Origin of the sequence: Streptomyces barringtoniae, from assembly GCF_020819595.1 — a bacterium.
Taxonomy (GTDB): Bacteria; Actinomycetota; Actinomycetes; order Streptomycetales; family Streptomycetaceae; genus Streptomyces; species Streptomyces barringtoniae.
In genome coordinates this window covers 228,756-286,426 of the sequence record NZ_JAJHNP010000001.1, presented here as the reverse complement: position 1 = coordinate 286,426, position 57,671 = coordinate 228,756, and the positions used below count along the sequence as shown (strand labels likewise).

At 71.2% G+C, this 57,671-nt stretch carries 48 protein-coding genes (2 of these 48 cut by a window edge); 22 read left to right on the top strand and 26 right to left on the bottom strand.

What is annotated here, in order from left to right:
- Window positions 1–2,433 carry the 5' portion of a SpoIIE family protein phosphatase gene (locus tag LMU33_RS01245; RefSeq protein WP_228616462.1) on the bottom strand. 237 nt of this gene lie to the left of the window's left edge, so only the first 2,433 of its 2,670 coding nucleotides appear in the window; the start codon lies at window positions 2,431–2,433; the stop codon falls past the left edge of the window.
- A gap of 523 nt (window positions 2,434–2,956) precedes the next feature.
- Window positions 2,957–6,766, bottom strand: a complete 3,810-nt coding sequence (locus LMU33_RS01240; RefSeq protein WP_228616460.1) for a GH92 family glycosyl hydrolase — start codon at window positions 6,764–6,766, stop codon at window positions 2,957–2,959.
- A 341-nt stretch (window positions 6,767–7,107) separates the two neighbouring features.
- Between LMU33_RS01240 and ngcE the strand changes: the two genes are divergently transcribed.
- The 9 genes from ngcE (at window position 7,108) to LMU33_RS01195 (ending at window position 19,120) form a co-directional block, all read left to right on the top strand.
- Window positions 7,108–8,553 carry an N-acetylglucosamine/diacetylchitobiose ABC transporter substrate-binding protein gene (gene ngcE / locus LMU33_RS01235; protein WP_228616458.1) on the top strand — a complete coding sequence of 482 codons (1,446 nt, stop codon included), beginning with the start codon at window positions 7,108–7,110 and terminating at the stop codon, window positions 8,551–8,553.
- A gap of 72 nt (window positions 8,554–8,625) precedes the next feature.
- Window positions 8,626–9,561 carry a carbohydrate ABC transporter permease gene (locus LMU33_RS01230; RefSeq protein ID WP_228616456.1) on the top strand — a complete coding sequence of 312 codons (936 nt, stop codon included), beginning with the start codon at window positions 8,626–8,628 and terminating at the stop codon, window positions 9,559–9,561.
- Between the two features lie 16 nt (window positions 9,562–9,577).
- Window positions 9,578–10,498, top strand: coding sequence for a carbohydrate ABC transporter permease (locus LMU33_RS01225; protein ID WP_228616454.1), 921 nt, complete (start codon window positions 9,578–9,580; stop codon window positions 10,496–10,498).
- A gap of 187 nt (window positions 10,499–10,685) precedes the next feature.
- Window positions 10,686–11,885 (top strand): ROK family transcriptional regulator, encoded by a 1,200-nt coding sequence (locus LMU33_RS01220; protein ID WP_228616453.1) that lies wholly within the window; start codon window positions 10,686–10,688, stop codon window positions 11,883–11,885.
- 133 nt (window positions 11,886–12,018) lie between these two features.
- The gene (locus tag LMU33_RS01215) at window positions 12,019–13,119 is read left to right on the top strand and encodes a sugar ABC transporter substrate-binding protein (RefSeq protein WP_228616860.1); all 1,101 of its coding nucleotides are present in this window, start codon (window positions 12,019–12,021) and stop codon (window positions 13,117–13,119) included.
- Between the two features lie 186 nt (window positions 13,120–13,305).
- Window positions 13,306–14,097 (top strand): ATP-binding cassette domain-containing protein, encoded by a 792-nt coding sequence (locus tag LMU33_RS01210; RefSeq protein ID WP_055706661.1) that lies wholly within the window; start codon window positions 13,306–13,308, stop codon window positions 14,095–14,097.
- Window positions 14,094–15,386: a sugar ABC transporter permease gene (locus LMU33_RS01205; protein ID WP_228616451.1), complete on the top strand. Its 1,293-nt coding sequence runs from the start codon at window positions 14,094–14,096 to the stop codon at window positions 15,384–15,386. The genes LMU33_RS01210 and LMU33_RS01205 overlap by 4 nt, the downstream gene beginning before the upstream one ends.
- A 128-nt stretch (window positions 15,387–15,514) precedes the next feature.
- Window positions 15,515–17,443 carry a 1-deoxy-D-xylulose-5-phosphate synthase gene (gene dxs / locus LMU33_RS01200; protein WP_228616449.1) on the top strand — a complete coding sequence of 643 codons (1,929 nt, stop codon included), beginning with the start codon at window positions 15,515–15,517 and terminating at the stop codon, window positions 17,441–17,443.
- A gap of 153 nt (window positions 17,444–17,596) precedes the next feature.
- Window positions 17,597–19,120: an amino acid permease gene (locus tag LMU33_RS01195; RefSeq protein ID WP_228616447.1), complete on the top strand. Its 1,524-nt coding sequence runs from the start codon at window positions 17,597–17,599 to the stop codon at window positions 19,118–19,120.
- A gap of 761 nt (window positions 19,121–19,881) precedes the next feature.
- Here the strand turns inward: LMU33_RS01195 and LMU33_RS01185 are convergent.
- Both LMU33_RS01185 and LMU33_RS01180 read right to left on the bottom strand, forming a co-directional pair.
- Window positions 19,882–20,289: a PIN domain-containing protein gene (locus LMU33_RS01185; protein ID WP_228616445.1), complete on the bottom strand. Its 408-nt coding sequence runs from the start codon at window positions 20,287–20,289 to the stop codon at window positions 19,882–19,884.
- A 39-nt stretch (window positions 20,290–20,328) separates the two neighbouring features.
- Window positions 20,329–21,303 carry a hypothetical protein gene (locus LMU33_RS01180; RefSeq protein ID WP_228616443.1) on the bottom strand — a complete coding sequence of 325 codons (975 nt, stop codon included), beginning with the start codon at window positions 21,301–21,303 and terminating at the stop codon, window positions 20,329–20,331.
- 20 nt (window positions 21,304–21,323) lie between these two features.
- Between LMU33_RS01180 and LMU33_RS01175 the strand changes: the two genes are divergently transcribed.
- The 7 genes from LMU33_RS01175 (at window position 21,324) to LMU33_RS01145 (ending at window position 29,806) form a co-directional block, all read left to right on the top strand.
- Window positions 21,324–22,544, top strand: a complete 1,221-nt coding sequence (locus LMU33_RS01175; RefSeq protein WP_228616441.1) for a CapA family protein — start codon at window positions 21,324–21,326, stop codon at window positions 22,542–22,544.
- Window positions 22,545–22,774: 230 nt separating this feature from the next.
- Window positions 22,775–25,135 (top strand): HAMP domain-containing protein, encoded by a 2,361-nt coding sequence (locus LMU33_RS01170; RefSeq protein ID WP_228616439.1) that lies wholly within the window; start codon window positions 22,775–22,777, stop codon window positions 25,133–25,135.
- Between the two features lie 6 nt (window positions 25,136–25,141).
- Entirely contained in the window at window positions 25,142–26,767 is a 1,626-nt protein-coding gene (gene pgsB / locus LMU33_RS01165) for a poly-gamma-glutamate synthase PgsB (RefSeq protein WP_228616437.1), read from the top strand.
- On the top strand, window positions 26,764–27,246 hold the full coding sequence (locus LMU33_RS01160) for a poly-gamma-glutamate biosynthesis protein PgsC/CapC (RefSeq protein ID WP_228616435.1): 483 nt from the start codon (window positions 26,764–26,766) through the stop codon (window positions 27,244–27,246). Before pgsB ends, LMU33_RS01160 begins: the two co-directional genes overlap by 4 nt.
- Before the next feature lie 37 nt (window positions 27,247–27,283).
- Entirely contained in the window at window positions 27,284–28,336 is a 1,053-nt protein-coding gene (locus LMU33_RS01155) for an NlpC/P60 family protein (RefSeq protein ID WP_228616433.1), read from the top strand.
- Between the two features lie 47 nt (window positions 28,337–28,383).
- Window positions 28,384–29,403 (top strand): PLL family lectin, encoded by a 1,020-nt coding sequence (locus tag LMU33_RS01150; RefSeq protein WP_228616431.1) that lies wholly within the window; start codon window positions 28,384–28,386, stop codon window positions 29,401–29,403.
- A gap of 10 nt (window positions 29,404–29,413) precedes the next feature.
- Window positions 29,414–29,806: a hypothetical protein gene (locus LMU33_RS01145; RefSeq protein ID WP_228616858.1), complete on the top strand. Its 393-nt coding sequence runs from the start codon at window positions 29,414–29,416 to the stop codon at window positions 29,804–29,806.
- 61 nt (window positions 29,807–29,867) lie between these two features.
- On the opposite strand, the gene LMU33_RS01140 is transcribed toward LMU33_RS01145, so the two are convergent.
- The 5 genes from LMU33_RS01140 to LMU33_RS01120 all read right to left on the bottom strand — a co-directional run bounded on the left by LMU33_RS01140 (window position 29,868) and on the right by LMU33_RS01120 (window position 36,556).
- On the bottom strand, window positions 29,868–31,997 hold the full coding sequence (locus LMU33_RS01140; RefSeq protein ID WP_228616429.1) for a 3-hydroxyacyl-CoA dehydrogenase NAD-binding domain-containing protein: 2,130 nt from the start codon (window positions 31,995–31,997) through the stop codon (window positions 29,868–29,870).
- Window positions 31,994–33,211, bottom strand: a complete 1,218-nt coding sequence (locus LMU33_RS01135; protein WP_228616427.1) for a thiolase family protein — start codon at window positions 33,209–33,211, stop codon at window positions 31,994–31,996. The genes LMU33_RS01140 and LMU33_RS01135 overlap by 4 nt, the downstream gene beginning before the upstream one ends.
- Before the next feature lie 311 nt (window positions 33,212–33,522).
- Window positions 33,523–34,812 carry a ribonuclease D gene (locus LMU33_RS01130; protein ID WP_228616425.1) on the bottom strand — a complete coding sequence of 430 codons (1,290 nt, stop codon included), beginning with the start codon at window positions 34,810–34,812 and terminating at the stop codon, window positions 33,523–33,525.
- 129 nt (window positions 34,813–34,941) lie between these two features.
- A complete protein-coding gene (locus tag LMU33_RS01125) occupies window positions 34,942–35,598 on the bottom strand; it encodes a response regulator transcription factor (protein ID WP_228616423.1) in 657 nt (218 codons plus the stop codon).
- Window positions 35,599–35,878: 280 nt separating this feature from the next.
- A complete protein-coding gene (locus LMU33_RS01120) occupies window positions 35,879–36,556 on the bottom strand; it encodes a DUF3000 domain-containing protein (RefSeq protein ID WP_228616421.1) in 678 nt (225 codons plus the stop codon).
- Between the two features lie 150 nt (window positions 36,557–36,706).
- Between LMU33_RS01120 and hemE the strand changes: the two genes are divergently transcribed.
- Entirely contained in the window at window positions 36,707–37,747 is a 1,041-nt protein-coding gene (gene hemE, locus LMU33_RS01115) for a uroporphyrinogen decarboxylase (protein WP_228616856.1), read from the top strand.
- A 1-nt stretch (window position 37,748) separates the two neighbouring features.
- On the opposite strand, the gene LMU33_RS01110 is transcribed toward hemE, so the two are convergent.
- Window positions 37,749–38,573, bottom strand: coding sequence for a rhomboid family intramembrane serine protease (locus LMU33_RS01110; RefSeq protein ID WP_228616419.1), 825 nt, complete (start codon window positions 38,571–38,573; stop codon window positions 37,749–37,751).
- Between the two features lie 91 nt (window positions 38,574–38,664).
- Here LMU33_RS01110 and LMU33_RS01105 point away from each other — a divergent pair, with 91 nt between their 5' ends.
- Window positions 38,665–38,934, top strand: a complete 270-nt coding sequence (locus LMU33_RS01105; RefSeq protein ID WP_228616417.1) for a hypothetical protein — start codon at window positions 38,665–38,667, stop codon at window positions 38,932–38,934.
- Here the strand turns inward: LMU33_RS01105 and LMU33_RS01100 are convergent.
- Together LMU33_RS01100 and LMU33_RS01095 are read right to left on the bottom strand one after the other, a co-directional pair.
- On the bottom strand, window positions 38,931–40,325 hold the full coding sequence (locus tag LMU33_RS01100; protein WP_228616415.1) for an FAD-dependent oxidoreductase: 1,395 nt from the start codon (window positions 40,323–40,325) through the stop codon (window positions 38,931–38,933). The two genes, LMU33_RS01105 and LMU33_RS01100, sit on opposite strands and share 4 nt — an antisense overlap.
- Window positions 40,326–40,352: 27 nt before the next feature.
- Window positions 40,353–41,333, bottom strand: a complete 981-nt coding sequence (locus tag LMU33_RS01095) for a DUF4349 domain-containing protein (protein ID WP_228616413.1) — start codon at window positions 41,331–41,333, stop codon at window positions 40,353–40,355.
- A 140-nt stretch (window positions 41,334–41,473) separates the two neighbouring features.
- On the opposite strand from LMU33_RS01095, the gene hemG reads away from it, so the two are divergent.
- The gene (hemG, locus tag LMU33_RS01090; RefSeq protein ID WP_228616411.1) at window positions 41,474–43,012 is read left to right on the top strand and encodes a protoporphyrinogen oxidase; all 1,539 of its coding nucleotides are present in this window, start codon (window positions 41,474–41,476) and stop codon (window positions 43,010–43,012) included.
- Between the two features lie 5 nt (window positions 43,013–43,017).
- Entirely contained in the window at window positions 43,018–43,749 is a 732-nt protein-coding gene (gene hemQ / locus LMU33_RS01085; RefSeq protein ID WP_228616409.1) for a hydrogen peroxide-dependent heme synthase, read from the top strand.
- 59 nt (window positions 43,750–43,808) lie between these two features.
- Here the strand turns inward: hemQ and LMU33_RS01080 are convergent, their stop codons facing one another.
- From LMU33_RS01080 to LMU33_RS01050, 7 genes are all read right to left on the bottom strand, one after another.
- Complete coding sequence (locus LMU33_RS01080) at window positions 43,809–45,446, bottom strand: alpha/beta hydrolase (RefSeq protein WP_228616407.1); 1,638 nt, start codon at window positions 45,444–45,446, stop codon at window positions 43,809–43,811.
- A 149-nt stretch (window positions 45,447–45,595) separates the two neighbouring features.
- The gene (locus tag LMU33_RS01075; RefSeq protein WP_228616405.1) at window positions 45,596–46,375 is read right to left on the bottom strand and encodes a TIGR04222 domain-containing membrane protein; all 780 of its coding nucleotides are present in this window, start codon (window positions 46,373–46,375) and stop codon (window positions 45,596–45,598) included.
- Between the two features lie 97 nt (window positions 46,376–46,472).
- On the bottom strand, window positions 46,473–47,246 hold the full coding sequence (locus tag LMU33_RS01070; protein ID WP_228616403.1) for a DUF4142 domain-containing protein: 774 nt from the start codon (window positions 47,244–47,246) through the stop codon (window positions 46,473–46,475).
- Between the two features lie 288 nt (window positions 47,247–47,534).
- Window positions 47,535–48,854, bottom strand: coding sequence for an MbnB/TglH/ChrH family RiPP precursor modification enzyme (locus tag LMU33_RS01065; RefSeq protein ID WP_228616401.1), 1,320 nt, complete (start codon window positions 48,852–48,854; stop codon window positions 47,535–47,537).
- Between the two features lie 108 nt (window positions 48,855–48,962).
- On the bottom strand, window positions 48,963–49,568 hold the full coding sequence (locus LMU33_RS01060; protein ID WP_228616400.1) for a TIGR03086 family metal-binding protein: 606 nt from the start codon (window positions 49,566–49,568) through the stop codon (window positions 48,963–48,965).
- 77 nt (window positions 49,569–49,645) lie between these two features.
- The gene (locus LMU33_RS01055) at window positions 49,646–50,284 is read right to left on the bottom strand and encodes a TetR/AcrR family transcriptional regulator (protein ID WP_228616398.1); all 639 of its coding nucleotides are present in this window, start codon (window positions 50,282–50,284) and stop codon (window positions 49,646–49,648) included.
- An 8-nt stretch (window positions 50,285–50,292) separates the two neighbouring features.
- Window positions 50,293–51,009 carry an aminoacyl-tRNA hydrolase gene (locus LMU33_RS01050; protein ID WP_228616396.1) on the bottom strand — a complete coding sequence of 239 codons (717 nt, stop codon included), beginning with the start codon at window positions 51,007–51,009 and terminating at the stop codon, window positions 50,293–50,295.
- A 78-nt stretch (window positions 51,010–51,087) separates the two neighbouring features.
- Between LMU33_RS01050 and LMU33_RS01045 the strand changes: the two genes are divergently transcribed.
- Together LMU33_RS01045 and LMU33_RS01040 are read left to right on the top strand one after the other, a co-directional pair.
- Window positions 51,088–51,966 carry an ABC transporter ATP-binding protein gene (locus LMU33_RS01045; protein WP_228616394.1) on the top strand — a complete coding sequence of 293 codons (879 nt, stop codon included), beginning with the start codon at window positions 51,088–51,090 and terminating at the stop codon, window positions 51,964–51,966.
- A complete protein-coding gene (locus LMU33_RS01040) occupies window positions 51,963–52,634 on the top strand; it encodes an ABC transporter (protein WP_228616392.1) in 672 nt (223 codons plus the stop codon). The genes LMU33_RS01045 and LMU33_RS01040 overlap by 4 nt, the downstream gene beginning before the upstream one ends.
- Here the strand turns inward: LMU33_RS01040 and LMU33_RS01035 are convergent.
- The 7 genes from LMU33_RS01035 to LMU33_RS01005 form a co-directional block, all read right to left on the bottom strand.
- The gene (locus tag LMU33_RS01035; RefSeq protein WP_228616390.1) at window positions 52,626–52,808 is read right to left on the bottom strand and encodes a hypothetical protein; all 183 of its coding nucleotides are present in this window, start codon (window positions 52,806–52,808) and stop codon (window positions 52,626–52,628) included. The genes LMU33_RS01040 and LMU33_RS01035 overlap by 9 nt on opposite strands.
- A gap of 18 nt (window positions 52,809–52,826) precedes the next feature.
- Window positions 52,827–53,681: a polysaccharide deacetylase family protein gene (locus LMU33_RS01030; RefSeq protein WP_228616388.1), complete on the bottom strand. Its 855-nt coding sequence runs from the start codon at window positions 53,679–53,681 to the stop codon at window positions 52,827–52,829.
- A 77-nt stretch (window positions 53,682–53,758) separates the two neighbouring features.
- Window positions 53,759–55,282 (bottom strand): FAD-dependent oxidoreductase, encoded by a 1,524-nt coding sequence (locus tag LMU33_RS01025; protein WP_228616386.1) that lies wholly within the window; start codon window positions 55,280–55,282, stop codon window positions 53,759–53,761.
- A gap of 229 nt (window positions 55,283–55,511) precedes the next feature.
- Window positions 55,512–55,790, bottom strand: a complete 279-nt coding sequence (locus tag LMU33_RS01020; RefSeq protein WP_228616384.1) for a hypothetical protein — start codon at window positions 55,788–55,790, stop codon at window positions 55,512–55,514.
- A 107-nt stretch (window positions 55,791–55,897) separates the two neighbouring features.
- Entirely contained in the window at window positions 55,898–56,755 is an 858-nt protein-coding gene (locus tag LMU33_RS01015) for a PPK2 family polyphosphate kinase (protein WP_228616382.1), read from the bottom strand.
- 51 nt (window positions 56,756–56,806) lie between these two features.
- On the bottom strand, window positions 56,807–57,358 hold the full coding sequence (locus LMU33_RS01010) for a YbhB/YbcL family Raf kinase inhibitor-like protein (protein ID WP_228616380.1): 552 nt from the start codon (window positions 57,356–57,358) through the stop codon (window positions 56,807–56,809).
- A 10-nt stretch (window positions 57,359–57,368) separates the two neighbouring features.
- A protein-coding gene (locus LMU33_RS01005; RefSeq protein ID WP_228616378.1) for a slipin family protein crosses the window boundary here: on the bottom strand, window positions 57,369–57,671 show its end. It continues 600 nt past the right edge of the window; only the last 303 of its 903 coding nucleotides appear in the window; its start codon lies off the right edge, out of view; it ends in the stop codon at window positions 57,369–57,371.

The following is a 57,671-nucleotide window of genomic DNA, read 5'->3' as shown; positions in this document are numbered from 1 at the left end:
CTCGCTGAGCACGAGTTCCGTGGCGAAGCCCAGCTCGGCGAGACCCCACTCGTCCAGTTTCCCGGACACGGCGAGGCGCATGTCCGACACGGCCGCCGGATCCGCCGGCACGTCCCACTCGGCGACCTGCTCGGGCGTCAGCGCCCGGGTGCGCGCGACGAGCAGCGCGACGTCGTCCGTGGGCCGCCCGGGCAGCAGCTCGTCCAGCACCGCCTGGCAGCTCTCGTCCGGCGCCCGGCCGGGATGACCCGCAAGGGCCTGCGCCAGCAGCTCCATGCCCACGTCCAGGTCGCGGGCGCGGTCCTCGATGAGACCGTCGGTGTACAGCACGAGCTCGCTGCCCTCGGCCAGCTCGAGCTCCGCCGTCTGGAACGGCATGCCCCCGATGCCCAGCGGGGGCCCGGCCGGCAGGTCGGCGAAGGTGACACTGCCGTCGGGCTGGACCAGCGCCGGCGCCAGATGCCCCGCCCGCGCCATGGTGCAGCGGCGCGTCACCGGGTCGTAGATCGCGTACAGACAGGTCGCGCCGGTGATCTCCCCGGCCGCCTCCGCACAGGCCTCGTCCTGGTCGATGCGGCCGACCAGGTCGTCCAGATGGCCCAGCAGCTCGTCGGGCGGCAGGTCGAGGGTGGCGAAGTTGTGCACCGCGGTGCGCAGCCGTCCCATGGTGGCCGCCGCGTGCAGGCCGTGGCCGACCACGTCACCGACGACCAGCGCCACCCGGCTCCCCGGCAGCGGGATCACGTCGAACCAGTCCCCGCTCACCCCCGACTGCGCCGGAAGATAGCGGTAACCGACGTCGAGGGCGGTCTGCTCGGGCAGCGCCCGCGGCAGCAGACTGCGCTGCAGGGTGACCGCCAGCGCGTGCTCACGGGCGTACCGGCGGGCGTTGTCGATGCTGACCGCGGCGCGGGCCACCAGCTCCTCCGCCAGCGAAAGGTCCTCCTCCTCGAACAGCTCCCGCTTGGCCCGCCAGAAGGTGGCCATGCCCAGCACCTCACCGCGGGCCCGGATCGGGGCGACGATGAGCGACTGGATGCCGTAGTCGAGGATCTCCCGGGCGCGCTGCGGGTCCTGTGCGTGCCAGTCCTGTACGGCGGACAGGTCGGTCACCAGTTCCGAGCGGCCGGTGCCGTACCCCCGCGCCTGGGGCGTGGACGGCACGAAGTGGATCAGCCGGTCCTTCTCGTAGAGCGGATGGTCGTCCCGGACGCCGTGGACGGCGATGCGCCGCATGTCCGTCGCGGTGGCGGACGGCTCCTCGCCGTGCAGCACGCCGTCGGCCAGGTCCACGGTGACGAAGTCGGCGAAGCGCGGCACGGCGACCCGCGCCAGCTCCTCCGCCGTGCGCTCCACGTCCAGGGTGGTGCCGATCCCCAGACCGGCGTCGTACAGCAGCGTGAGCCGCTCCCTGGCGACCTCCGCCCGTCCGGACAGTGCCTGGAGCTCGGTGGAGTCCCGGAGGGTCACCACCCTGCCTCCGGGGCATCCGGCCCGGTCCGTGGCCCGCTGGTTGACCGCCAGCAGCCGTTCCCCGGCGAACAGCACCTCGTCGGTGGCCTCGCGCCCGGAGACGAGCAGGTCCACGATGTCCGGATCGAGGTGCACCAGCTGGGACACCTGCTGTCCCTCGGCCTTGGCCGGCAGGTCCAGCAGCCGCCGGGCCTCGTCGTTGGCGAGCAGCAGCCGCCCGTCGGAGCCGACGATGAGCACGCCTTCCCGCACCGAGTGCAGCACCGTGTCGTGGTGCTCGTACATGCGGGTCATCTCGTCCGGGGCCAGGCTGTGGGTCTGCCTGCGCAGCCGCCTGCCCACCAGCGCCGTGCCCCCGGTCGACAGGACGAGCGTCACGGCCCCGGCGGCCAGGATGATCGGCAGCTGCCGGTTCACCTGGCTGGTGATGTTCTTGACCTTCAGACCCGCGGAGACGAGCGCGACGATCTTGCCGTGGGTGTTCCTGATCGGAACGGTCGCCTGTTCCTCGTGGCCCAGCGGGCCGTGGACGCTCTCCGTGTAGACCTTGCCGGCCAGCGACGGTCCGATCGTGCCCACGAACCGGTGCCCGATCTTGCTCGGGATCGGGTGGGTGTAGCGGATGCCGTGGGTGTCCATGACCACGATGAAGTCGACGCCCGCCGACTTGCGGCCCGTCTCGGTGAGCGGCTGCAGGATCTTGGACGGATGCGGTGTCCCCAGTGCCTGCAGGATGCCGGGGGAGTGCGCGAAGGTCTGGGCGACGGCTATCGACCGGCGCCTGGCCTCGCTGCCGGTGTCCCGCTCCGACTGCAGGACCAGGGCGAGGACTCCGCAGAGTACGAGCACCGCGACCAGCGCCACCTGCAGGACGAAGACCTGCCCGGCGACGCTCCGCGGACTCTTGCCGATCACAGATCGCCAGGACAGACGCCTGAATCGGTCAGTCATGTCCGACATGCCGCCTTTGTAGCACCGGCCTTCGCCGGGTGGCTATGGCCTGTCCGCGAGCCGGACGCGTGTTCCGCCCCGGTCGACGGGAATAGTCCCTGGTCGTGACCGTGGGCGCGGGGCCGCAAATCGCTGCGGAAATCGGGCGCCTGCGGCGCGAAAGGCTCTGGGCGGACCCGGTGTTCACGTGCACCGGGTCCGCGAGCCGGGCGGGTGAGGGGGGTGTCGGAAACCCGCCCGGGTGGTGCTGGCATGTGAGGTAGGCCACATGGCCGACAACGTTGTCTTATGGTCTGTACATGACTCTACCGCCTCAACCGACAACGATGTCAACTCACTTACGGTAGCCCGACCGGGTGATCCCGGCGTGCGCCCGCCGGGCGTACACGCCCCTCCGTGCTACCGGTGGGGCCCATTGGCGTCCTGCGGCTTGTGGGACCTGTGATGCGGGACCCGTCACCGGCACCGGCTGACCGGACACATGACGAGGGGGCGGACCCCGACGGGCCCGCCCCCTCCCCCCGTACCCCTGTCAGGCCAGCAGCTCCACCTCCGCCAGAGCCGACTCGCCGTCCAGGACCAGCCGGTACCTCGTGTACGTGCCCGGCGTGGCGATGGTGAACGCCCGGGTCTGACGGTCCCAGGTGAACGACTCGCCGGAGCGGTGGTCCAGGGTCTGCCAGGTGGTGCCGTCCGTGGAGCCCTGCAGGGTCCAGCCGGTCGGCGCCCTCGTGTGGTCCGCCGAGGAGGTCAGCGTGTACTGGACCGGTTTCACGGCCCCGTCCACCGGAAGATCCACCGAGGTGACCGTGGCGTCCGTCGCCGAGGTGTCGTCGAACAGCGCGCCGTCACCCTTCAGGACGTCCGAGCGGGGCGCCGGCACCTTGTCGTCCCGCGTGATGGAGACGGGCGCGGCGTTCTTGCCCGTGCCCCATGCCGATGGCTCGGCGCCCATGGAGAACTGCAGCACCCCGCCCTTGGACAGCAGCGAGTGGGGCAGCGAAGTCGACGTCCAGGGGCGGCCGTTGAACGTCACGCTCTGGATGTAAACGTTCTTGGCGCTGTTACCGGGCGCCTTGATCACCAGGTCGCGGCCGTTCTCCAGGTGCACGGTGACCTTCTTGAACAGCGGGGAGCCGATGGCGTACTCGCCGCTGCCCATCACCAGCGGATAGAAGCCGAGCGAGGAGAAGAGGTACCAGCCGGACTGCTCGCCGTTGTCCTCGTCGCCGTGGTAGCCCTGCCCGATCTCGCTGCCGGTGTAGAGCCGGGAGAGGATCTCCCGGACCGCCGCCTGTGTCTTCCAGGGCTCGCCGGCCGCGTCGTACATGTACGACACATGGTGGGCGACCTGGTTGGACTGCCCGAGCATGCCCATCCGCACGTCCCGGGCCTCGGTCATCTCGTGGATCACACCGCCGTAGGAGCCGACGTAGTCCGGGGAAGCGGTCTCCGGGGTGGAGAAGAACGCGTCCAGCTTCCCGGCGAGCCCCTTCCGGCCGCCGTAGAGGTTGGCCAGGCCCCGGCTGTCCTGCGGCACGCTGAAGGCGTAACCCCAGCCGTTGGTCTCGGTGTAGTCGTAACCCCACACGCGCGGGTCGTACGACGAGGAGTCGACCCGCCAGTCGCCCTTGGCGTCACGGCCCTGGAAGAAGCCACCCGCCGCCTTGGGGTCGAACAGGTTCACATAGTTCCGGGCGCGGTTGAGGAAGTACTCGGACTCCTCCTTGTAGTGCCTCTCGCCCGTCTTCTTGTACAGGGCCTCGCCCATCTTCGCGATGCCGTAGTCGTTGACGTATCCCTCCATCGCCCAGGACAGGCCCTCGGCGGTGGCGGTGCTGGTGTAGCCGAGGAACGGCGAGGTGCTCATGCCCTTGCGGCCCACGCCGGACATCGGCGGCACGACCGTCGCGTTCTTCAGGGCCGCGGCGTAGGCCGCCTTCGCGTCGAAGTTCACGCCCTTCACATACGCGTCGGCGAACGCCACGTCCGAGGAGGTGCCGGTCATCAGGTCGGCGTACCCCGGGGAGGACCAGCGCGAGGTCCAGCCGCCGTCCTTGTACTGCTGCACGAACCCGTCGGCCATCTCCCCGGCCTGAGAGGGCGTCAGGAAGGAGTACGCCGGCCACGTGGTCCGGTAGGTGTCCCAGAAACCGTTGTTGACGTACACCTTGCCGTCGACGATCTTCGCGCCCGTGTGGGTCGGGGTGTCCTGGCTGGGCATGGGGGAGAAGGGGGAGGCGTACTGGTACGTGTCGCCGACCTTCTCGAAGCCCGAGTTCGGATACAGGTACAGCCGGTACATGCCGGAGTACAGCGTGGTCAGCTGGTCCGGGGTCGCGCCCTCCACCTCGACCTTGCCGAGCAGGCTGTCCCAGGTGCGCTGCGCCTGCGTCTTCACGGTGTCGAAGGAGGTGCCGTCCGGGATCTCCTGGCGCAGGTTGTCCTTCGCCTGGTCGATGCTGATCAGCGAGGTCGCCAGGCGCAGGGTGACGGTGTGGTCCGAGCCCGCGTCGAAACGCAGGTAACCCTTTACCCCGCCCGATCCGCCGTCCGTCACCGGCTTGTCGAACTCGCCGTAGACGAACAGCCGGGTCGCACCGGTCGACAGGCCCGACTTCACGTCCGAGTAACCGGTGACGATCCCGTGCTCCTTGTCGAGCGTCAGGCCCGCCTGCTCGGTCACGTTGTCGAACAGCACGCTCGCGTCGTCGCCGGGGTAGGTGAAGCGCAGCATCGCCGCGTGGTCGGTGGGCGTCATCTCGGCCTTGAGACCGTTTTCGAAACGCACGCCGTAGTAATACGGCCGCGCCGTCTCGTTCTCGTGCCGGAAGGGCAGCTCGCGCGCCTCGCGGCCGGTGTCCGGGGTGCCGGACGCGGCCGACGGCATCACCTGGAAGGTCTGCCGGTCACCCATCCACGGGCTCGGCTCATGGCTCGCGCTGAAGGCCTGGATCGTGGGCAGGTTGTCGTCGTTGTTCGCATGTGCGTACTCGTACAGCCAGCTCAGCGACGACGCGTTGGTCACCGGCGTCCAGAAGTTGAAACCGTGCGGAAGGGCGGTCGCCGGGAAGTTGTTGCCGCGCGAGAAGCTGCCGCTGGAGTTGGTGCCGCGCGTGGTCAGCGCGTAGTCGGACAGATGTGCCTTCGGCTGCTCCGGCGGTACGGGCTTCAGTGCCACGTCGTCGATCCAGCCCCGGAACTTCGCCGGCCCCGCGGGGGAGTCGTACGCCACCAGGATCCGGTCGACCGTCTTGCCGGCCGCCACCGAACCGATCCGCGCGACCACGTTGTTCCACTGGTTGACGTACAGCGACTTCGACTCGCCCTGCCCGCGCGGCGACAGCGGGAAGCCGTGCTGGTCCTGGGCACCCAGGCCGCTCAGATACGTGCCGTCGGTGAAGGCCAGGTCGAGGGAGACGTTCGTGGCGTCGTAGTCCCGGTCACCGTCGGCCATCTGCGGGAAGATCCGGTACGACAGCTGGGTGTCGCCGCCGACCCTCACGTCGACGTCGAAGACCTTGTTGTACGAGTACGCCCGGCCGGCCGCCGTGTGCCGCCCGGCGTAGCGCAGCGCTCTCTTCCCGGTGAACCCGACCCGCGCCTTGGCCGTGGGCGATGCGGTCGGGCCCTTGTCGACCAGCGTCAGCATGTCCTGCGGCACCGGGCCGCCCGCGGCGCCGGTGGAGAACTGCACATCGGCGAGCTGGAGTATGCCGGAGGCGCCGTTGTTCTTCGTGACCTCCAGCCGGAAGTGCTGGTACTCGGCCGGCTCGGCCAGGTCGTAGGACTTGGTCTGGAACCGCTCGGCGAAGGTCTCGCCCGCGCGGGTGTCGACCGTCTTCCAGTCCTTGCCGTCGGTGGAACCGAGCAGCGTCCAGTCCCTCGGGTCGCGCTCGGCGTAGTCGTTGGCCGAGGTCAGCGCGTACGTCACCAGCTTCACGGGCCTGTCGAGGTCGAACTCGACCCAGCCGGTGGGCTCGAAGGTCAGCCACTTGGTGCCGGGATCGCCGTCGGCCAGGTTCTCCTTGACCTCGCCCGCGCCGGTGTTCTCGCCGCTCGCCCGGACCTCGGTGACATGGTCGTTCACATTGCCCGGTATGCCGGTGCTGTAGCCGCCGTCGACACCCGAGGCGCGCTTGGTGCCGTCCGGCGCGGTGTCGACGGTATTGAGCCAGTCCGGAGCCGGATCACCCGTCTCGAACGACGATGCGAACTCCCGGTCGGCGGCCGGAGCCTTGGCGGGCAGGGCGACCGCCGCGCCCTGGGCGCCGACGGCCATGACAAAGGCGGCCGTGAGGACGACCGCCGGGCCCCATCTGTGCCGAGTTCTCCGCTGCATCTACGGATTCCCCTCCTGCGACCGCTCTGGACAACGTTGTCAACTTCGGTGCGCAGGAACCAGTAGGTGGTCAAGTGGCCGTTGATGTCAAGGGTGTTGGGTGTGGCATTCAGGGACTAATGACACGGGTTTTTCGCACAGGGTACCGACGGGGGGCTCATATTTCCGCGAGGTCTCAACTCGGAAAAGACCCATGGCGAACCTTGCATTCGATCTTGCTCCGCTGGCGGGAAGTGGACTATACCTGTCGGCGTTTCCCGCACGACCCTGCACTACCCGACCGCGGTGCCGGGGAGGATCCGGTTCACCGCCTGAGTCCTGGAGAAGGCGAGGACTTGAGCATGGGATCCACTGCGCACCAAGGTGGCGAGGGTGTCGGCCGCCGCGATCTGATCAAGCGTTCGGCCGCGCTCGGCCTGGTGGCCGCCCCCGGAATGAGCCTGCTGTCCGCCTGCGCGAGCGGCGGCGGAGGCGGCAGCAACAACGACGAGGGCAACACCAAGGGAAAGGCGTCCAAGGACAACCCCTTCGGCGCCAAGAACGGCAGCAAGCTCGACGTCGTCGTCTTCAAGGGCGGATACGGCGACGACTACGCCAAGGCCTGGGAGGCCGACTTCGGCAAGAAGCTCGGCATCACCTCGACCCACACCGGCACCCAGGAGATCACCGGCAAGCTGCAGCCGCGCTTCAACGCCGGCAACCCGCCGGACCTCGTGGACGACTCGGGCGCCCAGCAGATCAAGATCGACGTCCTGTACAAGAACGGCTCGCTGCTCGACCTGTCCGAGGTGCTGGACGCGCCCTCGGTGGACGACCCGAGCAAGAAGGTCCGGGACACCCTGATCCCCGGCACGCTCGACCCGGGCATCCAGGAGGGCAAGGTCGTCGCCCTCAACTACATCTACACGGTGTGGGGTCTGTGGTACTCCGGCAAGCTCTTCAAGGAGAAGGGCTGGACGCCGCCGAAGACCTGGGACGGCTTCCTCACCATCTGCCAGGACGCCAAGAAGCAGGGCATCGGCGGCCTCGCCCACCAGGGCAAGTACCCGTATTACATCAACGTCGCCATCATGGACATGATCGCCAAGAAGGGCGGCATCGACGCCGTCAAGGCGATCGACAACCTCGACCCGAAGGCCTTCGTCGGCTCCGACGCGGCCCAGGCCGGTATCGAGGCGATCTACGAGGTCGTCGAGAAGGGCCTGTTGATGCCCGGCACCAACGGCCTGACCCACACCGAGTCGCAGACCCGGTGGAACCAGTACAAGGCCGCGTTCATCACCTGCGGTTCCTGGCTGGAGAACGAGCAGCTGAAGCAGACGCCGACGGACTTCGACATGAAGTTCCTGCCGATGCCGCTGCTGTCCGGCAGCAAGATGCCGTTCGAGGCGATCCGGGCCGGCTCCGGTGAGCCCTTCATCATCCCGGCGAAGGCGGCGAACCTGCCCGGCGCCAAGGAGTTCATGCGGCGGATGCTGTCCAAGGAATGGTCGACGCTGTTCGCCAAGGAGGCGAACTCCCTGACCATTCTCCAGGACGGCGTGGACCCGGGCGTGAAACTGCGGCCGGGTACGCAGTCCACGGTGGAGGCCTCCAAGGCGGCCGGCTCCAACACGTTCCGGTATCTGTACCCCGACTGGTACAGCGAGATGGACACGGCGATCCAGAACGCGTCCAATGAGCTCATGGCGAAGCGGATTCAGCCGAAGGAATGGCTGAAGAGGTGTCAGGCGGCGGTGGACAAGCAGGCGAAGGACCCGGCCAGCAAGAAGAACGTCCACAGCTGAGCTCGCTCGACGATCGGATTCCGGACCGGGATTCCTGGACTCCCGGTCCGGTCCGGCACACCAGGGGCAGGTATGCGCAAAGGGCAGTACCGGTTCGTCGCGGGGTTTCTCCTCGTTCCCGTGGCGCTTTATCTGATCTTCGTGATCTGGCCGTACATCCAGACGTTCGGGTATTCACTGACCGACTGGAAGGGACAGTCGCAGACCTTCAGCTTCGTCGGTCTGGACAACTACAAGGCGCTGTTCCAGGACGACGTGTTCCTGGAGGCGATCTGGCACAACATCCAGTTCCTGATCTTCATCCCGGTGATCACGATTCTGCTGGCCCTGTTCTTCGCCTTCATGCTGAACGCGGGCGGACGCAGCAGGGCCGGCGGGGTGCAGGGCGTCGCGGGGTCGAAGATCTACAAGATCGTCTACTTCTTCCCGCAGGTGCTGTCGCTGGCGATTCTCGCCGTGCTGTTCAACGCGGTGTACCGCAGTGACGGCGGCGGTCTGCTCAACGGCGCACTCATCAAGATCGGCCTGGTCGACGCCGACAACCCGGTGGAGTGGCTGAACGAGCCGAACGTGGTGCTGTGGGCGCTGATGGTGGCCGTGATCTGGCAGGGCGTGGGCTTCTACCTGGTGCTGTTCTCGGCCGCGATGCAGTCCATCCCGAGGGACATCTACGAGGCCGCGCTGATCGACGGCGCCAACCGCAACCAGTCCTTCTTCCGCATCACCCTGCCCCTGCTGTGGGACACCGTGCAGACCGCCTGGGTCTACCTCGGCATCGTCGCCATGGACATGTTCGTACTGGTGTCGTCCATGACCCAGAACATGGGCGCGTACGGCGGCGGCCCCGACCATCACAGCGATGTGATGTCGACGGTGATGATGCGCAACTTCCTCTACTACGGCAAGAGCGGCTACGCCTGCGCGATGGGCGTGGTCATGCTGCTGCTCACCCTGGTCCTGTCCGTGGTCACGCTGCGCGCCACCCGCCGCGAGCGCATCGAGTTCTGAGCGGGAGTAAACGACGATGACTGCACTCAAGGAGACCGCCCCCGCTCCGGCCGAGGGGCCCGTGGCCAAGGTGCCCGTCCGGCGCGGTGACCGGCGTGGCGAGGGCGTCGTACTGAACGTCTTCTCGCACGGCTTCCTGGCCCTGTGGGCACTGCTGATCGTGCTGCCGCTGCTGTGGCTGGTGCTCAGCTCCTTCAAGACCGACGCACAGATCGGCGGCTCCGCCTTCGGCTGGCCGCACAGCTGGTCCTTCGACGTCTTCCACCGTGCCTGGAGCAAGGGCATCGGGGACTACTTCCTGAACACCGTGATCGTCCTGGTGTTCTCCGTGCCGCTGACCATGCTGTTCGGGTCGATGGCCGCGTATGTGCTGGCCCGGTACCGGTTCTGGGGCAACCGGCTGCTGTACTACTTCTTCGTCGCCGGTGCCATGTTCCCGGTGTTCCTGGCCCTCGTCCCGCTGTTCTTCATGGTCAAGCGGCTGGACATGCTGAACACCTACCAGGGCCTGATCCTGGTCTACGTCGCCTACTCGATGCCGTTCACGGTGTTCTTCATGCACGCCTTCTTCCGGACCCTGCCCACGGCGGTCTTCGAGGCGGCGATCCTGGACGGCGCCTCGCACACCCGGACCTTCTTCCAGGTGATGCTGCCGATGGCCAAGCCGGGCCTGATCAGCGTGGGGATCTTCAACACCCTGGGCCAGTGGAACCAGTTCATCCTGCCCACGGTGCTCATGCAGCCGCAGAGCGGCTCCGACCCCGAGCGCTATGTGCTCACCCAGGGTCTGATCCAGCTGCAACAGCAGCAGGGGTACGCCTCAGACCTGCCGGTTCTGTTCGCGGGTGTGACCATCGCGATGATCCCGATGCTGGTCGTCTACCTGTCCTTCCAGCGCCAGGTGCAGGCGGGTCTGACCTCGGCCACCCTGAAGTAGCGGGACGCTCCGCGACCGTTCGTGTGCACACCGTTCCGGGCTCCGGAGCGGTGTGCACACATGTGTCCGGGCACCCGGAAACGGTTCAACCTCTTGACGTAAGACACCCCGAACGGCTCAGCTTAGAGTTCACTAGTTGGACATACGCGGGGCCTCGCCGAAGCGGCCCCGCGCTCAGGAGGTCGTCGTGGAGACTCCAGGGTCGCAGTCGTCGCTGCACCGAGCCAACCTGGAGCGGGTCGTACGGGCCGTGCGCTTGGCCGGGTCCCTCACGCAGGCGGAGATCGCGCGGACGACCGGTCTGTCCGCCGCGACGGTCTCCAACATCGTGCGGGAGCTGAAGGACGGCGGAACCGTCGAGGTCACGCCCACGTCGGCGGGCGGGCGGCGGGCCCGCAGCGTCAGTCTGAGCGGGGACGCCGGGATTGTGATCGGCGTCGACTTCGGGCACACCCATCTGCGCGTCGCGATCGGGAACCTCGCCCACCAGGTGCTGGCCGAGGAGGCCGAGCCGCTGGACGTCGACGCCTCCGCCGCGCAGGGCTTCGACCGGGCGGAGGAGCTGGTCAGCCGCCTGATCGCGGCGACGGGCGTGAACCGTTCGAAGGTGGCCGGCGTGGGGCTCGGCGTACCGGGCCCGATCGACGTGGAGTCGGGGACCCTGGGATCCACCGCGATCCTGCCGGGCTGGACCGGCGCCAAGCCCGCCGAGGAGCTGCGCGAGCGGCTCGGCGTGCCCGTGCACGTGGACAACGACGCCAACCTCGGCGCCCTCGGCGAACTGGTCTGGGGGGCCGGCAAGGGCGTCCGCGATCTTGCGTACATCAAGGTCGCGAGCGGTGTCGGCGCGGGTCTGGTGATCGAGGGGAAGATCTACCGCGGGCCGGGCGGCACAGCCGGAGAAATCGGTCATATTACACTCGATGAATCCGGCCCGGTCTGCCGCTGCGGGAACCGCGGCTGCCTGGAGACCTTCGCGGCCGCACGCTATGTGCTCCCGCTGCTCCAGCCCAGTCACGGCCCCGACCTGACCATGGAAGGCGTCGTACGGCTGGCCAGGGACGGAGACCCGGGCTGCCGTCGGGTGATCGCCGACGTCGGCCGCCACATCGGCAGTGGGGTGGCCAATCTCTGCAATCTCCTCAACCCGAGCCGGGTGGTCCTCGGCGGTGATCTCGCCGAGGCCGGTGAGCTGGTGCTCGGGCCGATCAGGGAGTCCGTCGGCCGCTATGCCATCCCCAGTGCGGCGCGCCAACTGTCCGTTCTCCCGGGGGCACTTGGCGGTCGCGCCGAGGTGCTCGGAGCGCTCGCTCTCGCTCTCGGTGAGATGGGCGATTCGACACTTTTGGACGGTTCGCTGTCTGTGGCGGCCCCTGCCTTCACTTAGAAAACGGATGGCACCGTTGCCATCTCGTTAAGGATTTACTTCTTGACGTCGCACGTGTGGCCGAGTTGACTTCCAGCCACCTCGGCCGCAACGACGCGGCCTCGTCAGGGAGGTTTCTGAAGTGAACATGCGTATGCGTCGTGCGGCCTTCGCCGTTGCTGCTGGTGCCATGGCCGTCTCGCTCGCCGCCTGTGGCAGCGCCAAGGAGTCCGGTGGTGGCTCCTCCAAGTCCTCCAGCCCGAAGAAGGGCGACGCCATCACGGTCGGCCTGCTCCTGCCGGAGAACCAGACCGCTCGTTACGAGAAGTTCGACAAGCCCTTGATCGAGAAGAAGGTCCAGGAGCTCACCAACGGCAAGGGCAAGATCGTCTACGCCAACGCCAAGCAGGACGCCACCCTGCAGAACCAGCAGGTCGACACCATGATCACCAACAAGGTGGACGTGCTGATCGTGGACGCGGTGGACGCCGCGGCCATCAAGAACTCGGTGCAGAAGGCCAAGGACGCCGGCATCCCGGTCGTCGCCTACGACCGCCTGGCGCAGGGCCCGATCGACGCGTACACCTCGTTCGACAACGAGACGGTCGGCAAGACCCAGGGCGAGGCCCTGCTGAAGGCCCTGGGCTCCAAGGCCAAGTCCGGCAAGATCGTCATGATGAACGGTTCCTCCACCGACCCGAACGCCGCGCAGTTCAAGAAGGGCGCCCACGAGGTGCTCAACGGCAAGGTGAACATCGGCAAGGAGTACGACACCAAGGAGTGGAAGCCGGAGAACGCCAACTCCAACATGGAGGGCGCCATTTCCGCTCTGGGCAAGAAGAACATCATCGGCGTCTACTCCGCCAACGACGGCATGGCCGGCGGTATCATCACCGCCCTCAAGGCCGCCGGCATCTCCAACATCCCGGTCACCGGCCAGGACGCGGAGCTCGCGGGTGTCCAGCGCATCGTCGCCGGTGAGCAGTACATGAGCGTCTACAAGCCGTACGCTCCCGAGGCCGCCGCCGCCGCCGAGATGGCCGTGGACCTCGCCCAGGGCAAGCCGCTCGACGCCGTCGCCAAGGACAAGGTCGACAGCCCGACCACCAAGCAGGTGCCCTCCGTCCTGGTGCCGGTCACCGCGCTGACCAAGGACAACATCAAGGACACCGTCATCAAGGACGGCGTCTACACGGTGACCGACATCTGCACCGGGCAGTACAAGGCGGCCTGCGACAAGATCGGTCTGAAGTAAGCAGCCGCACGCGCCTTCCCAACTAGGGGAATTCACCCTTGAATTTCCTTGGCGGGAGGAAGGCGCCCCATCAGCTCCTCCGGTGCCCCGCGCAAAAAACAGCCCCGCAAGCTCGGTGCGGGGCGCCGGACGGAACTACCCCCCAAACTTCTGCACAACCTCCCGCCGGGTCAGGCGGCGAAGGAGATGGTTCACGTGTCCGCTACGCCCGTGCTGGCGTTGCGCGGGGTCTCCAAGCGGTTCGGTGCCGTTCAGGCGCTCACCGACGTAGAGCTTGAGGTCCACGCCGGTGAGGTGGTCGCCCTGGTGGGCGACAACGGTGCCGGAAAGTCCACGCTGGTCAAGACGATTGCCGGCGTGCACCCCATCGATGAGGGCGTCATCGAATGGGACGGCAAGGCCGTCCAGGTCAACAAGCCGCACGACGCCCAGAACCTGGGCATCGCGACGGTGTACCAGGACCTCGCGCTGTGCGACAACATCGACGTCGTCGGCAACCTCTTCCTCGGCCGGGAGATCCGCCGCCGCGGTGTCCTCGACGAGGTCGAGATGGAGCGGCGCTCGCGTGAGCTGCTCGACCAGCTCTCCATCCGCATCCCCAGCGTCCGCATCCCGATCGCCTCGCTCTCCGGCGGTCAGCGCCAGGTCGTGGCGATCGCCCGCTCCATGCTCGGCGAGCCCAAGCTGGTCATCCTCGACGAGCCCACCGCCGCGCTCGGCGTCGAGCAGACCGCCCAGGTTCTCGACCTGGTGGAGAGGCTGCGGGAGCGCGGTCACGCCGTGATCCTCATCAGCCACAACATGGCCGACGTCAAGGCCGTCGCCGACAAGGTGGCCGTGCTGCGTCTGGGCAAGAACAACGGCGTCTTCGAGGTCAAGTCGACCTCGCAGGAAGAGATCATCTCCGCCATCACCGGCGCCACGGACAACGCCGTGACCCGTCGTGCGGCGCGCAGCAATGGGGAGATCAAGAAGTGAGCATCGACAAGACCTCCACGCCCCCCGAGGACGTACCCGTGGAGAACCCCGAGGCGGCACGCGGCTCCGACGTCGCCGTCGACCCCCGTCTGCTGGTGCGCGAGCAGGGCCTCGCGGGCTACGTCACCGAGTTCAAGCGCAAGATGAAGGCCGGTGACCTCGGCTCCATCCCGGTCGTCATCGGCCTGGCGATCATCTGGATCATCTTCCAGAGCCTGAACTCCAACTTCCTCACCGCGGGCAACCTCTCCGACATCTCCGTCGCCATGGTCGGCACGGGCATGATCGCCGTCGGCATCGTGTTCGTCCTGCTGCTCGGCGAGATCGACCTGTCGGTCGGTTCGCTCTCCGGTGTCGCGGGCGCCACCTTCGCGGTGCTCAACATCACCCACGGCATGAACGAGATCCTGGCCCTGGTGCTGTCGATCCTCACCGGAACGGTCGCCGGCGCGCTCCAGGGCTTCTTCTTCGCGAAGATCGGCGTGCCGGCCTTCGCGGTGACCCTGGCCGGTCTGCTGTTCTGGAACGGCCTCATGCTCAAGATCCTGGGCGACAACGGCACGATCAACCTGAACGACAACGGCCTGGTCGCCAAGCTGACCAGCTACTACTTCTCCGACGTGGCCGCCGCCTACGGCCTCGCCATCGGGGTGACGGTGCTGTTCTTCCTCAGCTCCTACTTCGGCAACAGGCGCCGCGAGGCCGCCGGGGTGCCCTCCCGCCCGCTGAGCGAGACCATCCTGCGCACCGTGCTGCTGGCCATCGTGTCCTTCGCCGCCGCGCTCGTCTTCAACCAGTACAAGGGCCTGCCGCTGGCCGTGGTGATCTTCGTCGCCGTGCTGTTCATCACGGACTTCGTGCTGCGCCGCACCTCCTACGGCCGCAAGGTCTTCGCGCTCGGCGGCAGCGTCGAGGCCTCCCGCCGTGCCGGTATCAACGTGGACATGGTCCGGATCTCGGTGTTCGCCATCTCCGGCACGTTCGCGGCGATCGGCGGTCTGTTCATCGCCTCCAAGATCGCCTCCGCCAACCAGGGCGCCGGCGGCGGTGACCTGCTGATGAACGCGATCGCCGCGGCGGTCATCGGCGGTACGTCGCTGTTCGGTGGGCGTGGACGCACGTGGAACGCGCTCCTCGGCGTACTGGTGATCGTCTCGATCCAGTACGGCCTCGCGCTCCAGGGCATCGCCTCGCCGGTGCAGTACATGATCACCGGTGGTGTTCTGCTCGCCACAGTCGTCATCGACGCGGTGACCCGCAAGACGCAGAAGTCCGCTGGTCGCGCGTAGCGCCCCAGCTGTACGACAGTGCCCGGCGCCCGAAAGGCGCCGGGCACTGTCGTGTCGCGCAAAGCATGAACATTAGACTCGGGCGAGCCCGGCGAAAGCTCGATCAGCTCTACTGCAAGGAGGCACGGGTGCCGCTGCTGACCCGCATCAGGGGACCGCGCGATCTGGACCGGCTCAGCCTGGAGCAGCTGGACCAGCTGGCAGAGGAGATCCGGACCTTCCTCGTCGACGCCGTCTCCAAGACCGGCGGCCACCTCGGCCCCAACCTCGGCGTGGTGGAGCTGACCATCGCCCTGCACCGCGTCTTCGACTCGCCGAAGGACAAGGTGCTCTGGGACACCGGCCACCAGTCCTACGTGCACAAGCTGCTCACCGGCCGGCAGGACTTCTCCAGGCTGAAGATGAAGGGCGGCCTGTCGGGCTACCCCGCGCAGGCCGAGTCCGCGCACGACGTCATCGAGAACAGCCACGCCTCCACCGTGCTCGGCTGGGCCGACGGCATCGCCAAGGCCAACCAGCTGAAGAAGCGCGACAGCCATGTCGTGGCCGTCATCGGTGACGGTGCGCTCACCGGCGGTATGGCCTGGGAGGCGCTTAACAACATCGCCGACGCCAAGGACCGTCCGCTGGTCATCGTCGTCAACGACAACGAGCGGTCGTACGCCCCCACCATCGGCGGCCTGGCCAACCACCTGGCCACCCTGCGCACCACCGACGGGTACGAGCGTTTCCTCGCCCGGACGAAGGAGCTCCTGGAGCGCACCCCGGTCGTCGGCAAGCCGCTGTACGAGACCCTGCACGGGGCGAAGAAGGGGTTCAAGGACTTCATCGCGCCGCAGGGCATGTTCGAGGACCTGGGCCTGAAGTACGTCGGCCCCATCGACGGCCACGACATCGAGGCGCTGGAGTCCGCCCTCGCCCGCGCCAAGCGGTTCGGCGGGCCCGTCATCGTGCACTGCCTCACCGAGAAGGGCCGCGGCTACCAGCCCGCCCTGCAGGACGAGGCGGACCGCTTCCACGCCGTCGGCAAGATCCACCCGGACACCGGTCTGCCGATCGCCTCCTCCGGCGCCGACTGGACCTCCGTCTTCGGCGACGAGATGGTCCGGCTCGGGGAGGAGCGCGAGGACGTCGTCGCCATCACCGCGGCCATGCTCCAGCCCGTCGGCCTGGACAGGTTCGCCAAGCGCTTCCCCGAACGGGTGTACGACGTCGGCATCGCCGAGCAGCACGCCGCCGTCTCCGCCGCGGGCCTCGCATACGCCGGGGTGCACCCCGTCTTCGCCGTCTACGCCACCTTCCTCAACCGCGCCTTCGACCAGGTCCTCATGGACGTGGCCCTGCACAAGTGCGGGGTGACGGTCGTGCTCGACCGGGCCGGTGTCACCGGAACGGACGGTGCCTCGCACAACGGCATGTGGGACATGTCGATCCTGCAGGTCGTGCCCGGCCTCAGGCTGGCGGCCCCGCGGGACGCCGAGCAGGTGCGGGCCCAGCTGCGGGAGGCCGTCGCGGTGGACGACGCGCCGACCGTGGTGCGCTTCTCCAAGGGCGCCGTCGGCCCCGCCGTACCCGCCGTGGGCCGGATCGGCGGCATGGACCTGCTGCGCGAGCCCGGCACCGACCGGCCCGACGTGCTGCTCGTCTCCGTGGGCGCCCTCGCCCCGATGTGCCTGGAGATCGCCGGCCTGCTGGACAAGCAGGGCATCTCCACGACCGTGGTCGACCCGCGCTGGGTCAAGCCCGTCGACGAGGCCATGGCCCCGCTGGCCGAGCGGCACCGGGTCGTCGTCACCGTCGAGGACAACAGCCGGGTCGGCGGCGTCGGCTCCGCGATCGCCCAGGCCCTGCGCGACGCAGGCGTGGACGTGCCGCTGCGCGACTTCGGCATCCCGCCGCGCTTCCTCGACCACGCCTCCCGCGCCGAGGTCCTCGCCGAGATCGGCCTGACCGCCCCGGACATCGCCCGCCAGGTCACCGGGCTGGTCGCCAAGCTGGACGGCAGGTTCGACCGTACGGCCGCCGAGGTGGACTCGGTCGAGCCCGCGCGCGACTGACGCGAACGCGCCCCTCACGGGCCGGTCCGGCCACTCCTTGCGGTGGCGGAACCGGCCCGTCTGCGTGAACCTGCCTGTGCCGGGGCATACGCATCCCGACCCTCTCGATCATGACGGGCCACGGCGACGTCCCCAAGCGTGGGAGGCAGGCACGTGAGCAGCGCGCTGTTCAGGACGAAGAACGTCGAGCAGTCCATCCAGGACACCGAGGAACCGGAGCACTCGCTCAGGAAATCGCTCTCCGCGCTCGACCTGACCGTCTTCGGCGTCGGTGTCATCATCGGCACCGGCATCTTCGTCCTCACCGGACAGGTCGCCAAGAACAACGCCGGCCCGGCGGTGTCCCTGGCCTTCGTGGTGGCCGGCGTGGTCTGTGCGCTCGCCGCCCTCTGCTACGCCGAGTTCGCGTCCACGGTCCCCGTGGCGGGCTCGGCGTACACGTTCAGCTACGCCTCCCTGGGCGAGCTGCCCGCCTGGATCATCGGCTGGGACCTGGTCCTTGAGTTCGCGCTCGGTACGGCGGTGGTGGCGGTCGGCTGGTCCGGCTACATCCGCTCCCTGATGGACAACGTCGGCTGGCACCTGCCCGACTATCTGGCCAGCCGGGACACGGCCTCCGGCTTCGGCTTCGACATCCTCGCCGCGGCCCTGGTGCTGGTGCTCACCGGCATCCTCGTCCTCGGCATGAAACTCTCGGCCCGGATCACCTCGCTCGTCGTCGCCATCAAGGTGATCGTCGTGCTCATCGTGATCATCGCCGGTGCCTTCTTCATCACGGGCAGCAACTACTCGCCGTTCATCCCCAAGCCCCAGCCGGTGCCGGCCGGCGGCAACCTCAGGGCCCCGCTGATCCAGCTGATGTTCGGCTGGGCGCCCGCCAACTTCGGTGTGATGGGCATCTTCACGGCCGCCTCGGTGGTGTTCTTCGCGTTCATCGGTTTCGACATCGTCGCCACGGCCGCCGAGGAGACCCGCAACCCGCAGCGGGACATGCCGCGCGGCATCCTCGGCTCCCTGCTCATCTGCACCGTGCTCTACGTCGCCGTCTCCCTCGTCGTCGTCGGCATGCAGAAGTACTCCAGGCTGTCCGTGGAGGCCCCGCTCGCCGACGCCTTCAAGGCCATCGGTCATCCCTGGTACGCCGGGGTGATCAGCTTCGGCGCCGCCGTCGGCCTGACCACCGTGTGCATGATCCTGCTGCTCGGCCAGACCCGGGTGTTCTTCGCGATGAGCCGCGACGGACTGCTGCCGCGCTTCTTCTCCCACGTCCACCCCCGCTTCCGCACCCCGCACCGGCCGACCATCCTGCTGGGCGTGATCATCGCGATCGTCGCCGGCTTCACCAGCCTCAGCGCGCTGGCCGAGCTCGTGAACATCGGCACGCTCTTCGCGTTCGTCGTCGTCGCGATCAGCGTGATCATCCTGCGCCGGACCCGCCCGGACCTGCCGCGCGCCTTCCGCACCCCATGGGTCCCGGTCATCCCGATCCTGTCGGTGTGCGCCTCGCTGTGGCTGATGCTCAACCTGCCGGCCGAGACCTGGCTGCGGTTCGCGATCTGGATGGTGATCGGTTTCGCCGTCTACTTCTTCTACGGCCGCACCCACAGCCGGCTGGCCCCGGGCGGGCGGGCCGCCACCGGCGAGACCCAGCGGCCGGCCGCCGGAGACACTCCGTAACCGTCTTCACCGAGCGGTCCCCTCGTTCCGGCCCTGTATGTCCCGCTTCGGCAGGGGCTGTGGGGCCGGATGGCGTGCTCCCCGTGCTCCCCGTGCCCGTCGCCCCACTCGCCCCCGCACGGACATCACCCCGAGGACCGTCACCCGGACGGCGTACTGGAGAGGGCTGCCTCTCCTCGCGGCGCTGGCCTGCGGCACCCGGCTGCCGTCCTTCGTCCGGCCGCTGTGGAACCCGGACGAGGGGTACCTCGCCTCGCCGTCCAGGCCAGGCTGCCGGCCCAGGGCGGGCAGCTGTACGACACCGTCGTGGACCGCAAGCCGCGGTGCTGCCCTGGCCGTACGAGGCCGCGTTCGCGGTGCGCGGTTCCGGCTCGCCGACGCCGCTGCGGGCGCTCGCGGTCCTCGCCCAGCTGCTCACGGCGGTGCTGCCGGCCTCCCTCCCGGCGCCGCTGGGGCGACGGCGCGGGCCGGACGGCGGGAGTGCCGTATCCGCTGGTCTCGGTCGGGCTCAACCCCGAGGACGCGCAGGCCGCCTCCTTCGAGGTGTTCACACTGCCCGGCACGGCCGCCGCCCTGTGGTGCGCCGACCGCGGGCGCTGGGGTGCGGCCGGGGCCGCCGGAGCCGTCGCGTTCCTCACCAAACAGAACGGCGGCGCGGCGCTGCTTCCCGGGGCGTGGCTGCTTGCACCGGCAGGGTGCACCGCGCCGGTGCCGTACCGCACGGACGTCAGGTCCCGCGCCGTACCCTGCGGTCGATCAGGTCAGCCCAGTACCGTGCGGGGTCCCGTGACCTGGGCGCCGTGTTGCCGGACGCGGCGGCGCAGTTCGCGGTCGGCGGTGACGACCAGGCAGGGGCGGTCGCCGGCCGTCGCTGCGAGGGCGACGATGTGGTCGTCGCCGCTGCCGGGCGCGTCCTCGACGCGCACCCCGGGCACCGACTCCACGCCCCGGGCCGCGCCCTCCACCACCAGGACCAGCTCCAGCGGACCGGGCAGGCCGGCCACGCCGGACCGGGCGAAGGGCGGCAGCCGGTCGCGCAGGCGCTCGGCGGCACCGCGGCGGTCGCGCCACCAGCCGTCGGGCACCGAGCCGACGACGTTCGCGCCGTCGACGATGAGCAGAGGCAGGGGCTCGTCCGTCGCGTCCGTCCCGCCCGAGGTGTCCGTCATGTTCCGTAACAGCCCTGCTGTGTCGGGTTGGTAACTGCCTCAGTCTGTCACGGGACTCCTCGCCCAGCGGCCCGTGATCTCGGCGATCGCGGCGGCGGCGCGCTCGGCGGGCCGCCCGCCCGCGCGCACCCCCGGGGAGAACTCGACGTGCAGGAACGGCACATGGTCGGCGTCGGCCACCTGGCCCTGCACGTTCGTCAGACCCTCCAGCGGGCAGGACCGCGCCCACGCCCGGCACACCCGGAAGCCGTGCCCGCTCAGGGCGTCGGCCAGGTCCCGGCCCTCCGGCCGGCCCGCAGACCCGGCGCCGGTGGAGGTGATGACGTCGTAGTCGGGCGCGGCGGAGGCGGCGAAGCCGTGCAGCTGGATCCCGGGCATCCCGCGGCGAGCCAGTTCCGCCCAGATGGCGTGGAAAACGGTGTCCTCGCGGTGTGCCACGTCCGCCGCGTTACCGACCCCGGCTTTGCGGTGTGCTCCCGCGATCACGAGGATCCCGCCGGGTGAGCCGCGCAGCACCCGCACGCCCAACTGCTCGGTGCCCAGATCGAAGCCGGGATGCGGGACCTGCACCGACCAGCTCGGGCGGTGGTCCAGATCGAGGTAGACCCGGCCCCAGCCGCGTGGCGTCGCGGCGGAGTCGGTGCGGTCGGCGACCTCGGTATAGCGGTGGCCGGAGGGCCGGTCGACGACCGTGCGTACGGTGAAGTCCCGCTGGGACAGCCGCTGTTCGGCTTGAGCGCGGTGGCCGTCGAGCAGCAGGCCGATGGCCGCGGCGATGTCCTCGCGGTCGGCCCGGCCGGGCGGCAGATACCCCCGGCCGGGAGCGAACCGGCTCGTGTAGTCCGCCACCTCGCGGGCCAGGTCGATCTGCTCGGCCCCCTTCGGCGCGGGCCCGCGGCCGTCGTGCGCGGTGTCGCCCGGGCTGCGGAGCAGGACGGTGAGACCGGCCGCCAGACCGGCGACGACCAGCAGCAGGGTTGCGATCGTGAGGAGGCGTGAGCGTTGGGCTCTCATGGTTGTATCAAGATATCCCGGTGAACAGACGCCGTAGCCGGACCCTGCTGTCCCTGCTGACCCCGCTCTCCCTCCTCGCCGCCGTCTCCGGCTGCGGACTCCTCTCGGACGACGCCGGAGCCCCGGCCGGCGGGCGTTCCTTCACCGTCGCGGCCGCCGGGGACATCCTCATGCACCCCGAACTGGTCGACCAGGCCCGCAAGGACGCCGAGCGCACCGGCAAGGGCGTGGACGGGCTGGACTTCGGGCCGATGATGGCCGGCATCAAGCCGCTGATCAGCGGGGCGGACCTGGCGATCTGCCACTTCGAGCCGGTGATGGGCCCGGCGCGGGGCCCGTTCGAGGGCTTCCCGGACTTCCAGGTGCCGCCGCAGCAGGCGAAGACCATCAAGGACATCGGTTACGACACCTGTTCCACCGCCTCCAACCACACCCTCGACCACGGCTACGAGGGCGTGAAGCGCACCCTGGACGCACTGGACGCCGCCGGGCTGAAGCACACCGGCTCGGCCCGCACCGCGAAGGAGGCGAGCACCCCGCTGATCATGGACGTCAAGGGCGTCAAGGTCGCGCAGATCTCCTTCGCCTACGGCTTCAACGAGCCGCACAGGCTCCCGAAGGACAAGCCGTGGCTGGCCAACCAGCAGGATCTCGGCCGGATCAAGGCCGCCGAGCAGCGGGCCCGCACGGCCGGTGCCGAGGTGGTGATCCTCTCCCTGCACTGGGGCCGCGAGCACCATCCGGAGCCGTCGGCCGCGCAGCTCTCCTTCGCCCGGCAGATCGCCCGGAACACCGGCATCAACCTGGTCATCGGCCATCACGCGCACGTCGTGGAGCCGATGGAGAAGGTCGACGGGACCTGGATCTCCTACGGCCTCGGCAACCAGATCGCCCGGCACGAGGTGCCGACGGGCCTGACCGAGGAGGGCGTGATCGCCTGGTTCACGTTCACCGAGCGGGGCAAGGGCCACTGGGACGTCCGGCCGCGCTTCGAGCCGACGCTGCTGACGATCCCGCCGGACGCCGAGAACGTCCGCGACGGCGGCACCGCCGCGTACACCGGCGACGACGTGCGGGACTACCGCCTGCTGGACGTGCCGGCCGCGCTGCGCGACGACCACGGCCTCACCGGGGCCCGGCGGGCCCGGCTGCGGCTGGCCTTCGAGCGCACCGAGGGCACCCTGCTGAACCGCGGCGCGGCCGGGGACGGGCTGAAGCCGCTCACCCCGCTGCCCGAGTAGATGCCGGAAACGCCCCTTATGGGCAAGGCATTTGTCCGAACTTGTCCGACGGTTGCGCGATGTTGCCCAGATCACGTCGGACTTACCGCAACTTAACCCCTCTCTTGCCTGTCTGAGGTTTCCGGGCGAGCTCTTACTTTCGGCGCGCCCGGAGCCCGTATTCACGAGAGGACCCTTCCGTGGCGTCACCGCCCCCGGCGCGGCAGCATCGAGCCCGCCGCCGAGCCGACATGTCGCTGATCGGAGGCATCCGCCCGCCGATCGCGGTCCTCTCGGCGCTGCTGCTGACGCTCGCCGGCATCACGGCACTCGTCCTGGGCCGCGTCGACGACACCGGCGTGCCGAAGGCGGTGCTGACCTCCCAGCAGCACTTCGCGGAGGACGGCGCCGTCGCGCTGCGCGCCTCCATCGACGAGTCCGTCACCGACGTCACCCGCTCCGCCGCGCTGTTCAGCGCCGGACAGCCCGTCTCCGGCGACGCCGTCCTCGACAAGCTCGGCAGCACCTACGAGAAGTGGATGGGCACCGCCGTAGTGGAGGTCCGCACGGGCAAGCTGGTCGCGGCCCGCGGCGAGACGGTGCCGCTCACCTCCGTGGACCTCTCCTTGCTCAGCGGCGAGGACGGGCTGGCCCCGCGCATGGTCCGGCAGAAGAACGGCGAGGTACGCCTGCTGTCCTTCGGGCTGCTGACCTGGCCGGGCAAGCCGCAACTGCTGCTGGTGGCCTCCCGGAACCTGAAGTTCCCCGGCATCAGCCTCGGCCAGTTCCGCTCCATCGCCGTGGTCGACGCGGGCGGCACGATCCTCAGCAGCGACGGCATCGCAGAACCCGAGTCGGCGCGCAACAGCGCCGACCGCAAGGACATCACGGCCTCCCGCAAGCAGTTGAAGGACTTCGCCGAGCAGGCCGCCCGCCGGGCGCAGCGGGATCCGCGCAGCAGCAAGGAACCCGGCAGCGGCGGTTACCAGGGCGTCAGCGGCAGCCTCCTCGGCGGCGAGCTGCTCGGCGACCGGCCCGTCGCCGGATACGCCACGCTCGCCGCGGCCGAACCCGGCGAGACCACCACCGCCACCGGACTCGGGCTGTCCGTGGTGGCCATGGTCAAGGTGACGGAGGAGTCCGGCCATGCAGGCTCCCCGGTGTTCGGACTGGCGGCGGGCGGTGCCCTGCTCGTCGTCGGCGCGCTGGCGGTGGCCGTGCTGCTGGGCACCGTGCAGCGCCCGCTCATCCGGCTGTTCCTGGAATCCCGCCGGCTCACCCGCGGCGATCTGACCCGGCCGGTCACCGTCCCCGGCTACGGCGAGGCGCACCGCATCGGCGTCGCCCTGGAACGGCTGCGCCGGCAACTGCTCGGCGAGAGCGCCGAGGCCACCGGACCGGCCGAACGCCCGCGCGGGGTGCGCCGGGTGGGCACGCGTGCCCTCCTCGCGGTCTGCGCCGTGCTGCTGCTGGCCTGGGCCGCACCGCTGATGCTGCTGTTCAACCGGGCCGACAACACCGCCGAGGTGCCCCGGCAGCTCGTCAACGACCAGCGCGAACGCACCGACACGCTCAGCGACCGGGTGCGCCGCGCGCTCAACGAGGGCGACGCCGACCTGCAGTCGGTCGCCTCCCTGATCGGGGACAAGACCTCGCCCCAGGCCATGGAGACGGTGCTGGAGCACACCTACAACGAGAACAAGCGCTACCGCTCCCTCTACGTCGTCGACTCCTCCGGCGCCATCCAGGTCCGCGAGGGCAAGAAGCCCAAGGTGATCCAGTCCGACCGCGTCTCCGGCAGGCCCCTGCGGCTGCTGGGCCGCGGCGGCAAGGAGCCCGTGGTCGTCGCCGCGGCCGAGATCCCCGGCCGCAACGGGGGCCAGCTGGTCGGCGAGTTCCGCGTCGAGTTCCTCAACGCGCTGCTGACCCGGCCCGGCCTCGGCGTGGTCCGGCTCGTGGACGACCGGCAGGAGGTCATCGCCGGAAACACCGGCTTCCTCGCCTTCCAGGCGCTGCCCGACCAGCACCTGGAGGACCTGGTCGAGGCCAGCGCCCAGCGACTCGGCAAGAAGCCGCAGCCCAATGGCCTGCTCTACCGCGGGAACGGGCTGCGGATCGCCGCCGCAGCGCCGTTCTCCGGCGGCGGCTCGGCCGAGTCGCTCCACTTCAGCGTGGTCAGCTGGCAGCCCGTCGACCGGCTGGCCATCCCGGAGTTCGACGCCCAGAACCGCACCGTCCTCGCCGGTCTGCTCGGTGCCGCCGCGGCCGTCGCCTGCCTGGGCTGGCTGCACATCGTCGTCGCCCGTCCGCTGCGCGCCCTCGCCGACCGGGCCGAGGCCCTCGCCGGAGGCGACCGCAAGAACGTGCTCTTCCCGCAGCACCACGACGAGGTCGGCGCCGTCACCCGCTCCCTGGAGCTCATCCGGCAGCAACTGCAGGACCAGCGCCGCCAGCAGCCCCGCCGCACCCCGCCGCCCCGGCCCTCCGCACCGCACCAGGACCCGCCGGAGCAGAACGCACCGCCGTCGCACGCGGAGCCGTACGCACCGCCGTCGCGCCCGGAGCCGTACCCGTCGCAGCAGTACCCGCCCCAGCAGTACACAAGGAACTGATCACCCGTGTTCTTCCTCTATACCGTGCTGCTGGTCGGCTGCGCGATACTGCTCGTCGCCGGCGTCGTGGAACAGCGGCGGCACTTCACCAGCCTGGACCACATCCCCACCCGCGTCCTGGTCAACGGCATCCGCGGCAAGTCCTCCATCACCCGGCTGTGCGCGGGCGCCCTGCGCGGCGGCGACCTGGTCACCGTCGCCAAGACCACCGGCACCGCGGCCCGGTTCATCCACCCGGACGCCACCGAGGAGCCGGTCTACCGCAAGTTCGGCATCGCCAACGTGGTCGAGCAGATCGGCATCGTGCGGCGTGCCGCCGCGTACAAGCCGGACGCGCTGGTCATCGAGTGCATGGCCGTCATGCCGGCCCTGCAGGAGATCAATCAGTCCAAACTGATCCGCTCCACCATCGGCGTGCTGTGCAACGTCCGCGAGGACCACCTCGCCGAGATGGGACCCACCCTGGACGACGTGGCGCGCTCGCTGTCCCGCTCGATGCCCGAGGACGGCATCTGCGTCACCGCCGAGAAGGACCGCTTCCACATCCTCCAGGAGGAGGCGGACTCGCGTAACTGCAAGCTCGTCTACGCCGATCCGGAGACGGTGACCGACGAGGAGCTGCGCGGGTTCAGCTGGTTCACCTTCAAGGAGAACGTGGCCATCGCCCTCGCCGTCGCCGAACTCCTCGGCGTGGACCGGGAGACGGCCCTGCAGGGCATGTACGACGCCCCGCCGGACCCCGGTGTCCTGTCCGTCGAGCGCTATCTGACGCCCGAGGGCAAGAAGCTGCGCTTCGCCAACGTCTTCGCCGCCAACGACCCCGAGTCGACGCTGATGAACATCAACCAGCTGCTCGACCTCGGCGCCATCCACCGCCCGCTCAACGTGGTCATCAACTGCCGCCCCGACCGCGTCGAACGCAACGGGCAGATGGGCGAGATCATCCCCGACCTCGACCCCGAGCGGGTCTTCGTCATCGGCCACCCGGCCAAGTCCGCCATCGACGCGATCCCCGCCGAGTTCCGCTCGCGCGCCGTGGACCTCGGCGGCGACAAGCGCGACCCCGAGGAGTTCATGGGCAGGATGCTGGACATGCTCGGCGCGGACTCGTCGATGGTCGCGATCGGCAACATCCACGGCCAGGGTGAGATCCTGCTGGAGCACCTCGCCGAACTGCCACCGGACGAGAGCGCCGACGAACCGGCGGCCGCCGCCCCGGCGGGCCGGACCGAAGCGGCACCCGCCGTGGTCGAGCACGTCGAGACGATGCAGCTGTACGTGCCCCGCATCGACCCCTACCAGCGCTACCCGGAGGCGTACGAGGCGCGCTACGCGCACCAGCAGCCGTACGTCCCGCAGATCCCCGTGCAGCGGGACGCCGTACACCCCCACCCGCACCGGGATCCGGTACCCCGGGCCGGGGACGACCAGCCGTACGCGTACGACACCGGGACCGAGCCGCGGCCGACGCAGCACGGCGGCCCGGCCGCCCCCGCCCTGCCGCAGGCACCCGCCGACAGCGGCCCGGCAGCCGGACCGCACCGGCCCCGCGGGCTGTTCGAGCCCCGCCTCCCGCCCCAGCCTTCCGCCGACGACAGCCAGCAGTGGCACAGCCCAGGAGAACAGCGTTGATCCCCTCCGTCCTCACCCCCGAGATCGCCGCGATCGGCATCGGCCTGGGCCTGATGTTCTCGCTCATGTGCTACCTGACGACCAACCTGTCGCCGGGCGGCATGATCACTCCGGGCTGGCTCGCGCTCACGCTCATCGAGGACCTCCAGCGCGCCGCCCTCGTCGTCGGTGTGACCGTGCTGACGTACCTCGCCACGCTGCTCCTGCAGAAGTTCGTGATCCTGTACGGCAAGCGGCTCTTCGCGGCCGTCGTGCTCAGCGGTGTGCTGATCCAGGCCACCGTGATCATCGTGCTGCAGATGGAGTTCCCGCTGCTGTACGCCAACCAGACGCTCGGCTTCATCGTCCCGGGCCTGGTCGGCTACCAGCTGGTCCGCCAGCCCAAGGGCGCGACCCTGCTGTCCGTCGGCACGGTCACCCTCGCCACCTATGTGGTGCTGACCGCCGGCATCCTCCTGGGCGCCATGCCGTCCGCCTGACCCCGTCCGTATCCGACGCATTCCTGGAGCCCCCACCATGCCGAAGCGCAAAGGCCGCCCGGTCGTCCACACGGTGACGGTCCTGGCGCTGCTCGCGGGCAGTGCCTACTTCACCTACGAACTGCGCAAGGACCAGCAGGCGAAGCTCCCGGCCGCCCAGACCATCACCGAGAACCTGCACAGCTCGGGCGGGGCGACCGGCAAGCAGACCTGGGAACGGCTGAACAACCCGGCGCGCTCGGTGCTGCGCGACGGCAAGGGCGCGGTCATCGCCACCTTCACGGACGGCGCCCGCACCGCCACCCTCAAGGGCCCGACCCGCACCTTCAGCGAACCGGCCAACACCACCACCAAGGTGGTCACCGACGACTGGGTCCGCCTCATGCCGGAGGCCTGGACCGAGGGCGCCGAGAAGCAGCAGTGGTTCAAGGACTGGTTCAAGCAGTACTACGGCAGCGAGGAGGACGACGTCTTCGCGTTCGCCTTCCAGTACGTCGTGGGCGCGCCGGTCAAGAAGGACGACCAGGGCATCCAGTACGCGGGGCACGCCACCTACGGCCCCCTCAAGGCCGACGGAGTCGACCGCTACGAGCAGACCGACTTCTACGACTACCTGGGCATCCCGTACACCTTCCGGGACGGCGTCACCGAGTACCCGCAGCAGGACCGGCTGCGCGCCGTGGACTGCTCCGGCTATCTGCGCCTGGTCTACGGCTACCGGGCCCGCTACCCGCTGATGTCCGACAACGACCACGGCGACGGGCTGCCGCGCACCGCCGACGGCATGGCCCGCGGCAAGGAGGGCGTGGACATCATCAAGCTGCAGGGCCCGAGCCCCTGGTACGTGCGGCCGCAGAACATCGACGTCCTCCAGCCGGGCGATCTGCTGTTCTTCAAGATGGACCACCGCACCGGCAACCACATGGACCACTCGGCGATCTACCTCGGCCCGGACACCGAGGGTCACAAGGTCTTCATCTCCAGCCGCAAGGAGCAGAACGGCCCCACGATCGGCGACCAGGGCGGTGTCTCGCGTCTCGACGGAAACGGTTTCTACGCCGGGCTGTTCCGCAGTGCGAAGCGGCTGTGACCAGGGGCGGCGAGGGTGTACACAGGGCCCGGGGCTAGAGTGAACCGGTGAACGGCGACTGGCTTCTGCGCGGCCGAGACGGCCGGCTCAGTGTCTACCAGCTGTCGGGCGAGGCCGTCCTGTGCCGGGCGGAGCGCGAACCCGGCGGCCCCTGGACCACCCCCCGCAGGGTGGGCGGCGACCAGAAACTGCACCCCGTGCTCGCGGTCGGCCAGGGCGCCGACGGATACACGCACCTGGTCTCCTGGCGGCCGACGTTGCCGGGCGAGTCCGGCCTGGTGCACTCCACGCACTTCCGGCCGCACCTCGCGGCGCTGGACTGGAACCCGATCGGCCACCCGAGGAAGCGGGGCGGCGACCGGTCCGGCACGCCGGCCGTCGCCGTCGACGCCCAGGGCCGCGCCCATGTGTTCGTCCGCAACGACGGCGGCGGGGTGCACATGGTCGCGCAGAAGGAGAAGGGCGGCTGGGAACCCTGGCTGGATCTCAGGGGCAGCAAGGTGCAGGACGGCCTGGCGGCGGTGACGGGGGAGTCCGGCCGTGTCGAGCTGTACGCGGCCATTCCCGACGGGATCCTGTACTGGCGCCAGGAGAAGGCGGGCACCGGGCCGGTCCTGGCGGAAACCCTGCGCACCCCGGTCCGCCCGGGCACCCTCTACGCCCTCGCCACGTCCCCCGACAGCACGACGCTCTTCTACACGGACCCCGGCGGCGACCTGTGCGCCTGGCGCCCCGGCGGCAAACCGGTCACCTTGCTGCCCGCGGCCGGTACCGGCCCGGTCTCGGCGGTCCGCTGCGAGCTCGACGGCCACGACTGCACCCTGCTCGCCCAGCGCGCGGCGAGCGGCCGCGTCGCCTTCGCCGCCTACCCGAGCGAACTGGAGTCGGCGGGCGCCTGGTGGACCGAGTCGGGCCCGCGGCTGCCCGTGGACGCGACGGTGTCCCTCACCACGGACGCGGACGGCCGGGTGGCGGCGGCAACGTTGTCCCCGTCCACGGACCAACTCCTGCTGACCCGGCGGAAGGACGAGCCGGGCCTGGCCCTGGAGGCGTGGCGGCAGGTCTGAGTGCGCCATGATGGCCGGCGTGGACACCGAGACTCTCATCGACGCCTGGCGGCGTCTCCTCGTCGGCTCCGGAAAGACATGGGTGCTGTTCGAGCACGGCACCTGCGTGGTGCTCGAGGAGCCCACCGGGGACCTCGCCGCCCAAGCCACCGAGATCCTGCGGGAGTTCGGTCCGGTACGGGTCGGGGGCCCCGCGGGCGACTTCCGGGTGCTGGAACTGCACAACGGCGAGGGCTGGCTGGTGACCGGCCACCACCCGGACGTGGTCACCTTCGTCCCGCTGGACGACTCCGCCGATCCCTCGCACCTGGCCGTCGGCATCCTCGGCCGCTCACGGCGCGACCGGGACGGCACCGAACTGCACGTCGTCCACGTCGAGGACGACCGCCCGGCCGAGGCCTGACAACGCCGATGCCCGGCACTCCAGTCGGTGTGCCGGGCATCGTACGACCGTACGCGGTGCCCTACGCGGGGATGCTCGCCACGCCCTGCGCCAGGAACTTCTTGCCGTTCACGCGCTCCGAGACGCCCTCGCGGTCCAGGTACGGCGTGATGCCGCCCAGGTGGAAGGGCCAGCCGGCGCCGGTGATGAGGCAGAGGTCGATGTCCTGGGCCTCGGCGACGACGCCCTCGTCGAGCATGAGCCCGATCTCCTGCGCCACGGCGTCAAGCACCCGCGCCCGCACCTGCTCCTCGGTCAGGACGACGTCGCCCTGCTTCAGCAGCGCGGCGACCTCCGGGTCCAGCTCCGGCTTGCCGCTGTCGTAGACGTAGAAGCCGCGCTTGCCCGCCTTGACCACGGCGGCGAGGTTCGGGGAGACCGTGAAGCGGTCCGGGAAGGCCCGGTTGAGGGTCTCCGAGACGTGCAGGCCGATCGCCGGGCCGACCAGCTCCAGCAGCACCAGCGGGGACATCGGCAGACCGAGTGGCTCGACGGCCTTCTCGGCGACCTCGACCGGGGTGCCCTCGTCGATGACGTTCTGGATCTCGCCCATGAAGCGGGTCAGGATGCGGTTCACGACGAACGCCGGGGCGTCCTTGACCAGAACCGCGGTCTTCTTCAGCTTCTTGGCGACGGCGAAGGCCGTGGCCAGGGAGGCGTCGTCGGTCTTCTCGCCGCGGACGATCTCCAGCAGCGGCAGCACCGCGACCGGGTTGAAGAAGTGGAAGCCGACGACCCGCTCGGGGTGCTTCAGCTTCGACGCCATCTCCGTCACCGACAGCGAGGAGGTGTTGGTCGCGAGGATCGCGTGCGCCGGGGCGACCGCCTCGACCTCCGCGAACACCTGCTGCTTGACGCCGATCTCCTCGAAGACGGCCTCGATGACGAAGTCGGCGTCCGCGAAGCCCTCGGCCTTGTCCAGGACGCCGGTGACCAGCGCCTTGAGGCGGTTGGCCTTGTCCTGGTTGATCCGGCCCTTGCCGAGCAGCTTGTCGATCTCGGAGTGGACGTAGCCCACACCCTTGTCGATGCGCTCCTGGTCGATGTCGGTCAGTACGACCGGCACCTCCAGGCGGCGCAGGAAGAGCAGGGCCAGCTGCGAGGCCATCAGACCGGCGCCGACGACGCCGACCTTGGTGACCGGGCGGGCCAGGTTCTTGTCCGGGGCGCCCGCGGGACGCTTGCCGCGCTTCTGGACCAGGTTGAACGCGTAGAGACCGGCGCGCAGTTCACCGCTCATGATCAGGTCCGCGAGGGCCTGGTCCTCGGCGTCGTAACCCTGCTGCAGGTCGCCGTTCTTGGCGGCCGCGATGATGTCGAGGGCGCGGTAGGCGGCCGGGGCCGCACCGTGCACCTTGGAGTCCGCGATGAACCGGCCCTTGGCCACGGCCTGGTCCCAGCCCTCACCGCGGTCGATCACGGGACGCTCGACCTCGATGTCGCCCTTGAGGACCTGCGCGGTCCACAGCAGCGACTGCTCCAGGAAGTCGGCGCCCTCGAAGATCGCGTCGGCGATGCCGAGCTCGAAGACCTGCTTGCCCTTGAGCTGCTTGTTCTGGTTCAGCGAGTTCTCGATGATGACCGAGACGGCCTTGTCGGCACCGATCAGGTTCGGCAGCAGGGTGCAGCCGCCCCAGCCGGGGACCAGGCCGAGGAAGACCTCGGGGAGCGAGAACGCCGGGACGGCCTTCGACACCGTGCGGTAGGTGCAGTGCAGACCGACCTCGACACCGCCGCCCATCGCCGCGCCGTTGTAGTAGGCGAAGGTCGGGACGGCCAGGTTGGACAGACGCTTGAAGACGTCGTGCCCGCCCTTGCCGATGGCGAGCGCGTGCTCGTGCTCCTTGAGGACCTCGACGCCCTTGAGGTCGGCGCCGACCGCGAAGATGAACGGCTTGCCGGTGATGCCGACGCCGACGATCTCGCCGTCCGCCGCCTCCTTCTCGACCTGGTCGATGGCGGTGTTCAGGTTCGCCAGCGAGCCCGGGCCGAAGGTGGTGGGCTTGGTGTGGTCGAAGCCGTTGTCCAGCGTGATCAGCGCGAAGCGGCCCGCGCCGAACGGCAGGTCGAAGTGGCGTACGTGCGCACTGGTGACGACCTCGTCGGGGAACTGCTGTGCGGCCTGCTTCAGAAGCTCGGCGGTGGTGCTCACTTGTCCCCCTCGAAGTGCGGGTTCTCCCAGATGACCGTCGCGCCCATGCCGAAGCCGACGCACATGGTGGTCAGGCCGTAGCGGACGTGTCGCTGCTCCTCGAACTGGCGGGCCAGCTGCGTCATCAGACGGACGCCGGAGGAGGCCAGCGGGTGGCCGAAGGCGATGGCGCCGCCGTACTGGTTGACGCGCTCGTCGTCGTCCGCGATGCCGTAGTGGTCGAGGAAGGCCAGCACCTGGACGGCGAAGGCCTCGTTGATCTCGAACAGGCCGATGTCGGAGATGCCGAGGCCCGCCTTGGCGAGGGCCTTCTCCGTGGCGGGGATCGGACCGTAGCCCATGACCTCCGGCTCGACGCCCGCGAAGGCGTAGGAGACGAGCCGCATCTTGACCGGCAGGCCGTTCTCGCGGGCGAAGTCCTCGGAGGCGATGATCGAGGCGGTGGCGCCGTCGTTCAGACCGGCCGCGTTACCGGCGGTGACCCGGCCGTGCACGCGGAACGGCGTCTTGAGGCCCTGCAGGTTCTCCAGGGTGGTGCCCGGCCGCATCGGCTCGTCGGCGGTGACCAGGCCCCAGCCGGTCTCGCCGGCCTCGGGGCTGGTGCGGCGCACCGAGATCGGCACGAGGTCCTGCTGGATCTTGCCGTTGGCGTACGCCTTGGCGGCCTTCTCCTGCGAGCGCACCGCGTACTCGTCGGCGCGCAGCTTGGTGATGTGCGGGTAGCGGTCGTGCAGGTTCTCCGCCGTCATGCCCATGAACAGGGCGGACTCGTCGACCAGCTTCTCGCTCACGAACCGCGGGTTCGGGTCCACGCCCTCGCCCATCGGGTGGCGGCCCATGTGCTCCACGCCACCGGCGATGACGGCGTCGTAGGCGCCGAACGCGATCGAACCGGCGGTGGTCGTCACGGCGGTCAGGGCGCCGGCGCACATGCGGTCGATGGAGTAACCGGGGACGGACTGCGGCAGGCCCGCGAGGATGCCGGCCGTGCGGCCCAGGGTCAGACCCTGGTCGCCGATCTGCGTGGTCGCGGCGATGGCGACCTCGTCGATCTTCTTCGGGTCCAGACCGGGGTTGCGGCGCAGCAGCTCCCGGATCGCCTTCACGACGAGGTCGTCGGCGCGGGTCTCGTGGTAGATGCCCTTCGGGCCCGCCTTGCCGAACGGGGTGCGGACGCCGTCGACGAAGACGACGTCCCTGACGGTACGAGGCACGATGGCTCTCCTCCAGGGTGCGGGGTGGCACTGCTGCGGCACGCATGCACTGAGCGCGCGCTCAGGACCATGCTACTTACGAGTAACGTGACTGCCCAGTCCCCGAGGCCGGAGCGGCGAAGGTCACATGAAGGCGCCGGCGGAGAAGCGCCCCGCCAGGGGCGCGGGGAACCACGCGACCGGCCACGACGCACCCGCGGTCCCGTACGGCGTCTGCCACTTCTCCATCGCGTTCCTGTACATGCCGTCCCAGGATCTTGGCGTGATCTCGACGTCCCTGCGAGGAGCGACCAGGTGAGACGTCTCGGCGGCTAGGCGCCCTTCGCCGACAGCGCCGACACCAGCAGCGGTGTCACCAGTTCCACCTGCCACGCCCGCGCACCGTACCCGGCCAGCGCGGTCTCCACCGACCCGGCGTCGACCACCTTCGGCGGCTCCCAGCAGATCCGCCGGACCGTGTCCGGGGACACCAGGTTCTCCTGAGGCATGTTGAGCTGCTCGGCAAGGGCGGTGACCCCCGCCCGGGCCGCGGCCAGCCGGGCCGCGGCGGCGGGGTCCTTGTCGGCCCAGGCCCGGGGCGGCGGAGGCCCGGTCACGGGCTGACCCGGCTGAGGCAGCGCGGAATCCGGCAGGGCCTTGGCCCGGTCGACCGCCGCCTGCCACTGCTCCAGCTGCCGCCGCCCCATCCGGTGCCCGAACCCGTTCAGCACCGCGAGGGCGTGGACGTTGGCCGGAAGAGCGAGTGACGCCTCCACGATGGCGGCGTCACTGAGCACCTTGCCCGGCGACACGTCCCGCCGCTGCGCGATCCGGTCCCGCGTCTCCCACAACTCGCGTACGACAGCGAGCTGCCGGCGCCTGCGCACCTTGTGCATCCCGGACGTACGGCGCCACGGGTCCTTTCTCGGCTCGGCCGGCGGCGCGGCCGCGATCGCGTCGAACTCCTGCAGGGCCCACTCCAGCTTGCCCTGCCGGTCCAGCTCCTTCTCCAGGGCGTCGCGCAGGTCGACGAGGAGTTCCACGTCGAGCGCGGCGTACCTGAGCCACGGCTCGGGGAGCGGCCGGGTCGACCAGTCGACGGCGGAGTGGCCCTTCTCCAGGACGAAGCCGAGCACGTTCTCGACCATGGCGCCGAGACCGACCCGCGGGAACCCGGCGAGCCGGCCAGCCAACTCGGTGTCGAAGAGCCGGGCCGGGACCAGGCCTATTTCGCGCAGGCAGGGCAGGTCCTGGGTGGCGGCGTGCAGCACCCACTCGACGCCGGACAGCGCCTCGCCGAGCCCGGACAGGTCGGGGCAGCCCATGGGGTCGATCAGCGCCGTCCCGGAACCCTCGCGGCGCAGCTGCACCAGGTAGGCGCGCTGGCCGTAGCGGTATCCGGAGGCGCGCTCGGCGTCGACGGCGACCGGGCCGGAGCCCGCGGCGAAGGCGGCGACCACCTCGGCGAGCGCGGCCTCGTCGGCGACGACGGGCGGAATGCCCTCGCGGGGTTCGAGCAGCGGTGTCGGCGCCCCCATCACAGAAGATCCGGCGTCGTCCGGAGGAGTGCCTCCGGTGGTGCGCAGGGCGCTGTCTGCTGCGGTGTCTTGGGCGTCGGTCACCTGTCAAGGGTATCCGTGTGTCGACGGCGTCCGTCGACGGAACGTTCCGTCGACGGGCGCCGGAGGGTCGTAAACCAGTCAGGTCGGTGAAAGGCGCGGTTCAGTCAACCGTCCGCTGCTGCGGACCGTTCAGTGGATGATCCCCGTGCGCAGGGCCACGGCCACCATGCCGGCCCGGTCGCCGGTGCCCAGCTTGCGGGCGATGCGGGCGAGGTGGCTCTTGACGGTCAGGGCGGACAGGCCCATGGAGACGCCGATCGCCTTGTTCGACTGGCCCTCCGCGACCAACCGCAGCACCTCGACCTCGCGACCGGACAGCTCGCGGTAGCCGCCCGGGTGGCTCGGGGAACCCGGGGGGCGGCGGTGCATCCGGGTGGCGCCGAGGGGAGCGGCGCCGGGCCGGGTGGGCAGGCCGAGGTTGGTACGGGTGCCGGTGACGACGTAACCCTTGACCCCGCCCGCCAGCGCGTTGCGCACCGCGCCGATGTCGTCGGCGGCGGACAGCGCCAGCCCGTTGGGCCAGCCCGCGGCGCGGGTCTCGGACAGCAGGGTCAGGCCGGAGCCGTCGGGCAGATGGACGTCGGCGACGCAGATGTCGCGCGGGTTGCCGATGCGGGGACGAGCCTCCGCGATGGACGAGGCTTCGATGACATCGCGCACGCCGAGCGCCCACAGATGGCGGGTGACGGTGGAACGGACGCGCGGGTCGGCCACGACCACCATGGCGGTCGGCTTGTTCGGGCGGTAGGCGACCAGGCTTGCGGGCTGCTCGAGGAGAACGGACACCAGGCCTCCTGGGTGGGGGGGACGGGGCCGGCTTGGGGGAAGAAGCCGGGACGAACCGTGCTTTCAAGGTCACAGTCGTCTTCGGCAGCAAACTCGTCCGCCTTTAGAGAATGATCACGATCTAGTGAGTAACAATCTGTGCAATTCGGACGCGCGATCGATCATCGGAAGATCGAGTCGGTTCAAGCCGGTGCGATTCGGGGACGGAAAGTGGCCGTATCGACAAAGAGATGGTCAATAAGGCGCCCATGCGGATGAAACCCCGGTCCGACCGGTTCGCTCACCGTGACTGCGGGCCCCTGCGCTGTGGCAGCGTCACCACCGAGGCATCGCCCGGACCGGCCGGCGGCAGCCCCGCGACCTGGGCCAGCAGATCGCACCAGGAGGCCAGGTGGGAGCCCGTGTCCGGCACCCCGCCGAGGCCCTCACGGGGCGTCCAGGACGCCCGGATCTCGATCTGCGAGGCCGCCGGCCGCTCGGCCAGCCCGCCGAAGTAGTGCGAGCTCGCGCGCGTGATCGTCCCGCTCGGCTCGCCGTAGCCGAGCCCCCGCGCCTGCAGCGCCCCGGTCAGCCACGACCAGCACACCTCGGGCAGCAGCGGATCGGCGGCCATCTCCGACTCCAGCTCCGCACGCACCAGCGTCACCAGCCGGAAGGTTCCGCGCCAGGCGTCGTGCCCCGCCGGGTCGTGCAGCAGCACCAGCCGGCCGTCGGCCAGTTCCTGCTCGCCGTCGATCACCACGGCCTCGAGCGCGTACGCGTACGGGGCGAGCCGCTGCGGGGCGGGCGTGGGTTCCACCTCGACCTGCGGCCGCAGCCGGCTGCTGCGCAGGGCGTCGACCGCGGCCCGGAAAGCCGGCGGGTCCGGAGTACCGGAACGCCGGTCCGCCTCCTCGGTGTCCTTCACGTCGTCCATTCCGTCAGCGCTGTCCGACATTCGTCCGTGAGCCGCAGCCATGCGGGGAAGAGTAAGGGGAACCGCGGCTTTGTGCAGAGCAAGACACAGCAGGTGGCCGCGGGCAGTCGTGCCATGGGCCGGCGACCCCGGCACCGCGCGAGGCCCGCTCCTCGGGCATGCGAAACTTGCCCCGTGACCGCCAAGACCAGCATGCAGCCGACAGCGACGTACGACAGCGCCTTCCTCAAGGCGTGCAGGCGCGAACCCGTGCCGCACACGCCGGTGTGGTTCATGCGCCAGGCCGGCCGCTCCCTGCCCGAGTACCGCAAGGTGCGCGAGGGCATCCCCATGCTCGAGTCCTGCATGCGGCCCGAGCTGGTCACCGAGATCACGCTGCAGCCGGTGCGCCGCCACCACGTGGACGCGGCGATCTACTACAGCGACATCGTCGTCCCGCTGAAGGCCATCGGCCTCGGCCTGGACATCAAGCCGGGCGTCGGCCCGGTCGTCGAGGAGCCCATCCGCACCCGCGCCGACCTGGCCCGGCTGCGCGACCTCACGCCCGAGGACGTCTCCTACGTCACCGAGGCGATCGGCCTGCTCACCGAGGAACTCGGACAGACCCCGCTGATCGGTTTCGCGGGCGCGCCTTTCACCCTCGCGAGCTACCTGGTCGAGGGCGGACCCTCTCGCACGTACGAGAACGCCAAGGCGATGATGTACGGCGACCCCGAGCTGTGGGCCGACCTGCTGGACCGCCTCGCCGACATCACGGCCGCCTTCCTCAAGGTGCAGATCGAGGCCGGCGCGAGCGCGGTCCAGCTGTTCGACTCCTGGGTCGGCGCCCTCGCCCCGGCGGACTACCGGCGCTCGGTCATGCCCGCCTCCGCGAAGGTCTTCGACGCTGTGGCCGGCTACGGCGTACCCCGCATCCACTTCGGCGTCGGCACCGGTGAGCTGCTGAAGCTCATGGGCGAGGCCGGCGCGGACGTGGTCGGCGTCGACTGGCGCGTCCCGCTGGACGAGGCGCAGCGCCGCGTCGGCCCAGGCAAGGCGCTCCAGGGCAACCTCGACTCCACGGTCCTGTTCACCGACAAGGACACCGTCGAGGCCCGGGCCCGCGAGGTGCTGGACGCGGCCGCCGGCCTGGAGGGCCATGTCTTCAACCTCGGCCACGGCGTGCTGCCGAACACCGACCCGGACGCGCTGACCCGGCTCGTGGACTACGTCCACACCGCGACCGCCCGCTGACTCACCAGGTGTAACGGGGCCGCGCCCGCCTGCCGAACAGCAGGCCGCGCGGTTCCGGCGGGGGCGGCGTGCCCGGCTTGAGCGGCCAGGCCAGCAGCATGCCGGCCACGAATCCGACCACGTGCGCCGCGTACGCCACCGTGCCCGCCCCGGACACGCCGTGCCCGGACGAGTAGACCGCCTGCAGCAGGAACCAGAAGCCCAGCACCAGCCAGGCGGGCAGCCTGAGCGGCAGGAAGACCAGGAACGGGACGAGGACCCACACCCGCGCCCTGGGCCACAGCACGATGTAGGCGCCGAGCACCCCCGCGATCGCGCCGGACGCGCCGATCAGCGGGTCGCCCGAGGCGTCGTTGAGCAGCGCGAAACCGTATCCGGCCGCGTAACCGCAGACGACGTAGAAGAGGAAGAAGCGGATGTGGCCCATCCGGTCCTCGACGTTGTTGCCGAAGATCAGCAGGAAGAGCATGTTTCCGAGCAGGTGCAGCCAACTGCCGTGCAGAAACATCGCCGTGAAGACCGACAGCGGCGGCGACTTGTCGTAGTGCGGGGGGCCCACGACACAGCCCGGGCCGCGCGGACCCACGCCGACGCCGCCGGTCGGCACCAGTCGGGGTATCTGATGGTGTATCAGCTCTCTGGGGACCGCTGCGTAGTGGTCCATGAAGGCCTGCAGATGGCACAACTGCGCCAGGTCGCTGCCGCCGGCGACGGAACCGGCTATGCCGGGCGTGCTGACGAACACCAGGACGTTCGCGGCGATGAGGGCGTACGTCACCCAGGGGGTGCGGCGCACCGGGTTCACGTCATGGACGGGGATGACCACACAGAAGTAGTGCCCGGGATGCGGCGGGCGAATCGGTGAACGGCGTGGGGCGGGGGTGCGTATCTCTCCTCAACCGACGTGAGGACAGGCGATGAGCGAACGAATCACTCTTCCGATGCATGCGCTGCCCGACGGCGAGGCGGAGATCTCCCTGGTCGTACGGCTCCCCTGGGAGGACGTCGCGCGGCTCGGCCAGGAGGCCGGACGGCTGGCTTCGCAGATGCAGCGGCCCGTGACGCTGGACGAGGCGGTCAGCTACCGGTTGCGGTCGGCCCGGCCGGCCGCCACGCACGCGAAACCGGCGGGGGAGCAGCCGCCGGCAGCCGTCTCCGCGCTGCCGCGCATCAGCGGAACGGCCTAGGAGGCGCGTACCTTCGCCGCCGCCTTTCTCGCCGCCACCAGGACCGGGTCCCACACCGGGGAGAAGGGCGGGGCGTAGCCCAGGTCCAGGGCCGTCATCTGTTCCACCGTCATCCGCGCGGTCAGCGCCACCGCGGCGATGTCGACCCGCTTCGCCGCGCCCTCCCTGCCGACGATCTGGACGCCGAGCAGCCGGCCCGTGCGGCGTTCGGCGAGCATCTTGACCGTCATCGGGGAGGCGCCGGGGTAGTAACCGGCGCGGCTGGTGGACTCGATGGTGACGGTCTCGTACCGCAGGCCCACCCGGTCGGCGTCCTTCTCGCGCAGACCGGTGCGGGCGATCTCCAGGTCGCAGACCTTGCTGACCGCCGTGCCGACCACGCCCGGGAACGTGGCGTAACCGCCGCCGGCGTTGGTGCCGATGACCTGGCCGTGCTTGTTGGCGTGGGTGCCGAGCGGGACGTACTGGTCCCGGCCGGAGACCAGGTTCAGCACCTCCACGCAGTCGCCGCCCGCCCAGATGTTCTCGTAGCCGCGCACCCGCATCGCGAGGTCGGTGAGCAGGCCGCCGTGGGCGCCGAGGGGGAGGCCCGCGGCCCCGGCGAGCGCGGTCTCCGGGCGGACACCGATGCCGAGGACCACCACGTCCGCCGGGAACTCGGCGTCCTGCGTGACCACCGCGCGGGCCCGGCCGTCCTCTCCGGTGAGGATCTTGGTCACCTCGGCGTCGTTGACCATGGTGATGCCGAGGCCCTCCATGGCCCGGTGCACCAGGCACCCCATGTCCGCATCGAGCGTCGACATGGGCTCCTTGCCGCGGTTGACGACCGTCACCTCGTAACCGCGGTTGATCAGCGCCTCAGCCATCTCCACGCCGATGTAGCCGGCACCCACGACCACCGCTCTGCGGCCACGCGTGCGTGCCAGCGTTTCCAGCAGGGCCTGGCCGTCGTCCAGGGTCTGCACACCGTGCACCCCCGGGGCGTCCACGCCGGGCAGGCCGGGGCGGACCGGGCGCGCGCCGGTCGCGATGACGAGCTTGTCGTACGACGTCCAGGACTCGGCGCCGGAATCGACGTCACGCGCGCGTACCCGCTGTCCGGCCGCGTCGATCTCCGTGACCTCGGTGCGCAGCCGCAGATCGATGCCGCGCGCCCGGTGTTCCTCGGGCGTGCGGGCGATCAGGTCGTCGCGCTCGGGGACGTCGCCGCCCACCCAGTACGGGATGCCGCACGCCGAGAAGGAGGTGAAGTGGCCGCGTTCGAAGGCCACGATCTCCAGTTCGCCGGGCTTCTTCAGCCGGCGTGCCTGCGACGCCGCGGACATGCCCGCGGCGTCGCCGCCGATCACGACCAGTCGTTCCGTCCCGCCCCGCCCGTCACCCATGCTCATGGGAACACGCTACGGGGCCCGGGCATTTCAGTCCCGGTCCGGCCGCTCCTCGGCAGGTTCCGGCGCCGGGCGGGCCGACGGCAGCGGGCCCGGCGCGGTCGTCGCGGGCGCGGGCTCCCGGCGGTGCGGCAGCCTGGGCCGTACGACCCGCAGCCACAGCAGCGTCAGCAGCGCCGCGCACACCGCGAACGGCAGGGCGGCGCCGAGCGCGAGGACGATCCAGCGCAGCACGGTCACGAACACGTGCCAGCCGCCGGACAGGGCGTCCACGACGCCGGGGGAGTCGTCACCGGACGCCTTCTTCACCGGCGTCCCGGACAGCGACAGCGTGATGGTGGCGAGGCTCGTGCGGTCCTTCAGGGACGCCTGCCGGGCCAGCAGCGCCTCCAGGTCGGCCTGACGGCTGCTCAACTCGCCCTCCAGCTCGACCACATCGCTCAGCCTGTTCGCCCGGGCCATCAGCGCACGGATCCGGTCGACGCTGGCCCGCTGCGACCTGATGCGGCTGTCGACGTCCACCACCTGGTCGGTGACGTCCTCCGCCTGGGCCGTACGGTCGATCAGCCGGCCCGTCCCCTGGAGCCCGGCGAGCACCTCGTCGTACTTCGCGCCGGGCACGCGCAGTACGACCCGGGTGTGCTCATGGCCGCCGGCGTCCCGGCTCGTGCTCTCCTTGCCGACGTAGCCGCCCGCGTCCTCGGTGGTGGCACGGGCCCGGTCCAGGGCCTCGGGCACGTCCTTCACCTGCAGGGTGAGGGACGCGGTGCGGATGATCGCGTTCTGGGTGAGCCGTGGTGTCCTGGGCGTCGCCGGCTTGGCGCTGCCGGCCGCGCCCGGTGCGGCGGCCGCGTCGGCGCCGTTCCCCGCCGACTTCGCCGAGGCACCGCCGCCCGAGTCGTCCGCGCCGCCGCATGCGGCGAGGGCGAGGGAGGCGGCGAGCAGGATTCCCGCCAGGGCCCTGGCGGGGTGTGCGGGTCGTGCGGGTCGTGCGGAACGTGATGTGCGCATGGGCGGTACCCCCGGGGGCTCTGCGGCCGATGACGCTCCTACGACGGCCGGACGTGCCGGAACGTTCGGCCAACGGCCGCCGGTGCGCAGGACCTCCGGCCCCGGCTGGAGTGTCAGCGGCGTCTGAGAGAGTGGGAGGCATGAACGCAACGGGTTCACGTACGGGGCATGTCGTCGTCATCGGAGCCGGTATCGCCGGGCTGGCCGCCGCGCACCGGCTGCTCGGGCGCGGCATGCGCGTGACCGTGCTGGAGGCCGCGGACCGGGTCGGCGGCAAGCTGCTGCCCGGCGAGATCGCGGGCGTGCGGGTCGACCTGGGCGCCGAGTCGATGCTCGCCCGCCGCCCCGAGGCCGTGACCCTCGCCCGCGAGGTCGGCCTGACCGAGCGGCTCCAGGCGCCGGCCACCGCGACCGCCTCGATCTGGACCCGCGGCGCCCTGCGCCCCATGCCCAAGGGCCATGTGATGGGCGTCCCCGGCACCGCCGCCGCGCTCTCCGGCGTGCTCTCCGACGAGGGCCTGGCCCGCATCGAACGCGACGCCGGCCTGCCGCGCACCGAGATCGGCGACGACGTGGCCGTGGGGGAGTACGTGGCCGCGCGCCTAGGCCGCGAGGTCGTCGACCGCCTGGTGGAGCCCCTGCTCGGCGGGGTGTACGCGGGCGACGCGTACCGCATCTCGATGCGCTCGGCCGTCCCGCAGCTCTTCCAGGCCGCCCGCACCCACACCTCCCTCACGGAGGGCGTCCGCGAGATCCAGGCCAAGGCGGCCGCCAACCAGCAGACGGGGCCGGTCTTCATGGGCATCGAGGGCGGCGTGGGCACCCTGCCGCTCGCGGTCGCGGAGTCGGTGCGCGCGTGCGGCGGAGAGATTCTGACCGGCACGCCGGTGCGGGAACTGCGCCGGGTCGGCACGGCGGAGCCGAGCGCCGCGCGCGGGTCGTCGGCCGCCGGCCGTGCGGGCGTGCCGGGGGGCGCTGGTGCGTCCGAGGGCCCGCACGCGGTATGGCGCGTCGTCGCCGGGGACCGGGTGCTGCACGCGGACGCGGTCGTCCTCGCCGTCCCGGCCGGTGCGGCCGCCGGCCTCCTGCGCGCCGAGGCCCCGGCCGCGGCGGCCGAGCTCGCCGCCGTCGAGTACGCCTCGATGGCGCTGGTCACCCTCGCCTACCGGCGCGCGGACCTGAAGCTGCCGGAGGGCAGCGGTTTCCTCGTGCCTCCCGTCGACGGGCGCACCATCAAGGCCTCGACCTTCGCCTCCCAGAAGTGGGGCTGGATCGCCGAGGAGGACCCGGACGTGCTCGTGCTGCGCACCTCCGTGGGCCGCCACGGCGAGACGGAGATCCTCCAGCGGGACGACGCCGGCCTGGTCGAGGTCTCCCGGCACGACCTGCGCGAGGCCACCGGCCTGGACGCCGTGCCCCTCCACAGCCGGGTCACCCGCTGGACCGACGGCCTGCCGCAGTACCCGGTCGGGCATCACGCGCGCGTGGCCCGCATCCGCGAGCACGTCGCCAAGCTGCCGGGCCTCGCGGTGTGCGGCGCGCAGTACGACGGCGTCGGCATCCCGGCATGCATCGCCGGCGCGTACGCGGCCGTCGACCAGCTCGACGGCGACCTGAGCGGAATCCGGGAGCTTACGGCCAACCCGGTGCAGAGCCTCCACGGCGGAGCGGGAGAATAGGGACCATGAGTGACGACGCCCCCACCACCGAGTCCGGCAGGATCCCGAACAAGGGCAAGCTGGCCAAGGACCTCAACGAGGTCATCCGCTACACCCTCTGGTCGGTCTTCAAGCTCAAGGACGTACTGCCGGAGGACCGCACGGGTTACGCCGACGAGGTCCAGGAGCTGTTCGACCAGCTCGCCGCCAAGGACGTGACGATCCGCGGCACCTACGACGTCTCCGGCCTGCGCGCCGACGCCGACCTCATGATCTGGTGGCACGCCGAGACCAGCGACCAGCTGCAGGAGGCGTACAACCTGTTCCGCCGCACGAAGCTGGGCCGCGCCCTCACGCCGGTGTGGTCGAACATGGCGCTGCACCGCCCGGCGGAGTTCAACCGCTCGCACATCCCGGCGTTCCTCGCCGACGAGACGCCCCGCAACTACGTCAGCGTCTACCCCTTCGTGCGCTCCTACGACTGGTACCTGCTGCCCGACGAGGACCGCCGCCGCATGCTCGCCGACCACGGCAAGATGGCCCGTGGCTACCCGGACGTGCGCGCCAACACGGTCGCCTCGTTCTCCCTCGGCGACTACGAGTGGATCCTGGCCTTCGAGGCCGACGAGCTCTACCGCATCGTCGACCTCATGCGCCATCTGCGCGGCTCCGAGGCCCGCAGGCACGTCCGCGAGGAGATCCCGTTCTTCACGGGCCGCCGCAAGGACATCGGCGACTTGGTGGCGGGCCTGGCCTGAGGCGCCCGCCCCGCAAGGGGCGCGGGGCTGTGTCGACAGGGGCTGCGCCCCGTGGGCACTCAGCTCCGGCCGCTCTTCACAGAGGCTCGCTCGGACTGTTTTGCCGGCCCGGCCGCCGGAGGCAACCGGTGCGGCGCGCACGACGCGCGCCGCCCGGAAACGCGGCCCTCCAGCAGGTACGCATCGAGGTGGCCGTTGACGCACTTGTTGGGCCCGCCGCCGATCCCGTGCGTCCCCGCGTCCCGCTCGGTCACCAGCACCGAGCCGGCCAGCCGCCGGTTCATGTCCAGCGCCCCCTGGTACGGCGTCGCCGCGTCCCGCTCGGCCGCCAGGATCAGGACCGGCGGCAGTTCGCCCCGCCCCGTCCGCACGTCCAGGGGCCGCTGCCGGGGTGCCGGCCAGTAGGCGCAGGGCAGGTTCATCCACGCGTTGTCCCACGTCTCGAACGGCGCCACCCGGGCGAGCCTGGTGTTGTCCCGGTCCCACACCTTCCAGTCCGTGGGCCAGGGAGCGTCGTTGCACTCCACGGCCGTGTAGACCGCGTTGATGTTCTCCGCCTCCGCGGCCGCCGCCGCGCTCGGCGCGGCCAGCCGGACCAGCGGCTTGGCATCGCCGCGCAGATAGGCCGACAGCGCCTCGGCGCGGCTGGGCCAGTAGCTGTCGTTGTACCCGGCCTGCAGGAACGCGCCCTGCAACTGGCCGGGACCGACCTTCCCGTCGGCGGCCTTCCCGGCCAGCCGCTCGCGCGCGGTGTCGTAGCTGCGCTGCACCTTCTCGGGGGTGTCACCGAGTTTGTAGACGTCGTCGTGGCGGGCGATCCAGCCCCGGAAGTCCGCCCAGCGCTGTTCGAACGCGGCCGACTGGTCGAGGTTGTTCCGGTACCAGATCTTCTCCGGGGCGGGGTCCACCGCCGAGTCCAGCACCATGCGCCGTACGTGCGAGGGGAACATCGCCGCGTACACCGCGCCGAAGTAGGTGCCGTACGAGGCTCCCATGAACGTCAGCCGGTCCTCGCCCAGCGCGGCCCGCAGCACGTCCAGGTCCCGGGCGTTGTTCAGCGAGGTGTAGTAGCGCAGCTTGCCGCCGGAGCGCCGGGCGCACCCGCGGGCGTACGCCTTGGCCTGGGCGATGCGCTGCCGCTTGTACGTCTCCGTCGGGTGCGCCGGCGACGCGGTGGGCCCCTTGACGAAGGTCTTCGGGTCCTCGCAGGACAGCGGCGCGGAGCGGCCCACGCCGCGCGGGGCGTAGCCGACCAGGTCGTAGGCGGCGGCGATCCGCTGCCACTGCGGGACCGCGCCGACCAGCGGGAAGTACATGCTGGACCCGCCCGGGCCGCCCGGGTTGTAGACGAGGGCGCCCTGCCGGGGGACCTTCCGCTTGCTGTTGCGCGGGTCCTTCTGCGACGCCGGGATCCGGCTGACGGTCAGTTTGATCTGGGCGCCGTCCGGGTGGGCGTAGTCGAGGGGGACGGTCACCGTGCCGCACCGCACACCGCTGGGCGCCTTCGGCACGTCGGCCGGGGAACACACGCCGAAGTCGATGCCCGCCGCCCGGGCGCGGGCCACGGCCACCTCGGTGCCGCGCAACTCGGCCGTGCCCGGGGCAGCGGGCGCGCCGGCCGCCCCGCCCGCCGGTGCGGCGGCCAGGCTGGTCAGGAGCAAGGACCCGGCGGCCGAGTACAGAGCGGCAGCTCTCATCGCGTATCCCTTCGTTGCGGAGGCGGCGATGGCACGGCTGCCATGTCCCGCGACAACAAAAGGGATATTTCGTTCGGCTGACGGCGAAGGCAAGCACCACCCGGCCGGTGTCGGCGCCAATGCCCCCTATGCGCCCCTCGAAGAGGCCCTCACTCCCGCCAGGGCTGGTCGCGGTGGGTGAAGGCGGCGCGCAGCTGCGGCTCGCCGATCGCGCGGATCCCGCGTACGGCGACCGAGGTGAGAAACGACCGCTCGTCGCCGGCGGGCCTGCGCACCAGCGCGCCCAGCAGCCGCTGCCCGGCCGGGGAAGCCCAGCGCGAGTACGGATGCACCTCGAACCGGGCGATGGCGAGGCAGCTCAGCGACAGGATGAGGGGCAGGGCGAACCACAGACCGACCAGCAGCCGTGGCGTCCCGGTCCGGACGGGCAGCAGCAGCGCGGTCGCCCCGAGCACCGCCACGGCCGGCACGGCGGCGCGCACCTGACGGACTGCGGCGCCCACGGTCGCACCGACGCCGTCGGGGACGGCGAGACCGGCGCGCACCAGCCGGTCGGCCAGGCGCCGTACGGCGTCGGCGCCGGCCGCCCGGGCGCGGGCGGGTGCGATGCGCGACTGCCCCTCCGGGCCTATGGCCCCTATGACGGACTGCTCCATCTCGTCGCGTCCCTCGGGGTCCACGACGGTGGCCCAGCCGGTGTGCGCGAGCAGCAGGCGTCGCTGGCGGGCCATGGAGACCATCGTCACATCGGCGACCCGGGCCGGGCCGCCGGAGAGGAAGGCCGCCTCGTACAGCGTCAGATCGTGCTCCCGGTCCGCCGTCATGGCATGCGCGTCCAGGGCTGCCGCGCGGACAGCCGCCAGGCACAGCCGGGTGCACGCCGTACCGGCGAAAGCCCAGGCCAGAAGCAGAAGAAGGACCCAGAACATGACGTGTTTCTATGCCAGAGGCCTGGGTGAACGCCATGCCCTGTTCATCATCCGGACACAGTGTTAGCGGTCTGTGACGTTCCGTTTCCCGCCCAGGTCAGAAGCCGGTCGCCGTCGGCGGCGGGCTGGTGGTGGCGGGCGGCAGGGAGTACGACCCGGCCGGCGACGGGGTGACCGGCACGGCCGCAGTCGGGTCGACGGCCGGCGGCGTCGGTACGGGCGTGGGCGAGGAGGCCAGGTCCCGCGCGAGCGCGGCGAAGTCGACGTAACCGGTCGCCTCCAGGACCTTGATGTGGTCCAGGACGGTCGCGTTCGCGTCGTCGGCGAGATCGCGGACCAGGGAGTTCTGGGTGTCGGCCCGGACCTGGGCGGCCAGCGCGAAGACCCGGCCGTGGGCGAACCGCACGAGGCCGGCGAACCGGCGGTCGAAGTCCTGCCCCTGCGCCGTCTTCAGGGTGGCGAGCCACTGCTGTTGCTGTTCGTCCGGCTCGTTGGGCAGCGGTACGCCGAGCTGGGCGGCGACGGTGCGGACATGCGCGTCCAGCGAGGTGTGCCCGTCGACCAGGTGCCCGCCCGCCGTGCGCACGGCCGCCGTGGTCCCCTTGCGCTCCGCCAGTTCGCCGGCGGGCAGCCCCCACAGTCCCGCCAGCCGGATCTTGGCGATGAAGTCCCGGTCCTGCGCGGACAGGGGGCCGTAGGGCGTCGTCACGGTCTGGGCGCTCAGGACGGTCGCACCGGCCGCCGGGCTCGGGCGGTCGGCGTACGACCAGAGCGGGTAGAGCAGCGCCGCCGCGGTCGCCGCGAGGGCCGCGATGACGAGGCCTGTGCCGCTGAATATGCCTCGGCCCTTGATCGGGGGTCGGGGTCGCATGACGCCTCCTGTAGCGCACCGCACGCGACTGTGCATGGGTGGTGGGTGCGGGCGGCATATTACTCGGCCGCGAAGGAGGGTTCGGCCGGGTACGCATGGACGCCGCTGCAGTACGGTGCGTGGGCGGCTGCGGGTGCGATGTGGCTGGTCGCGCGGGTCTTCGCGCCCCTTCGGGGCGCTCTGGCTGCGGGCAGTCGTGCCGCTGGTGCGGCACGGTGGGGCGCGGCGGCACCATGTGAGCGCCGGTGAGCGGCCCCGCACCCGCTCGGCCGGGACCCGGGGTACCCGTCAGGCCCCCCGGAGCAGTACCTTTCGCGCCACCCGGGCCAGCCTCCCGCCGCCGGACCTCGGGCGCGGGCCCGCCCGGTCCAGCCACCACTCCCGGAGCCGCCGCCGGGCCTCCGCGTCCTGCGGCCGGCCGGACCCGAGCAGGTGCCCGGCGAAGTCCAGGGCATCCCGGCGGTAGCCCCCCGTCATCGGCCGCACCCGGGCGTACTCCAGGAACGCCGCCCGGTACCCGTCGCCGAGAACGACCGGCAGCTCGGGCGCCACCTTCGCCACCACGTCCGCCCGCTTCGAGGCGAGGGCGCGTGCCTGCACCCCCATCCGCACCCGGTCGAACCCCTCGGGCACCGGCGTTCCGGCCACCAGTGAGGACAGTACGGCGGCCTGGGCGACAGCGAGCCGTTCGCGCGCACGGACCGCCGGCCTCGCCAGGACGGCGACACCCCCGCCGGCCGCGCCACCGGCCGCACCGGTCCCCGTACCGCCGTCGGCCCGCCCGCGCCCAGCCGTCACCGCTTCCCGGATCATCGTCAACTCCCGCTCCAGCTCGGCCGGTTCGGGGAAGTTCTCGTCCCGCTCCAGGAGGACGCCGGGCGGCGCGGTGCGGGCGGCGAGGGCGGTCAGGATGTCGAGCACCGGGCGCGGCACGGGGTGGGCGTGGCTGTCGTGCCATACGCCGTCCCGCTCGAAGCCGCCCGCGACATGGACGTAGGCGATCGCCTCCACGGGCAGCGCGGCCAGCGCCTCGGCCGGGTCCTCTCCGCGGTTGACGTGGTTGGTGTGCAGGTTGGCCACGTCGATCAGGAGCCGTACGCCGGTGCGCTCGACCAGCTCGGACAGGAACTGCCCCTCGGTCAGCTCCTCGTCCGGCCAGGAGAACAGCGCGGCGATGTTCTCCAGGGCCAGCGGCACGGGAAGGGCGTCCTGCGCGATGCGCACGTTCTCGCAGAGCACGTCGAGGGCGTCCCTGGTGCGCGGCACCGGCAGCAGGTGCCCGGCCTCAAGGCGCGGGGAGGCGGTGAGCGGGCCGCCCGCGCGGACGAACGCGATGTGCTCGGTGACGAGGGGAGAACCGAGGGCCTCCGCACGCTCCGCCAGCGCCCTCAGCCTCGCCTCCTCGGGGCGGTCGGCGCCGCCGAGGCCGAGGGAGACGCCGTGCGGGATCACGGTCGCGCCGCGCTCGCGCAGCCGCAGCAGCGACTCGGGAAGGTGGCCGGGACAGATGTTCTCCGCCACGACCTCCACCCAGTCGATGCCGGGCATGCGCTCCACGGCGTCCGCGATCTCCGGCCGCCAGCCGATCCCCGTGCCCAGTCGCCGCATGGTCCCCCTCCTCCGAGTGACGTGCCCTCCCTGGCGAATAGCGGGGGTATGGCCCCGGCGGCCGCACCCGAACCTCCTCCGTGCCGTGTTCAGAGCAACATTTGAGCTTCAGCCCCGGACCGGCCACCGCTCCGGACTGCGCCCCAGCAGGCGCAGCGCCTCCTCCAGCGGGCCGACGCCCTCGGGCACCTCCAGCGCCGGGGCGAAGGGGGAGCCGGGGCCGCGCCGGGCCGGGTCGGTCGGCACCCGCCGGGCCACGCCGAGCGCCGCGACGAGGACGTGCTCGGGCAATGCCGGCATGGTGCCGAGGGCGGCGGCGACGTCCCAGGCGTGCACCACATGGTCGACGAAGTGGAAGCCGACGGCTCGGCCGCCGGGGACGCCGCCGAGGTTCGGCAGTATGAACTCCCTTTCCGTCACGCCCGGTTCGGCGAAGGCCCCGAGCACCGCTGCCGCGGCCGACCGGTGCGCCCGGGCGGGCTCACCCATGTCGTCCTGCTCCTGCCAGTACTCCGGCTCCCGGCCCGCTCCGCGCGCCGCGGCGGCGAACCCGAGGTGCTGTGCGGTCATGTGCGCGACCAGCCGCCGCAGGGTCCAGCCCGCGCAGGGGGTGTCCCGGCGCCAGTCCGCGTCCGTGGCCAGGTCCACCACGCGCACCGCCTCCTGGACGGCGATCCGGTCGAGTTCGACGAAGTCCGCTCCGGTCAGAGTCATGACCCGAGCCTAAAACAAAGCGAACGGACGTGCTTATTCTTTTTCACCGTCGTGCGGCCCCTCAACCGCACCAGTTGTCAAGGGGATTGGGGGAGTGGGACACCCTCCGCAGCCGCACCGCGCAGCCGCTCCGCGATGGCCACCCGTGCCCTGCCGTACGCGCTCTCCTCGTCGTGCAGCACCGACAGGGCGTTCGCCGTCTCCAGCAACGCGACCAGCTCGAAGGCGAGTTGCGCGACATCGGTGCCTGCGCGCAGCTCACCCGCCGTACGGGCCTCCTCGACGGTGCGCTCGACATGGGCCGACCAGTCGCGCTGCGCACGGACCACGGCGTCGTGCACGGGCCCCGTCCGCGCGTCGAACTCGGCCATGGCGCCGTAGAAGAAGCAGCCGCCCGGGAACACCCGGCTCCGCGAGTACTCCAGCCACAGCTCGCACAGCCGCCACAGCCGGCCGAGGCCGGGCGGGGTCTCGGCGGCGGGCCGGAGCACCCGCTCGGTGTAGATCCGGACAGCCTCCCGGATGGTGGCCAGCTGCAGTTCCTGCTTGGAGCCGAAGAGCGCGAACACCCCGCTCTTGCTCAGCTCCAGCTCGGCGGCGAGACGGCCGACGGTGAGCGCCTCCAGGCCCTCGACCGAGGCGATCTCCACCGTGCGGCGCAGCACCAGCCGGCGGGTGCGGTTGCCCCGTTCGACCCGCCCGTCGACCCGCGTCATCGGACCTCCTAGCGCAGCGCCGGGTGGTCGGCGACGACCGTGCAGCTGCCCGGCGCGATCTCCGTGAAGCCGGCGTCCCGGACGAGCGGCAGCCCGCTGCCGGTCAGCCGTGCCCAGTCGGCGGGGTCGGCTGTACGGACGGCCAGCGCGAAGCCCGCGTCCCGCCAGGCGGCGCGCTCGGTGTCGGAGAGCGCCCACCAGGCCAGCTGGGCAGCGTGCCCGGCCTGCGCCATCGCCTTTCCGGCCGACATCTCCAGCCCGGGGTTCAGCCACAGCACCGGCTGGACCGGGTCGGCGGCGACGGGCGGCTCCGGGTCGTCCAGCTCGGTGCCGGACACCTGGAGCTTGGCCAGGTCCTTGGGCCAGCCGTCGAGCGGGATCGGCGGGAACACCCGTACCTCCGCGGCCTTGCCGGTCATCGTGATGCCCGGCAGTGCCTCGGCCCGCCGCCACTCGGCGCCCCGGGCCCGCCGGACGACCTTGCGGATCCGTGCGTCCTCCCAGCTCCGCACCGCCTCGGCCCACGCGCCGTCCCCGTGCGCCCGCTCGTCCCCGAGCAGCACCAGCACCGCCCGCGCGGCCGTCTCCAGCGCGTCGGTACGCGCCGGCGGCGCGCTCTTCTCGATCCGCACGACGAGGGGCAGCACGAACTGGGGGGCTTCGTCGCGTGGATTGCGCTCGGAGGTGAAGGGGTTGTCTCCGGGCGAGGCTGAAACATGGCTCACACCAGCCAACCTTAAACGGGGCGGGGCAGTCCCGGTCCACGGCTCCGCCGCTCGGGCTCGACCAGCCACAATGCCCCCATGCAACATGACCTACGACTGACCGCCGTAGGCCGCCGCTACGGCATCCGCGGCCCCTGGGTGTTAAGAGGCGTCGACCTCACCGTCACCCCCGGAACCCTCACCCGCATAGAAGGAGCGAACGGCACCGGAAAGTCCACCCTGCTCCGCTTGCTCGCCCGCCTGGACGCGCCGACGGAGGGCCGCGTCACCGGCCGCCCGCGCACGGCGTTCGTCCCGGAACGCTTCCCTTCGGCCCTCCCCTTCACCGCCCTCGGCTATCTCACCCACCTCGGCACGGTGCACGGCCTGAGCCGTGGGACGGCACGGCGCGCCGCAGGATCCTGGCTGGAGCGCTTCGGTGCCGCGGCGTACGCCGGTACGCCCATGGCGCAGCTGTCGAAGGGCAGCAGCCAGAAGGTGGCCGTCGCGCAGGCCCTGCTCGGCGATCCGGAGCTGCTGGTGCTGGACGAGGCGTGGACCGGACTGGACGCGGCGGCGCGGGCCGAACTGGAGCGGGCGGTGGCCGAGCGTACCGCCGCCGGGGGCGCCGTGGTCTTCGTCGACCACGACCCGCGCCGGCTGGCCGGGGCGCCGGAGGCGACGTACACCGTGCTCGACGGCGGACTCGAACTCCGTACGGACTCGGGCAGTTCACCGGCCGGGCCGCTCACCCTCGTCACCGTGCGCGGACCGGCCGGCGGGCAGCTGCCGCCCGACGCGGCCCGGGCCGCCGCCTCCGCCGAGGAGACCGCTCCCGGCACCTACCGCCTCGGCATCGCCGCCTCCCACTCCGACGTCGTCCTGCGCACCCTGCTCACGGCGCGCCCGCCCTGGCACGTCGTGAGCGTCGCTCCGCCCCCCGACGACCCCGCACCGAACCCCGGAAGCCGCCCATGACCGCACTTCTGCGCTACCAGGCCGACCTGCTGCTGCGCTCCCAGCGCTGGCTGCCGCCGGTGATCCTGTACGCCGCGTTCCTCGGGATCGGCGTGCAGAGCGGCCAGCCCGTCCTCGACTCGCTCGGCTACACGGCCGCCGGTCTGCTTCCGGTGGCCGCGTGGCTGGTGCGGATCTGTGTCACCGGCGAGCCGGACGCGGCCCGCGCCTGTGTCGCCGCCGCCCGGGGCCCCGCCCGGGCGCACCTCGCCTGCCTGCTGACCGCATTGCTCGCGTCGGTGGCGCTCGGTGTGGTGGCGACCGTGGTGGTGACGCTGATCAGCGATCCGGCGAGCAACGGGCACCAGATCCGCGTACCCCTGCTGCGGGCGGCCGCGGCCGGCCTGCCGGCCACGCTGACCTGTGCGCTGCTCGGCGCGGCCGTCGGCGCGCTCACCAACCGGCCGCTGTTGCGCTCCACCGGCCGCGCGGTGCCCGCGATGCTGCTGGGCGCGCTGCTGGCGGTGGTGCTCACCGGCTCCCCGGCGCAGGCCGCGGTCAGCGGCCTGGTCAGCGGTTCGCGGACCGGCCGGGCGCCGCTGCCGCTGCTGCCGGCGGCCGGCGCCACCCTGCTCACGGCCGTGGCCTTCGCCGTGGCCGCCCGGCTCACCGCCCGCCGGTCACCCTGAATAAGCCGTGCGCTGAGCCTCCTGCCACTCGCACACCGGGCACAGCGTGATGCCCTTGTACGACTCCGGGTACTCCGTCGGCTCCCGGCACAGCACGCACTCGGCATACGGCGGCCCGTCGGCCTTGGGCGGTTTCGCCGCCTGGACGACCGTGCAGTAGTCCTCGTCGCTCATGCCTCCAGCGTAGGACCGTCAGCGGTGTCCGCTGGTCTCGCCGATCAGCTCGGAGACCTTCACGAACCGGTAGCCGCGCCTGCGCAGTTCCGGTACGACCGCGCGGACGACCCGCTCGGTCGTGGGGGCGGCGCTGCGGGTGCAGTGCATGACGACCACCGAGCCGGGCTTCACCCCGTCCAGCACCTGCCGGGTCACGGCGTCGGCGTCGGTGGCGAACGCGTCGCCGCTCACCACGTCCCACTGCACGGCGGTCACTCCGAGCCCGCTGAGCGCGCGCAGCGCCCGCCGGTCGTAACAGCCGCCGGGGAAGCGGAAGTAGGGCAGCGGGTGCGGCACGCCCGCCTTGCGCAGGGAGGCGTACGCCCGCTCCACGTCCGACCGCATCCTGCCGGCCTCGACGACCGGCAGGCCGTAGCAGTCGGCGGTGAACGCGTAGTGGCTGTAGGAGTGGTTGGCGACCTCGAACCGCGGGTCGTGGCCGAGGCTGCGGGCCTCGGTCGGGTACTCGTCGGCCCAGCGACCGGTCATGAAGATCGTCGCCGGCACCTTCAGCGCGCGCAGGGCCCCGATGAGGTCCGGGTTGTCGAAGTGCTCGCCGGCGGCGGCGCGGGGTCCCTGGGCGGCGGTCATGTCGGCGTCGAAGGTCAGCGCGACCGTCTTGCCCAGGGTGCGCGGGCCGTGCGCGAAGACCGGGGTCAGGCCGGCCGGACCCGGGGCGAGCACGGGCGGGCGCGAGGCGGGCGGGGAGGCGGAGACGGGGGACGGTGCCGGGGCCCGACGGACACTGCCCGAGGGGCCCGCGCCACCACAGGCGGCGAGAGCCGCGCCGAGGAGACAGACGGCGGTGATACGGCGTACTCGTGGGGTCACCGTATGACCGTAGGACCGAATGACCAGTTGTATGGTGATATGCCCGGCGTTGCGGCGGCGGGGTCACCCGCGCGGCCTCACAGGTCACGCCGCTCCAGCGGTCGTACCGCCGGGCCCTGGAGCACCGTGCCGTCGACGTCGAAGCGCGAGCCGTGGCAGGGACACTCCCAGGCGCGTTCGGCCCGGTTGAAGGCGACCAGGCAGCCGAGGTGGGTGCAGCGGGCCGAGACCGCGTGCACGGCGCCCTCCTCGTCCCGGTGCACCGCGAGCCGGCCGCCGGCCGTCCGGACCACCGCCCCGTCGCCGGGCGCCAGGTCGTCCACCGAGGCGGGCGGCTTCAGCCGGTCGCCGACGAAGTGCCGGGCCACCTCCGCCTGTGTCCTCAGCAGCGACGGCGCCTCGCGCACCACCGACTTCAGCCGCCGCGGGTCGTACAGCTCGCGCCAGGCACAGCCCCGTCCGGTGATCAGCGAGGTCAGCAGCAGCCCGGCCATGATGCCGCCGCTCAGTCCCCAGCCGCCGAAACCGGTGGCGACGTAGGTGTGCCGGGTGCCCGGGTGGAAGGGGCCGACCAGCGGCACGGTGTCGGTGGAGTCGTTGTCCTGGGTGGCCCAGGCCTGGTCCAGCTCCACACCCGGGAAGTGCTCCTCGGCCCACGCGGCGAGGCCGTCGAAGCGGGCCCGCACATCGCCGGTGCCGGGCGTGAAGTGCTCGCCGGTGACGACCAGCAGCCGCTGCCCGTCCGCGCCGTAGGGCGCCGTACGAACCGAGCGGGTGTTCTCCTCCGGTGTGATGTACATGCCCTGCGGATCGGGGTCCTCGCCCAGCGGCCCCGCGACGACCAGTTCCCGGCGCGGGGAGAGCCGGGCGAACAGCAGGGCCCGGTCGAACACCGGGTAGTGGGTGGCGATCACGACGTCCCGGGCGGTGACCGTGTGGCCCGCCTCGGTCGTCAGACGGCAGGGCTCGCCGCCCTCCTGCAGGCCGACGACCCGCGTCCGCTCGTACACCTGACCGCCGCGCGCCACGAGGTCGTCGGTGATCGCCCGCAGGTACTTGACCGGGTGGAACTGCGCCTGCCCGGTCACCCGGACCGCGCCCGCCACCGGGAACGGCAGCCCGGTCTCCGTCGTGAACGCGGCCGCCAGCCCCGCCTCCCGCGCCGCGTTCGCCTCGGCCCGCACCTCGTCCAGGCGTGACCGGTCCCGCACATACGTGTACGCGTCCCGTGTCTCCCACTCGCAGTCGATGCCCAGCTCGGCCACCAGTGCCGCCGAGTGCTCGATCGCCTCCGACTGCGAGCGGGCGTACAGCCGCGCGCCCTGAGGGCCGCGGGTGCGCCGCAGCCGGTCGTAGACGAGGGTGTGCTGGGCGGTCAGCTTGGCCGTGGTGTATCCGGTGACTCCGGCCGCCGCCCGTCCGGCCTCCAGCACCGCCACCCGCAGCCCGGCCCGGGCCAGTTCGTGTGCGGTGCTGAGCCCGGCGATGCCCGCGCCGACGACGGCCACCTCCACGTCCAGGTCCTCGCTCAGCGCGGGACGGGACGGCCCCGGTGCGGTCCGGAGCCAGTACGAGTCGGTGATGTGCCGCTGCGTCTGCATGGCCGCCGGGTACCCGCCCGGGCGTGCCGCTCACCGTGTCCGGGCGGCGCCGTGCCGCAGGTGGCCCAAACGGGCGCGGCGACCTCACGCGTGCATAGGGATGCTCCACCGTGCATCCCGTGCGCGCGTGAGGTCGCCACACATTCCATGCCGGTGACGGGTGGCGGGCCGGCCACCGGATGCCCGGCCCGCCACCGCTGTCCGCCGTCATGGGGTCTGGACCGGCCTGTTACCTGCCGACGCTGTTGTTGCAGCCCATGGTCGAGCCGATGTGGGTGGCCTGGGCGCCCGGGTCGCCCTCGCCGTTGAGCGCGTTGCCCAGCAGACCGTTGAGGATGCCGACCTCGCCCAGAACGTCGAGGTTCAGGTCGTGGTCCTTGCAGTTGGAGCTCTGCATGACCTTGCCCTCGTCGTCGTGCCCGCCGCCGGCGTATGCGGGGCCGGCGGGCAGGAGGCTCACGCTGCCGAGCGCGGCGAGCAGGACGGCGGCCTTGCGAAGTCTGCGCATGTCATCTCCATGGGTGTGAGTGTGGATGCGGTACGTAATGTCTCGACCGCTTACAGTCATGGAGATTAGTGTGAAAATATCGCGAAATGTGGAGCGACGCGCCGGTTTCAGGCACCCTTCAGCAGCCGTTCCCGGCACTCCGCCACGTCGAGGTCGGACTGCGGATAGCGCGGGCCGAGTTCCTCCAGGTGCTCCAGCAGCAGGCGGCTGATCGCCCAGTTCCGGTACCACTTGCGGTCCGCCGGGACCAGGTACCAGGGCGCGTACGGCGCCGCGCAGCGCTCCAGGGCCAGCTGGTACGCCTCCTGGTAGGCGGGCCACAGGGCGCGCTCGTCGATGTCGCCGGGAGCGAACTTCCATCGTTTGTCGGCGCGTTCCAGGCGGCGCAGCAGCCGGCGCCTCTGCTCCTCGTAGGACAGGTGGAGGAAGCACTTGACCAGGGTCACGCCGTCCTCGGCGAGAGACCGCTCGAAGTCGTTGATGAGGCCGTAGCGGCTGCCGATCTCGGCGGGGCGGGCGAGATGCCGGACGCGGGCGATGAGGACGTCCTCGTAGTACGAGCGGTCGAAGATGCCGATCTCACCGGGCCGGGGCAGGGCCGTGCGCACCCGCCACAGGAAGTCGTGCCGCCGCTCCTCCTCGGTGGGCGCCTTGAACGCCTGGATCCGGCAGCCGGCCGGGTTGAGCCGGCCGCTGACGTGCTTGACCGTGCCGCCCTTGCCGCTGGTGTCCATGCCCTGGAGCACCAGCAGTACCCGCCGCCCGTCCCCCGCCGTGCTCGCCGCCCACAACCGCATCTGCAGCTCGGCCAGCCGCTTCCCCGTGGGCGCGGCGTCCCTGAGGGCCGCCGCCTTCCTGCCGGGGGCACCTGGAGTGGCCCGGGTTCCGTACGCGCTCAGGTCGACCGGCTCACCGGGCGGGAGGCGCAGCGCCTCCCGCAGGTCCCTGCCGTTCTTCTGCGTCACGGCGCCCCTTCCCTCCGGATTCCCGCATCCGAAAGACGGCCCGGTGCGGCGCTATCCCCGGCCGTATCGGCCCGTCAACGTGCCCTCAGCGAGCGTGTGCCCGGAAAGTGCCCGCAGCAGATCCGCCGCCGAGGCACCCGCGCCCGGCGACACCCGGCGGTCCGCGGCGTACACCGTGAGGACATAGTGGTGCGGCCGGTCCCCGCGCGGCGGGCAGGGACCGCCGTACCCGGTCTTCCCGAAGTCGTTGCGGCCCTCCGTCGCGCCCGGCGGATGCTCCCCGGCGGACAGCCGCGTGGTGTGCGGGTCGACGTTCCACACCAGCCAGTGCGTGAACGCGCCGTGCGGGGCGTCGAGGTCCCGCAGGTGAAGGGCCAGCGACGCCGTGTGCGCGGGTACGGCGCCGAGGGTCAGCGGAGGCGAGACGTCGGCGCCGTCGCAGGTGTTCCGGCGCGGGACGGTGCCGCCGTCGGCGAAGGCCGTACTCGTGACGGTCAGCCGGTGGGCGGCGGTGGGGGAGGGCGAGCCGGCCGGCGTGCCGCCGTCGCCGCAGCCCGCCACGAAGGCCGTCGCGGCCACGGCGATCACCCAGCTCCTGCGCATACCCGGCACGTTATCCGGAGCGGAGCTCTCCGTCGTCGTCCGGCACGGTCTTCTGCTCGCCTTCCTGCAGGCGGAGTTCCCCGTCGCCGTGCGGGACGGGCCGCTGCTCGCCTCTCTCCCCGCCGAGTTCCCGGTCGCCGTCCGGCCCGGCCTGCCGGTTGCCGCGCTCCAGGAAGTGCAGCAGCTCCACCGGGATGGGCAGGACCAGCGTGGAGTTCTTCTCGGCGGACACCGCCATCACCGTCTGCAGCAGCCGCAGTTGGAGGGCGGCGGGGGTGTCGGCCATCTGCTGGGCGGCCTCGGCCAGCTTCTT

What these genes read in the sequence shown, in the direction of transcription:
- LMU33_RS01155 (WP_228616433.1), top strand. Translation starts at nt 27,284, where the DNA reads ATGCCGAAGCGCAAAGGCCGCCCGGTCGTCCACACGGTGACGGTCCTG.
- LMU33_RS01095 (WP_228616413.1), bottom strand. Translation starts at nt 41,333, where the DNA reads ATGCGCACATCACGTTCCGCACGACCCGCACGACCCGCACACCCCGCC.
- LMU33_RS01065 (WP_228616401.1), bottom strand. Translation starts at nt 48,854, where the DNA reads ATGCGGCGACTGGGCACGGGGATCGGCTGGCGGCCGGAGATCGCGGAC.
- LMU33_RS01215 (WP_228616860.1), top strand. Translation starts at nt 12,019, where the DNA reads ATGCGTCGTGCGGCCTTCGCCGTTGCTGCTGGTGCCATGGCCGTCTCG.
- ngcE (WP_228616458.1), top strand. Translation starts at nt 7,108, where the DNA reads ATGGGATCCACTGCGCACCAAGGTGGCGAGGGTGTCGGCCGCCGCGAT.
- LMU33_RS01180 (WP_228616443.1), bottom strand. Translation starts at nt 21,303, where the DNA reads ATGAGAGCCCAACGCTCACGCCTCCTCACGATCGCAACCCTGCTGCTG.
- LMU33_RS01060 (WP_228616400.1), bottom strand. Translation starts at nt 49,568, where the DNA reads ATGACTCTGACCGGAGCGGACTTCGTCGAACTCGACCGGATCGCCGTC.
- hemE (WP_228616856.1), top strand. Translation starts at nt 36,707, where the DNA reads ATGCAGCCGACAGCGACGTACGACAGCGCCTTCCTCAAGGCGTGCAGG.
- hemQ (WP_228616409.1), top strand. Translation starts at nt 43,018, where the DNA reads ATGAGTGACGACGCCCCCACCACCGAGTCCGGCAGGATCCCGAACAAG.
- LMU33_RS01230 (WP_228616456.1), top strand. Translation starts at nt 8,626, where the DNA reads ATGCGCAAAGGGCAGTACCGGTTCGTCGCGGGGTTTCTCCTCGTTCCC.
- LMU33_RS01170 (WP_228616439.1), top strand. Translation starts at nt 22,775, where the DNA reads ATGTCGCTGATCGGAGGCATCCGCCCGCCGATCGCGGTCCTCTCGGCG.
- LMU33_RS01040 (WP_228616392.1), top strand. Translation starts at nt 51,963, where the DNA reads ATGACCGCACTTCTGCGCTACCAGGCCGACCTGCTGCTGCGCTCCCAG.
- hemG (WP_228616411.1), top strand. Translation starts at nt 41,474, where the DNA reads ATGAACGCAACGGGTTCACGTACGGGGCATGTCGTCGTCATCGGAGCC.
- LMU33_RS01010 (WP_228616380.1), bottom strand. Translation starts at nt 57,358, where the DNA reads ATGCGCAGGAGCTGGGTGATCGCCGTGGCCGCGACGGCCTTCGTGGCG.
- LMU33_RS01020 (WP_228616384.1), bottom strand. Translation starts at nt 55,790, where the DNA reads ATGCGCAGACTTCGCAAGGCCGCCGTCCTGCTCGCCGCGCTCGGCAGC.
- LMU33_RS01120 (WP_228616421.1), bottom strand. Translation starts at nt 36,556, where the DNA reads ATGGCTGCGGCTCACGGACGAATGTCGGACAGCGCTGACGGAATGGAC.
- LMU33_RS01100 (WP_228616415.1), bottom strand. Translation starts at nt 40,325, where the DNA reads ATGAGCATGGGTGACGGGCGGGGCGGGACGGAACGACTGGTCGTGATC.
- LMU33_RS01080 (WP_228616407.1), bottom strand. Translation starts at nt 45,446, where the DNA reads ATGAGAGCTGCCGCTCTGTACTCGGCCGCCGGGTCCTTGCTCCTGACC.
- LMU33_RS01240 (WP_228616460.1), bottom strand. Translation starts at nt 6,766, where the DNA reads ATGCAGCGGAGAACTCGGCACAGATGGGGCCCGGCGGTCGTCCTCACG.
- LMU33_RS01025 (WP_228616386.1), bottom strand. Translation starts at nt 55,282, where the DNA reads ATGCAGACGCAGCGGCACATCACCGACTCGTACTGGCTCCGGACCGCA.
- LMU33_RS01145 (WP_228616858.1), top strand. Translation starts at nt 29,414, where the DNA reads ATGGCCGGCGTGGACACCGAGACTCTCATCGACGCCTGGCGGCGTCTC.
- LMU33_RS01225 (WP_228616454.1), top strand. Translation starts at nt 9,578, where the DNA reads ATGACTGCACTCAAGGAGACCGCCCCCGCTCCGGCCGAGGGGCCCGTG.
- LMU33_RS01105 (WP_228616417.1), top strand. Translation starts at nt 38,665, where the DNA reads ATGAGCGAACGAATCACTCTTCCGATGCATGCGCTGCCCGACGGCGAG.
- LMU33_RS01045 (WP_228616394.1), top strand. Translation starts at nt 51,088, where the DNA reads ATGCAACATGACCTACGACTGACCGCCGTAGGCCGCCGCTACGGCATC.
- LMU33_RS01070 (WP_228616403.1), bottom strand. Translation starts at nt 47,246, where the DNA reads ATGCGACCCCGACCCCCGATCAAGGGCCGAGGCATATTCAGCGGCACA.
- LMU33_RS01185 (WP_228616445.1), bottom strand. Translation starts at nt 20,289, where the DNA reads ATGACGGACACCTCGGGCGGGACGGACGCGACGGACGAGCCCCTGCCT.
- LMU33_RS01210 (WP_055706661.1), top strand. Translation starts at nt 13,306, where the DNA reads ATGGTTCACGTGTCCGCTACGCCCGTGCTGGCGTTGCGCGGGGTCTCC.
- LMU33_RS01035 (WP_228616390.1), bottom strand. Translation starts at nt 52,808, where the DNA reads ATGAGCGACGAGGACTACTGCACGGTCGTCCAGGCGGCGAAACCGCCC.
- LMU33_RS01055 (WP_228616398.1), bottom strand. Translation starts at nt 50,284, where the DNA reads ATGACGCGGGTCGACGGGCGGGTCGAACGGGGCAACCGCACCCGCCGG.
- LMU33_RS01075 (WP_228616405.1), bottom strand. Translation starts at nt 46,375, where the DNA reads ATGTTCTGGGTCCTTCTTCTGCTTCTGGCCTGGGCTTTCGCCGGTACG.